Source organism: Lysobacter sp. 22409 (genome assembly GCF_052045105.1).
Classification (GTDB): domain Bacteria; phylum Pseudomonadota; class Gammaproteobacteria; order Xanthomonadales; family Xanthomonadaceae; genus Lysobacter; species Lysobacter antibioticus_B.
Map to the genome: position 1 here is coordinate 57227 of NZ_JBQEOE010000013.1, position 54256 is coordinate 111482.

Here is a 54256-nt window from a genome sequence, read left to right on the forward strand (position 1 = left end):
AGCAGGTTGCTGAGACGGAGAGCCGATCGGCAGCTGTGGCCGCCGCCGAGGCAGCGGCCGAAGCCGCCGAAGCCGCGAGGGCCCACGCGACCGCGGCTGCCGACGCCAGCAACGCTTTGGCGTCGCGCCGCACTGTGCCGAAGTTGAACATCCGCTGGGACTGCGGCGAATGCGAGCACAACGACAAGGTGCCTCCGCTGATCGAGCAGGCCTACGTCGAACAAGCGAACGAGCGTTGGCTGAACGTATCGGAGACCGACGTGGCCGACGTCGCGATCATCGATATCCGCCAGCGCCCGCCCGGCGTGCGGGTGATGTTCGGGATCATGGCCGGCCGCGATCGGCTCGGCCTGCGCGTGCGCCATGCAGGCAAGGAGTTCGAAGTCTCCGACACCTCATCCAACATCGTCATGGGCCTAAACCATCTGTCGGCCTCGGTCGGCAAGAGCGTGTTCGAGGAGCTGGCGGCGGCGACGGAGAAGTAAATCCCGCCGCGACCCTTCCGATCATGATGATCGGCTATCGATGAATCGAACGAACGAAGAGCTCCCGCGGGAGCCCTTCGTTTTGCCGAGGGGCCTGCGGCGCCCTGCGCGTCGTCGACTAGTCGGCGCTCGGCGCGTCGGCCGAATGCTCGACGGCCGTCCGATCAATGCCCGGTTTCGAACACGCCGGCGCCGATCAGTTCGCGCACGATGGATTCGATCGCCTGTTGGCCTTTGACCGAGTTGCCGGCTTCGTCGAGCGGCGGGGCGAAGGTGGCGATGGCGAACTTGCCGGGCGCGACTGCGACGATGCCGCCGCCGACCCCGGACTTGGCCGGCAGGCCGACGTTCCAGGTCCAGGCGCCGGTGGTTTCGTACAGGCCGGTGGTCGACATCACCGCGAGCGTCCGCTCGGCGGTGTCGGAGCCGACGATGCGCTTGCCGGTGACCGGGTTGCTGCCGCCGTTGGCCAGGGTCGCGCCCATCACCGCCAGGTCCTTGGCGGTGACGTTGATCGAGCACTGGCGGGTGTAGAGGTCGAGCGCGACTTCCGGATCGCCGTCGAGCGTGCCGTAGCCTTTCAGCAGGCGCGCGATCGCGCGGTTGTGTTCGTTGCTGCCGGCTTCGGATTCATAGACGACTTGGTTGAGGCTGAGCGTGCGGCCGGCGTAGTCGTTCATCAGCTGCGAGATCGTCGCCCAGCGCGCCGCCGGTTCAGCCGGTTCGATCCAACTGTCGATGGCGATCGCGCCGGCGTTGACCAAGGGGTTCATCGCCGGCTTGGTCTGGGCGTGCGCTTCCAGCGCCAGGATGGAGTTGAACGGCATGCCGGTCTGGTTGACGCCGATCTTGTCTTCGAGCCACTGCTCGCCTTTCTTCTCGATCACCCAGGAGGCAGCGAAGGGCTTGGAGACCGATTCGATGGCGAATTCGACGCCGGCGTCGCCGATCGTGTAGACCTTGCCTTGCACCGTGACCACCGCGATGCCGAACAGGCCCGAGGGCACTTCGGCCAGGGCCGGGATGTAGTCGGCGTTCTTGCCCGCGGTGTTGTCCTTGGCCGCGGCATAGGCCTTATCGACCGCGGCTTTGATCCGCGCCTGCGACGGAATATCGGTCGCCGCCTGTGCCGACCACGGCCCGATCAGCAAGGCCAGCGCGCAGACGAGCGCGGTGCGGGTACGACGGGCGCGCGGTGCGGGGCGAGCGTAAGCGGTCATGCGGCTTCCTTGGGCTGAGCGATCGGAACGCGGCGACGCGGAGCCGGTGGCTCGGTCGGCACGTAGGCAGTGCGGGAGGGCGCGCCTCGCGCTTGCGGGCACGAGCCGGGGCCGCGCGGGCTGGGCACAGGGTAGTCGAACGGATCGGCCGCCGCGCGCTCGCCCACGCTAAGGCCGCTGCGTGTGGCCGCAGCGTGCCCGCCGCCGCGACGACGACCCGGCCCGGTCAGCGGGCCGGACCACACGGAAAGGAGAGCTGTCGCCTAGGCGACCGCTGCAGCCACGGTGTCCTGCTCGGGCGTGGACAGCATTTCCTTTTCGTAGCGTTGCATCAGCCGGTACAAGCGCTCGGCGGTGTCGACGATCTGCGCATCGGTGTACGGTGGCGGCAGCGCCGGGATCGGCGTCGGGAAGCGGGCATCGGTGACCAGCAGATTGGTCAGCTCGCAGCCGTCGTGTTCGAGATCGTAAAGCTCCCATTGATCGGCTTCGACACCGCTCGGGTCCCAATAGCGCGCCAGCTTCCACTCGCCCGAGCGCACGCAACGCACATGGTTGGGCTGGCGCACCGGCCCTGGGGCGAGCTGCGGCACCGGTCCGTTGTAGGGCAGCGGGCTGCTGCCGTCGCGTACCACCTCGACCATCTCGAGGAAGGTCTTGAACTCGCGGTCGGAATGCAGCTGATGCGGGTCGAGATGGCCGCGCAGGCGTTCGGTGATCTCGTCGTCGGTGGCGAACAGGATGCCTTCGCGCGGACGGCCGTCGGGCTCCTTCGGCACGGTTTCGCGGCCGTGGATCACCGCGCTCAGGTCGACCCCGGGGAACGGCGGCACCGGGCGCGTCTCGCGCAGGGTTTCGCGGATCTTCGCGACTTCTTCCTCGCCCACACCGGCCAGGCCGAGCAGGGTCGGCACGATGTCGACGTGGCTGGTCAGCGCATCGATCTGGCGCATGTCGGCCTGCGCATTGACCCGCGGCGAGTGGATCACCACCGGCACGTGCAGGGCTTCCTGATAGGCCGTATGCCATTTCTCGATCATGTAGCCGTGCGCGGCGCCGTACTCGCCATGGTCGGCCAGGAACACGACGATGGTGTTCTCGCGCTGTCCGGATTCGTCGAGCGCATCGAGTACCCGCTTGATGTGTCCGTCGACCAGGTGTTGCAGCCAAGCGTAGTACTGAACGAAGCGCAACGCGGCCTGTTCGGGGTCGCGGGTCAGCTGGAACGGAATGCCCGCGGCGAGTGCGGCGTTGACCGCGTCGAGGCCGGCCTGGTCCTGCGCGGCGAGCCCGCTCTTGGCGGCGAGGGCCAGCCCCATCTTGTAGGCGTAGTCGAACTGGCAGCTCGGCTTGTTGAGCAGCGCCTCGTCCATGCTCGGCGGCACGTTCGCATTGTCCTGCGGAAAGCCCTGCGGGTTGAGCTCGAACTGCAGGCTGCCGGCGGTCGGCGGGTTGCTGCGCGTGCCTTGCGCCGGCACCGGCAGCGGGCCGAGCGGCGGCGCGTTCGGGTCGAGCCCGCGCGGCAAACCCGGGTAGGTGGCGATGTCGTGCGGATTGGCGAACGAGGCGACCGCGAGCCAGGGCTTCGGATCGGTGCTCGGATCGGGCGATAGCGGATGGCTTTGATCGTGTTGCGCGAGTTTGCGGTTGTACGGCAGGCCCAGTCCCTGGCCGCGCAGGAAGCCGCAGACCAGGTCGCAGAAGCCGATGTCGCGGTAGGCGCCGAGGTTGTTGATGCTGGAACCGTGCGGCTCCGGCCAGGACAACTCCCAGTCGTCGAATCCGTACTCCTGCAGGCTGTGGCCGGGCGGATTGCTGACGTGCCACTTGCCGAAGTAATGGGTCTTGTAGCCGGCGCCGCGGAACCAGTGGCCGAGCGTCGGAATGCCGTCGGCGGCGAGCCAGGGAAACGCGGCGGCATCGCCGTTCTTGAACAAACCGTCGGTCTGGGTCACGCCGGTGCGCGCGCCGTATTGTCCGGTCATCAGCGCGGTGCGGCTGGGAATGCAGGCCGAGGACGCGATGGTGTGGCGGCGCAACACCACCGAGTGCTGGCGCAGCGACCACAGCCCGGGAAAGAATTCGCGATAGGCGTTGTCGGCTTCGGGTTCGCCCTGGAAGCCCACGATCTCCTTCAGGCCCGGCGCGAAGCCGCCATCGGGGCCATAAGCGAAGCGCGGGAAGCGCAACTGGTCGACCAGAATGACGAGCAGGTTCGGCGGGCCGGGCGGGGTAGGCGGGGTAGGCGACTGGGGCATGACGTCCTCGTGGCGCTTGCGGATGGCGGGAGGGACGCCCGGGTCGGGTCGATTCGAGCGGTCGCGTGCTGCGGCGGCGACATAAGCAACAGACGCGGCTCGCGGTCCACGGCGGCCATCGCGCGCTTTATCGCCGCGGAGAGTGTGGCGACGGTCACAACACTGCCGCCTTGGCCGGCAGGTTCCATGCCGAGATACGACACGGCCTGTGCTGGCCACCCGCACAGTTTCGCTACAGCTTCGGACGCGGCGGCGGACGATCATGCGCGGCCCTCGGCCGCATCGACACGGTCGTCGCCAGGCTCGACTCGCGCAGGACGATCGATAGACTTGGCGTCCGACGCCGCGCCGGGGGGGCGTGCGTCCACTCAGCGAACAGGATCATTGCGATGTCCGGAATCGAAACCGCCCGCCTGCGTACGGCGCTGGCGGCTGTGTTGTGGTTGACCCTCTGCCAGAACGCGGTCCAGGCCGACGTCGTGCCGGCGGTCACGGCAACGCAACCCAAGGCAGCCGCGCCGGACACTGCCCCGGCCTGGCGGCGTTTGAACACCGAAGCGTTCGCGCGCAAGCAGGACGACATCTATTTCGCCGATCGTTCGACCGGCTGGTACGGCAACGGTAAGGGCCTGGTTTACCGCACCCGCGATGGCGGCGAGACCTGGACCAAACAGTGGGAGCGGCCCGGCACCTTTGTGCGCGCGCTCGGTTTCGTCGACGCCGACGTCGGCATTCTCGGCAACATCGGTCCGGATTCGTTCCCGGGCGCGACCGATCCCTTGCCGCTGTATCGCACTACCGACGGCGGCGCGAGCTGGGAATCGGTCGAGCGGATCGACGGCCCGGCCCCGGTCGGCATCTGCGCGATCGACGTCCTGCACAGCGAATACATCAACGCCGGCGTGCTCGACCGGCGCACGACCCTGCGAGCCGGCGGCCGTGTCGGCGGGCCGGCGTTCCTGGCGACCTCGCGCGATCTCGGGCGCACCTGGACCTCGGTCGACATGAGCGCGCACACGGCGATGATCCTCGACGTCAAGTTCGTCAACGAACAAGTCGGCTTCATCGCAGGGGCCAGCCATTCCGATGTCGCCCAGTCGCATGCGCGCATTCTCAAGACCCGCGATGGCGGACGCAGCTGGCACGCGGTGTACGAGAGCCGGCGCCCGTACGAGATCACCTGGAAGATGTCGTTCCCGTCGGAGCAGGTCGGTTACGTCACCGTGCAGAACTACGACCCCGACACCGCGGTGGTGCAACGCTACGTGGCCAAGACCGTCGACGGCGGCGAGACCTGGAGCGAGCTGCCGTTGGTCGCCGATCACAAGGTCCGGGAATTCGGTGTCGGCTTCGTCGACGAACTGCATGGCTGGGTCGGCGCCACGCCGCACGGCTTCGAGACCCGCGACGGCGGCAAGACCTGGGCGCCCGGCCGCTTCGGCGCCACCAGCAACAAGTTCCGCATCGTGCGCGACGCGAAGGGCACCAGCGTGTTTGCGATCGGGCCGGAGGTCTACAAGCTCGACCTGCCTGCGGCTGCTCGCTGAGCCAGGGTAGGAGCGGCGCGAGCCGCGACTGTGGCACTTCCCGCTACGGTGCTTCTTACCGCAGAGCTGTACAGCAAAATCTAGAGCTTCCGTCCGCTAAAGCGGCCGGGTTACTTTCTTTTGCTAAGCCCAAAAGTCCGTCTGGATTCCCTTCGGTCAAAGCTAATCAAAGAAAAGGGCTTTTCTCGACGAAGCTCCCCTGCGAGTTCGCAGCGGTCGCCGGGATTTTTCGATAGGACATCCTTGTCCTATCGAAAAACGGCGCACGTCCTGTGCGCCGCCCTCCGGGTCTCTAGGCGTTCTCGCGAGCTCGGCGCTACGCCAAGCTTTACGGCACGGCACGGCACGGCAACGGCAACGGCAACGGCAAATGCTTTTAGGGTAGGAGCGGCGCGAGCCGCGACCGCGAACCACGGCGTGCTGCGCAAGCGATGCCGGGGAGGCGAATGCGACCGATGACGAAGCGCGTTCTCTGGTAGGGCACGCCTCCTCGCGAACACAACGCGTACAAATCTAGGTCGAGAGTCATGCCCATGCCGGCCGATCCGGCGTGGGATGATGCCGGTCACGCGACACGTGGATGCGCAGCAGCCGTCTGCGTCGCGACTTCGATCATTGCGCTCGCGTCGACCGGCTACCGCCTGTGCGAGCGCTACCGCCCATGCTTTCGACAGGACTCCCTGCGATGTTGCGACCGCTCGCCCTTTGCCTTGCGCTGTCTTCCCTGCTGGCGTTGCCGGCAACCACGCGCGCCGCGAATGCGGCCCTGGTCGATTCCTTCGATCTGGCCGTTCCGCAGGCGCCGACACCGGTGACCCAGGAAGGGCGGCAACGGCTGTATTACGAACTGCACCTGACCAGCTTCAACGAAGCGGAACTGGCGGTGGACGAGCTGCGCGTGATCGACGATGCCAGCGGAGCGGTGATCCAGCGTTTCGCCGGCAAGGATCTCAGCGACCGTTCCCGCGTCATCGGTCGCCCCGGCGCCAGCCTGGCGGCCTTGCGGCCGGGCGAGCGCGGGGTGGTCTATCTCGAACTCGACGTCGGCACGCGCGCGCCGCGCAAGCTGCGGCATGCGCTGGGCTTCCGCAGGCTCGCCGCGGCGACGGCGAACTCGGTCGAAGGCGCGCGCGTCGAGGTCGGCCAGCCGGCACCGGTTTTGCTCGGGCCGCCCCTGCGCGGCGGCCCTTGGGTCGCGATCCATTCGCCGGACTGGCCGCGCGGCCATCGGCGCGTGTTCTACACCATGGACGGGCGCGCGCGGCTGCCGGGCCGGCATGCGGTCGACTGGGTGAAGGTCGACCCCTCCGGGAAGACCATCATCGGCGACCCCGATCTGGTGACGAGCAACCTGGGTTACGGCGCCGAGGTGCTCGCGGTGGCCGACGCGCGAGTCGCGGCGGTGCGCGACGACGCCGTCGAGGCCGCACGCGTTTCCGCCAACCCCAAACACGATTTCGACGAAGCGCCCGGCAACTACGTGGTGCTGGCGCTGGCCGACGGCCGCCACGTCGCTTACGAACACCTGAAGCCGGGCAGCCTTAAAGTGCGCGTGGGCGATAGCGTGCGCCGCGGCCAGACCATCGCCGCGCTCGGCTTCACCGGCGATGCGACCGGGCCGCATTTGCACTTCCACGTCGCCGACGGCATCACGCCCTTGTCGTCGGAAGGCCTGCCGTACGGCCTGAGCGGCTTCCGCGTGCTCGGACGCTACGAGCGCCTCGACCGGCTCGGCAAGGAGCCCTGGCAACCGCTTGCCGAAGGTTTCGTCGCCGAGCGCAAGGGCGAGCAGCCGGGCTCGAACACGGTGATCGAATTCCCGCGCTGAAGCCTGTTCGCCCGCTGCGGGCGTTATCCTGACCGGCCTCGATCCACGCCACGAAGCCAAAAGTTGGGCGCGAGGATCGATTCCCGGCGGGATCACGACGCAGGCATGTCCGAATTCACCGTAGCGCCCTTGCTGAAGACGCCGACCGTCGCGGTCTGGGACTTGTGCTGCCCCGGCATCGGCGAGCATGCGCATGCCGAGGATTGCGTGGGCGCCACCCACCTGATGTTTCCCTACCGCGGCCTGTACGTGCGCCAGGTCGGCGAGGATGCGGCGGTGGCCGAGGCCGGGCAGGTCTTGTTCTTCAATGCCGGCGAGGACGGCCGCATCGTCCATCCGGTGCCCGGCGGCGACGCCAGCCTGGCGGTGCGGGTCGACGAGGCGATGCTGCGCGAGCTGGCGCCGCCGGCCTTGTTGCGCGCAGGCGCGGCGCTGGCGTTCCGGCAGCCGCGTTTGCGCATCGATCCGCGCGCGCAGGCGCTGGTCGCGCTGCTGCGCCACAGCCTGCGCGAGAGCATCGCCGAGTCGCTGGAGGCCGAAAGCCTGGCCCTGACCCTGGTCCAGCGCTCGCTCGGGCCGCGCACTTCGCACGCGGCCGGCGCCAGTCTCGGCCGGCAGCGCCTGGTCGATCGTACCAAGCTGGTCCTCGCCAGCGATCTGTCGCGGCGCTGGGCGTTGGATGAGATCGCCGCCGAGGTCGGGGTGTCGCCGGTGTACCTGACCCAGGTGTTCAAGCAGGTCGAAGGTTTGCCGCTGTATCGCTACCAACTGCGCCTGCGCCTGGCGCGCGCGCTGGACCTGCTGGCGCAATACGACGACTTGACCCAGCTGAGCCTGGAACTGGGTTTCTCCAGCCACAGCCATTTCAGCGCGGCGTTCCAGCAGGCCTACGGCCGCAGCCCGACCGAATTCCGCCAATCGGCCCTGCAGCGCTAAGGGCTCGGCAAGCGGGTGCGGCAAATCGCTAAAGATTCTGACAGCGGCCTTCCGGCCCCCGTGGCCTACTGAACCTGCCCGGCGTTCGGGCGATTCGGAGAAGCTGTCATGACGGAAAAAACCTGCGCGGCCTGCGATTGCCCGCTCGACGAGAATTCCTACCAGGTCAAGATCGGCGGCAAGGCGGTGGAAGTCTGCTGCGACGATTGCGCACGCAAGCTCAAAGAAGCCTACGGCTCCGCCGCTGCGCCGAATCAAGGTTGATCGTGGACGGCAAGGTTTCCTCCCCCACCCAGGCCAGCGTGCAGACCCCGTCGGGCCGCATCGCTTACCGCGAGCAAGGCGCCGGCCCGGTCGCGCTGTTCGTCCACGGTGTGTTGCTCAACGGCCATCTGTGGCGGCACCAGCTCGCGCATTTGTCCGACCGGCGACGCTGCATCGCCGTCGACCTGTTGGCGCACGGCGATACCGAGATCGCGCCCGGCCAGGACGTGTCGGTCACCGCCAATGCGCGGATGCTCGCCGAATTCCTCGACGCCCTGGGCATCGATCGGGTCGACTTGGTCGGCAACGACAGCGGCGGCGGTATTGCGCAGATCTTCGCCGCCCTGCATCCGCAGCGCGTGCGCAGCTTCGCCCTGACCAATTGCGATACCCACGACAACTGGCCGCCGGAAGCGTTCAAGCCGTTCCTGGCGATGGCGGCCGGCGGCGGGCTCGGCGATACGCTCAACGCCATGTTGGACGACAAGAGCGTGTACCGTTCGCCGCAGGCCCTGGGCCTGGCCTATGAGGACCCGCAGTCCTTGTCGGACGAGAGCATCGAAACCTATCTGCGGCCCCTGGTGCGCAGCGAACAGCGTACCCGCGATCTGCAGCGTTTCCTCGCCGCATTCGATAATGCGCACACCCTCGCCATCGAGAGCCAGCTCAAGCGTCTGCAGGCGCCGACCTTAATCGCCTGGGGCACCGACGACGTGTTCTTCCCGACGAAATGGTCGCAGTGGTTGGCCGATGCGATTCCCGGCACCCGCAAGCGCGTGGAGTTCGACGGCGCGCGGATCTTCTTTCCGGAAGAGCGTTGGGCGGAGTTCAACGAAGAACTGCGCGCGCATTGGCAGGCCAGCGCCTGACCGACTCTGCATTTGATCGCCCACCATCGCGCCGAACGGCGCGGCGGCGGGCGATCGGGTCGCGCCGACGGGTTTATCTCGGCTCGACCGGGCCGAATACCAGGCGAGCGACCGCGGCGTGGATCGCATCGCGTCCGGGGCCGTCGAGCGTGGAGCCGGTCAGATAACAGGTGAGCAGGATCGGCGCGCGTTCCGGCAGCCAAATGATCGCCAGATCGTTGCTGGTGGTGTCGGCGGTGCCGGTCTTGTCGCCGACGCGCGAACCCTTCGGCACCCCGGCGCGCAGGCGCTTGTCGCCGGTGCGGTTGGCGACCAGCCAGGCGGTGAGCTGTTGCCGCGAAGCTGGCTTCAATCCGTCCTGCAGCAACAGCTTGCGCATGGTCGCGACCATCGCCAGCGGCGAGGTGGTGTCGCGCGGGTCGCCCGGGATGGCGCTGTTGAGCTCCGGCTCCTTACGGTCCAGGCGTGTGGTCGGGTCGCCGATGCTGCGCAGGAACGCGGTCAAGCCGGCGGGGCCGCCGACCAAGGGCAACAGCAGATTCGCTGCGGTGTTGTCGCTCAGCGTCATGGTCGCCTCGCACAACTGGGCGACGCTGGCGCTGGAACCGGCCAGCGGCTCGGTCACCGGCGAGTAGGCGATCAGGTCGCTCTTGGCGATGGGCATTTTCTTTTCCAGATCGAACTTGCCGCGTTCGACCTCGCGCAGCACCGCCGCGGCCAGCAGGAACTTGAAGGTGCTGCACATTGGGAAGCGTTCGCGGCCGCGCCAATCGAAATGCTGGCCGCTGCCGGTGTCGAGCATGCCGACGCCGAGGCGCCCGCCGCTGTTCTTTTCGAGTACGCGCAACTGCGCGCTCCAATGGCTGGTCGGCGCCGTGACCGCAGTCTTGGCGAATGCGTTCAGATGGGGGCCGAGGCCGGCGGTCAGCAGCAGGCCGCTGGCGCAGTGCAGGAAGTCGCGTCGATGCATGGGGGTCTCCAGTGGGTCACCGATTATTGGAAGCCTGATCGGCGCCGACAAACGAAGTTTTCTAAGGGCTGGTACAAGATTTTCTTGCGGCGGCGGCAGGGAGCGAGGCGGTATCGACCGATTTCGCCGATAGTCTGTGACGAAATCGCGAATGTCGCGCCGCGAGGTCGTTGCCCCAAGGGCTACAGAGCGAGCTTCATCGAGCCATGCTTGGATCGCCAGGGCCCGCGTTCGCTGCGTTCTGCCTGTTCATCTGCAACCGATCGCATATTCCGCGCATCTACAGCGGACTGGCCCCGGAGTCCGTCGCATGAATCCTTACGCCCAACTCGTCCTCATCGCCTCGCTGGCCGTCATCGTCGCCGCTCCGATCCTGTTCGGGGCGATCGGTGTGTGGCGCAGCCGTTCGGTCGCGTCCGCAGCGACAGTGGGCCCCGCCGGTCCATGGCGCTGGCAGCGCACGCTTCATTCCAGTCTGTTGTACGCGCTGAGTTTCAGTCTGATCTTCTTTATCCAGGAATTGTTCCTGGTCGTGCCCAAGGCCTTGACCCCGGGATTGCGGGCGACGCTGTACCACAACAATCACAACTGGACCGGCGACAACCCGCTCGCCCACCTTTTCCAGGGCACCGGTGCCTTGGCGATCTTGTTGACCGCATTGGGCTTCGTGGCCTGGCTCAAGCTGCGCCCTCCGCGCACCGAGACCGCGCGGCTGTTCGCGATCTGGATGGCCTTCCATGGGTTTTTCCAGTCCCTGCCGCAGGTGGTGGTCGGCGCGGTCCTGCCGCAGAACGACGTCGGCATGGCCTTCGGCTATCTGCAATGGGCCGATACCACCAAGCTGGTCGCCGGCCTGATCGCGCTGGTCGTCATCGCCGCCATCGCGATCCGCTTCGCCGCGCCTTTGCTGGCGCTGGCGCGCGATCCGGCCGAGGTCGCCACGCCGGGGCGGCGCAGCGGCTTCATGTTCCGCATGGCCACCTTGCCGGCGCTGCTTGCCTTGCCGCTGATCGTGGCGATGCGAGTGCCCGGCAGCCTCGACCAGGTTGCGATCGTGCCGGTCGCCGAGTTCGTGATCGGCGTGTTCTGGTTGCAGGCCTATGCCTGGTGCGCCCAGCCGCGGCGGGTCGGACAGGCCGAGCCCGCGTCCTCGATCGCGGGCGTGCTGTCGCTGGTGATCGCACAGTTGCTGATCTTCCAGTTCGCGCTGCGGCCGGGCATCGCGTTCTATTGATGCAGCGGCCGCGCTTCGCCGGCTAGCCGCCGCAGGCCGGGGCCTGCGCCGCTTGCGCGCCGGCCCTGCGCATGGGCGCGAAGATGGTCAGGCTCAGTGCGGCGAGCACGCACACGCCGATGCCGCCATACCACAGCACCCAACCGAAGCCGTGAACCAGGGCCTCGCGCGCCACCGTCTGCGCATCGCCCGACAGCGCCAGGCCGCCCAGCGCGCCGACATCGCCGGCCGCCACGCGTCCGGCCAGGGCCCGCAGCTGCGCGCCGTCGAGCGCCGCACCCAGCATCGGGCCGTATACCGAGCGCAGATGCGCGGCGATGCCGGCGACCAGGATCAAGCCCATCAGGGCGATGTTGATCGCCAGGGTGATCAGGCGCGCGCTCATGTCGATGCCCGAGGCCATGCCGGTGCGCGACGCCGGCACCGAGGCGGTGGTGGTGTTGCTGACCGGCGTATTGGTCAGGCCCAGGCCGCAGCCGGCCAACAGCGCGCCCGGCAGCATGGTCATCCAGCTCGCCCCGTCCACCGCGCTGCCGTAGCGCATCGCGATGAAGCCCAGGCCGATCGCCAACAGCCCCAGCGGAATGATCCAGGCCGGCCGATAACGCGCCGACCAGCGCTCGGCCAGCGGCGGCATCGCCAAGGTCGGCAGCGTGTACGCCAGCAAGGCCAGGCCGGCAGTCACCGTGTCGTAGCCCAGTGCGCTCTGGAAGTAGATCGGCAGATAAATCATGAACGGCCAGAAGCTGAAGTTCATGCCGATCGAGCCCATGATCGCCCCGGAAAACTCGCGGATGCGGAACACGCCGAAATCGAACATCGGGTGCGGATGGCGCTTTTCCACCCACGCGAACGCGATCAGGCTCGATGCGGCGAACGCGAGCACGCCCAACAGGATCGGATCGGCATAGCCCGACTCCGGCGCCTGGGTGATGTAGTAAGTCAGTCCCAACACGGCCAACGACAAGGTCGACAAGCCGCCGATGTCCAACCGGTGCGACTGCGCCTCGCGCGATTCCTCCGCGCCTGCTGCGATCATCGACCAGGTCAGCAGCGCCAGCGGCGCGTGCACCAGGAACACCCAGTGCCAGTTCGACAGCGCGACGATCGCGCCGCCGATGATGGGGCCGAAACCCAGGCCGAACCCGAATACGATGCCGAACACCGCGAACGCGCGGCTGCGCTCGCGGCCGTCGCGGAACTGGTGCGAGAGGATCGCGAACTGGCTGGTCAGCATCGCGCCGCCGGCCAGGCCCTGCAGAAAGCGTCCGCCGATCAACACCGGCATGCTCTCGGCGAGGCCGCACAGCAGCGAGGTCAGGCCGAACGCGATCACGCTGATCACGAACACGCGCCGCCGCCCGTAGCGATCGGCCAAGGTGCCCGCCGCCATCAACACGGTGGTGCAGGCGAGGGTGTAGGCGTTCATCACCCACTGCATGTCGCGCAGATCGCCGTGCAGTTGGCGTTCCAGCGTCGGCAGGATCACCGGCACGCTGGAGATTTCCAGGCCGAACATCAGTGCGGCCAGGCTGACCGCGGCGAGAGCGAGGCGGTTCTTGGCGGATCGGGACAGGCTCATGACGGCAGACTCATTGCGGCGCGCTCGAAGGTGGATGGGGATAGACCGATCGAAGGCGAAGCGCAGCGCCGAAACGTCGGCGCGAGCGGACGCGCCGCGATGCCGCGCGGCGTCGCGTGATGGGGGCGGTGGGTGGAGCGGTGCGGCGAGCGACGGCTTCGCGGCGAGCCAACGCGTTCGCGGGAATCGAAGGCGTTACAGCGGGCCGGCCGCCGCGACCGCCTCGCCGGATGCGATGGCGATCATTCTGGTCGAGCCGGACTCATGAGGGAAATGATTTAATTTTGTAGAATCAATTAAAGGCCGTCATGAATCGGCCGAGCCTAGGCGGCCATGGACTTCGATCCGACCTTGCTGCGCACCTTCATCGCGGTCAACGATGCCGGCGGTTTCACCCGCGCCGCCGAACGCCTGCATCTGACTCAATCCGCGGTCAGCCATCAGATCCGGCGCCTGGAGGAGCACGTCGGCCGCGCACTGCTCCATCGCACCACCCGTCGATTGACCCTGACCGAAGACGGCGAAGACTTCCTGCGTCACGCCGAACAGATTCTGCAATCGCTCGATGCCCTGTCGCGGCGCTTCCAGCCTTCGCCGATCACCGGTGCGGTGCGTTTCGGCGTGCCGGAAAACTTCATCGGCGACCGCCTGCCCAACCTGCTGTGCCAGTTCACCCGCGCGTTCCCGAACGTGCGCATGGACGTCAGCGTGAGCATGAGCATGGACCTGCGGCAGATGGTCGATGCCGACGAACTCGATCTCGCCGTGGTCATCGCCTTGCCCGGCGACGACGCCGACACGGTGCTGCGGCGCACGCGTTTCGTCTGGGTCGCATCCGACAGCTTCGACATCGCCGCCGGCCGCTCGCTGCCGTTCGCATTCTTTCCCTCGCCGTGCATCAATCGGCAGGTCGGCGTTTCCGCGCTCGACGGCACCGCGGTCGAGTGGCATGTCATGTTCACCTCGCCGAGCCAGCAAGGCTTGAACGCCGCGATCTCGGCGGGCCTGGGGATCACCGTGATGGTGGAAGACGACGTCGTGCCCGGCATGCGCATCGTCGACGGCGAATACGGCCTGCCGCCGCTGCCGCCGGCCCAGTTCGTGCTGTTGCGCCGTCCGGGCGGCTGCACGCCGGCGGTGGCCGAGTTCGGGAAGTTGGTGTTGGCGCTGCCGTAGGCGAGGCTGCGATCGCGATCGCTCGAGGGCGGGGGCTGCATTGCGAGTATCGAGTGAATCCCGCCCTTCGTAGCGTCGTCACGCTGCGCGGTCGAGGTTTACGCCGCTCCTGCAAAATGCCGGTGCGGCCCCTGTAGGAGCGGCGTAAGCCGCGACCCACGCCAAGCCGATTCCCACGCCGATTCGAGCGCTGCCGGTGCGACGCGAATCATGGCCCGCGTCGCGCTTGGTCGCCCACGGTCGCGGCTCGCGCCGCTCCTACCCGTCGGACGGCGGCCTGTCCGATCCAGGCCGCAAGATGCCCAATGGCCGATGGACCCATCACGCCCTCCTGGCTAGTATCGGCCGGACCATCCGAGGGCCCCTCCATGAAGTTGCCAATCGCCACACCGCTGGCGGTGCTCTGCGCCGCCGTCCTTTCGCTGCCGGCCATCGCCGCCAAGCCCGCCAAAGCCCCCAAGCCGCCGAAAGCGCCGACCTTCGACGCCAAGCGCCTGTCGGAAGAGGTGAAGGTGCTGTCCTCCGACGAGTTCGAAGGCCGCGGCCCGGCCACCGCCGGCGAGACCAAGACCATCGACTACGTGGTCGCCCAGCTCAAGGCGGCCGGCGTGCAGCCCGGCGGCGACCCGCAGGGCAACAAGCGCCTGTGGACCCAGGCCGTGCCGCTGCTGCGCTCGGACATCGAGGGCATGCCGAAGCTGTCGGTCACGGTGAAGAAGAAGGCCCGCGCCCTGACCCAGGGCAACGAGATCGCCGTGCGCGCCGCGCTCGACGGCTCCAAGGCCGTGGCGATCAAGAACGCGCCGCTGGTGTTCGCCGGCTATGGCGTCACCGCGCCCGAGCGCAACTGGGACGATTTCAAGAACGTCGACCTTAAGGGCAAGATCGCGGTCGTGCTGATCAACGACCCGGACTTCGAGACCGGCGAAGGCGAGTTCGGCGGCAAGGCCATGACCTACTACGGTCGCTGGACCTATAAGTTCGAGGAAGCCGCGCGCCGCGGCGCCGTCGGCCTGCTGATCGTCCACGAGACCGCGCCGGCGTCCTACGGTTGGGCCACGGTCAAGAACTCCAACACCAACACCATGTTCGATGTGGTCCGCGACGATCCCGGCAGCGCTCACCCGACCATGGAAGGCTGGATCCAGCGCGACCTCGCCGTGAGCCTGTTCAAGAGCGCCGGCCTCGACTTCGACAAACTCAAGAAGCAGGCGCAGACGCGCGACTTCAAGCCGGTCGTGCTGAAGGGCGTGACCCTGTCGGCCAACTACGCGGTCAAGAGCGAAGTCATCACCTCGCAGAACATCGTCGGCCGCGTCGACGGCAGCAAGAAGTCCGACGAGACCGTCATCTACAGCGCGCACTGGGATCACCTCGGCGTCGGCGCGCCCGACGCCAAGGGCGACACCATCTACAACGGCGCCGTCGACAACGCCACCGGCATCGCCGCGCTGATCGAACTCGGCCGCGCCTTCGCCAAGGGCAAGCGCCCGCAGCGTTCGGTGGTGTTCCTCGCCGTCACCGCCGAAGAGAAGGGTCTGCTCGGTTCGGAGTATTACTCCTCCAAGCCGTTGTACCCGCTGGCCAAGACCGTCGCCGTGATCAACATGGACGCCTTCGATCCGGGCGGCGTGTCGCGCGACTTCACCACCTCCGGCAGCGCCAAGCAGGAGCTGCTGGACGAGTTGATCGCCACCGGCCAGCGCTGGAACCTCAACTACGTCACCGACCCGAAGCCCGAAGCCGGCCACTTCTTCCGTTCCGATCACTTCCCCTTCGCCAAGCGCGGCGTCCCGGCGATTTCGTTCGGCTCGGGCGAAGACAAGGTCGAAGGCGGCACCGCCGCCGGCAAGGCGGCCGAAGAGACCTACACCCGCGACCGCTACCACCAGCCGGCCGACGAGTGGGAAGCCAGCTGGACCTTCGGCGGCATCGCCCGCGACCTGCAGATCCTCTACACCCTCGGCAACGACCTCGCCAACTCCCGTCGCTGGCCGAACTGGAGCGAGGATTCCGAGTTCCGCGGTCAGCGCGACGAGACGGCGGATCAGCGTCCGGCGAAGTAATGCTCCGGCAATAGTCGGCACTGCTCACGCAGCGCCGACGACGAAACGGTCGCGGTGGAGCCGACGCTCCCCGCGGCCGTTTTTGTTTGCGAAGTCGCGCGACTCGTTCGCTCGTCTTGCTCGGTCGAGCTTCGCATCGCGACGCAAGCGCAACTTTCGTTTGCTCTTGTGCGGGCTGGGGTTTCGCGGGCCGGCGCTCGATGCCGCCGATCCGGACATCTACGGGGTCGAAGCCAGGATCGACCGGCCGAGGCCAATGCACTGCTGGTGGGATTCACGGCCCTGTCCCTGCCGATGTTCCTTCCATCCGCCCGGTTCGGCCTCGATGGTATTCGTTACGGCATTGCCTTCGGCGATGGTTGGTGCGGCACCGAGGCCGCATGGTGGTCCGAGCCCGACGAAGCCTGGCGCCCGTTGGTGGAGGCGTATGAGCGCACGATCGCCCGCCTGGAGACCAGGCTGCCGGCCAGCACGTTGCGGGCCAAGGCCTGAGCGGTGAAGGCAGGAGCTGGTTGCTGGCGGGTGCCGAACTGAATCAATGCTCGATTAACGTGTCGTACCGGGGTCAGATTTTTCTGATTGCCAAGCCTCGCCAGTCGCGATAAAGGTGTTTCTCGTTGCCAACCGATGTTTCACTGGCACAACCGGTCACGGGATCTGTACCAGTCGTCCCAGCGTGGTTCGCGTGAGGACGGCGGTGCCTAGCGAAAGGACACGTATGCCGATCCAATCTTTCGACAAGGGGCATCGGAATCGCCGGTGGCCGGCAAGCGCGGTCTCCGCAATAGCGGGCGCTGTGGCGTTCCTGCTGCTTGGTTGCGCCGCGGCGGCCCCACCCACGGTGACACAGCTGAGCGGGGCACCGAACAACCCAACTGCGCCGAAACCCCAGCGTTACCAGCCGGGCGACGACTGCCTGGCGATCGGTGACACAGACGCGCGCGAGGAATGTTTCGCTCTGTCGGAGGACTACCGGCAGTGCGCCACCGGCGACCTACGCTGCGCTCCCTACAAAGAGATGTATGCCTTGCGTGGGGAACTGGCCAAGCTGGAGGCCGACGCCTATGCACTGGCCGATAAGACCTATGGCGGTCTGAAGATGTGGGACCGGGCTTATCTGGCCGATATGAAGCAGAGCTTCACCGAATCCAACACGGCGTGGCGCACGTATCGCGACAGCCATTGCACTGCCGAGCAGTTCTACGCCGGCACCACACGCAAGGACATCGGCGATCTGGCCGAAGCCTGCAGAGCGCGTCTGACCCAGGCGCGGATCAAGGAAATGAACACGCTGATTCAAGGATTGAAGCCTCTGGAGGATGGAGACCATGAGCGATGAACCGAGCCGGTATGTCTATAACCCGTTGGATCGCACCACTTTTGAAGCCATCGCGTACAACGCCATAGGCCGCGGCAGCGAGGTCAATACGCTGCCGGCCTATCGTCTGAGCCATAGCAGCGCGGCTTCGGGTTGGTCTGTCGGTCTTATGCAGTGGGACTTCGGCCAACCCGGGCGACGGGAAAAGGTCCCGGAACTGCTGGCCGGCTATCAGCAATGGGCACGCGGCGACGATGCGTTCACACCGGCCGAAATCGCTTCGCTGAGCACACGCTTGCAAGCACCGGGGCAAACTGGAAACGCCCTGAGCCGCGACGAGCAAAGCCGGTTGAACGAATACCTGCGTTCCGACCCGGGACGTGAATTCGTCAACGGGTTGGACCGCGAGCAGATTGCGTACAAGTGGGAGAGCGTCGGGCAGCCTCTTTCGCAGATTTCGTGGCTTCAGCAGCTCAATCGGACCGATCCGGGTCAGGTGGCGGAAATCGTGACGATGGCTGCCAAGCGATTCAATCAGGGCGAAGTGCGAGGACGCGAGCTGATTTCGCACTTGCGGCAGAACGAAACGACTTCGCAGGGGCTGAGCGACTGGATCGCAGACCATAGCGCCCGGGCGCCGGCCAATCGCGAAAGTGTCGTGAGTGGGCGGGATGCGGCGCTGTCGGCGGTGCGCTTGATGAACTCGTTGGAGCTGGGCGACGGCCCTCTCAGTCGGGCTTGGCGCGAGCAAGTTCACAGCCAGGGCGACGTCGGCCTGACTCAGGACTTCAACTCCAGGACGGACTCGCAGTTGCTCGATGCGATGATGCGAGACCCTGCCAGCGGCGGTCGGATCTTCGCCCAGTTCGAGGAAGGGGCGCCGGCCACGGCGGTCGCGATCGCTGGCGCGAACGAGCAGGCGCGAATGGAAATGGCCAGCGTCCGGGTCGACCGCGACGGCGTCCTGACGATGAACACCACTCAAGGTGTGGACTATTCGCTGACGCAAGACGGTTGGCAGGTGACCCATCCCCAGCCGGAGCGGCGCGCGCCGGACAGCTTGGATCATATGGAACCTGGGATGTTGCCTTTCGGCCCCGCAGGACGCGGCGCTGGCGCGGATGCCGGCGGTGCCAGGCCGGATGCACTACCGCAGGCACCGGTCGACAGCCCCGTCATCCGATCCATTCGCGATCGTTTGCCGGATGCGTTCGCCCAGCACGGCCCGGTGCCGCCGGCCCAGGACCTCGACCGCATCGCCGCCTGCCTTGCGGTCGAGTGCCGGCAGGGCGGCATCGGCAAGCCGGATCACGTCGTGGTCGGGCATCCCGCGCCCGATGGCTCGGGCTGGCACGTGTTCGCGGTCGCTGGCGCGTTGAACGACCCGGCGCATCTGCGGGCGCAGGTAACCGGACAGCAGGCGGCAATGACGCCAGTGCAGGACTCGTTGTCGAAGCTCGAGGCCTTGCAGGTCCAGCGCGGTGAGGATCAAAGCTTGGCGCAGCAGCAAGCCGAATATCAGCGCCCGCCCGCGATGAAGGTGTAGCCGCTGCTTTCTGCCGTTTTGCATCGCAGCCGATGAACGAGCGCGACATCCATCGCGCTTCAGATTCGCCGTAGCGCACGTTGCATCGGAAGCGTTCCCGCCGGCGCCCGATTCGTTCCCACATTCTTCCTCGAAACCTCGTCGCCGACTGCCTAGCGTGGTCGGGCCGGCGCGGTTGCGCGCCGATTCGGTGGTCTCGGGTTCGAACGGCGTGCGTCGTGCGCCGCTGCCGGCGCAAGCCGACCGTCGGGCCGTCGACTCGGGCGTGTCGTCCCTTTGCGTTTCGATCGGGCGCCGTTGCCGGCTTTGCTCGCCATGCGCCATCAACTCAAAGGAATGTCATGAACAAGAAAGTGCTGGTCACTGCGCTGTGCGCCCTGGTCGTGGGCCTGCCGTTGTCGTCCTGGGCGGAAGAGTCCGAACAGGAAAGCCCCAAGGAAGAATGGGAGCTGGCTGCAGCCACCGATCCGACGCCGCCGCAGGTGAAGAAATTCGCTTCGATCCTCGAAGACCTGGATCGGCGCTATCCCGACAGCGGCCAGGTCGATGTCGAGAAATTCATGGAAGCCGAAGGCGAGGGCGTGGCGCTGAGCTATTGCGCGGTGCTCGGCTTCGACGGCGCCTGCGTGATCGAAGAGAAAGAGGGCGAAGAATTCTTCGTGCCTTACGCCTCGTCCAAGACCGCCGCCAAGGGCCTGCTGCGCTGGTGGAGCTGGCTGGAGCCGCGCTTGTTCAGCGTCGGCGTGATTCCGCAGAGCAACTACTGCCCGAGCGGCTATTCCTGGTCGCAGATCCACATGGACGACGAAGACCGCCGCAACGCCAATGGCCGCGGCGGCTGGATCGGCGCAACGTCTTCGGGCGGCAACACCACCTGGCGCTTCTGCAAGGTCGACACCGTGCGCGCGCTGTCGTTCCGGCCCTTGCCGAGTACCGGCAACCAGCACGATTACGCGGTGCTCAACATGGGCGTGTTCTGCCCCTCGGGTGCGCGCCGCTACACCCGCGTGCAGGAGAACGAGATCTGGCGCAACGCCAACAGCTCCTCGGGCGTGATCTTCCCGAACTTCCGCGTCTACAACACCTGGTTCACCAGCTATTGCCACTTCGACGGCGGCGCCTCGTCCTGGCTCGGCCACATGTCGAGCTTCCCGAAACTCGGCTTCGCCTATGGCGTGTTCGGCCCGCAGTCGATGCCGAGCAAGTACGCGCTGGCGCGCGGCTGGGTCCATCAGGACGACGAGGACATCCTCAACTGGAACGGCTGGTGGTTCGGCAGCGGCGACGACGTGATGCACGGCGGCCGCAACACTTGGCGCGGTCTGGTCAAGGTCGAGTGAGTTCGGGCCGCACCGCGGCCGTCGCCGGTCTCCCCTGTAGAGCGGCGGCGGTTGCGGCGCGGTTTTGGCCGGCGTCGCGACGGGGCAGGCATGTCCCGTCGCGATGCATAGATCGGCGAGATGAGGAGTCGCTCGGCCTATCCGGGGTGGTTGCAAGCGTGGCCGCAAGCGCGCATTTTGGCGGCGTGGAAGCGGCTTTGCGCTTCCCGGCCAAGGCAGTCGAGGGGGCGGCTTATGGAAGATGCTGGGGTCTTGCGTGGCGGTTCCGGGCTCAGCCTGTCGCGGGCCGTGGTCATCGCCGGTGTCGTCGCCGTGCATGCGGCTTTGTTGGTGTTGCTGTCCTTGCCGGTCACCGATCCCCTGCGTTCCGCGATAGGCCCCGGCGACGATGAAATCGTCACCGTTGCGATGCCGCGTATCGACCCGCCCATCATCGGCTGCGGTTTCGGCTGGCAGCGCGGGCAGGCGCGCGAGCGCGAACGCAGACTGATGACGACCCAGGGCGCGATCCGTTCGTCGGTCAGCCCCGTCCCGGCATCCGATCCGATCGTGCCGGATGTGTTCGGTCGGGTCATGACGCCCGAGACAGCCGGCATGCCCGAGTTCGCCGACACGGTGTTGCGGATATTGGCCGCGCCCGCTCCGGCCTATCCGCTGCAGGCACGACGCAACCGCCTCAGCGGCGTGGTCGAGGTCGAAGTCTTGGTCGGGGTCGACGGCAAGGCGCTGTCGGTGTCGATCGTGCACAGCAGCGGCCATCGGGTGCTCGACCTGGCCGCACGCGAGGTCGTCATGAAGCGTTGGCTGTTCGAGCCGGCGACGCGTGGCGGCGTGCCTGCGCAGGCCTTGACCCGGGTGCCGATCGAGTTCGTGCTCGAAGGTTAGCTGCCGACCATGCCGGTGCGGGTCGACTGAGCTGATTGTTCGAAGAGGGCGGCATGAAACCAATCGCGATTTTTCTGGTTTTTATCCTTGCTGGCTGCGGGGGCGGTGGAAGTGCCTGCGGGCGCTATCAAGACTGCGACTATGAGGAGAGCGCTGCTTACGAATCACGGGACATAGGGGCCGAACCGGAGGATGTCGATGCCAGCGAAGTCGAGGAGCCGGTATTCGAAAACTGCACGGAGGATTGTTCCGGTCATGAAGCTGGATTCCAGTGGGCGCAAGACAACGATGTAACCGATGCGTCGGAATGTGGGGGGGATTCAAATTCGTTCCGCGAAGGATGCGAAAGTTTTTCCGAGGAGCGTGAGGCCTTGGCCCAGGAGCGGGAGGAAGAAGCGGCGGAAGCGCGAGACGAAGAAACGTATTAGTCGATTGGCCGCCACGACAGTTTCGTCTGGCCGGTCTGGCCGATGAGGCGGACAATGGCGGGTCCTCCGTTCTCAGTCTCGCCCTCCATGGATGCCTTCACCCTCATGCGTTCGTTCCGCCGCATCGTCGAGCTCGGCGGTCTGGCCAAGGCGGCCGAGGATCTCGGCGTTTCGCCGGCCGGGCTCAGCAAGCAGTTGCGTACGCTCGAAGCGCATCTGGGCGCGGTGTTGATCCAGCGCACCACGCGGCGCATGAGCCTGACCGAGACCGGCCAGGCTTACTTTCGCGAATGCGTGCGGCTGCTCGACGAGCTCGATGCGCTCGAGGCCTCGGTGCGCCAGCAATCGCAGCAGGTCGGCGGGCGCCTGCGGGTCAACGCGCCGGTGTCGTTCGCCTTGAGCACGCTGTCGCCCCTGGTGGCGGAGTTCCTGCTGCGTTACCCCGAGTTGACCCTGGACCTGACCCTGGAGGACCGATTGCTGGACGCGGTCGGCGAAGGCTTCGACGTGTCGATCCGGCTGCGCGCACAGCTGCAGGATTCATCGCTGATCGCGCGCCAACTCGGTTCGGTCCGCCAGATGCTGTGCGCGGCGCCGTCCTATCTGGCTCAGCATCCGCCGCTGATGTCGCCCGACGAACTGCAGCGGCATTCGCTGTTGCATTACAGCCTGGCCGAGCCGCCGGGCTTATGGCCCTTGCAAGGGCCGCAGGGGCCGGTGTCGGTGCAATGGCCGGCGCGGGCGACGGTCGGCAACAGCCTGGTGTTGCGCGATCTGCTGGTCGCAGGCCTCGGCATAGGCGCCTTGCCGTCGTTCCTGACGGCGCCGGCGTTGGCCAGCGGCGCCTTGGTCGAGGTTTTGCCCGAGTACCGGTTCGCGCCGCGCCAGGTGTTTGCCGTGTACCCGACTTCGCGCCATCTGCAACCGAAGGTGCGCGCCTTCGTCGACTTCCTGGCCGAACGCCTGCCGGCTGCGCTCGCCGCGCATTCCTGACCCGCAGCGAAAACTGTCCCAACGCCGCAGCGCTGTTTCCTTCGCCGTGGCTTGCGCATCCTGGGGCCTGTTCCGTACCTTGCCGCGCTCGCCGAGCGCCGGTCCGTCGGTGCTTCCCTTCATGCGTCGGCCACAGCGCCGGCGCGCCTCAGGAGTCGAAATGAAACTGCGTAGCCTATTGCCGCGCCTGGGCCTGTTGGCCCTCGGTGCGATCGCCGCTCTGTCCGCCCACGCCGCCGAAGGCGTCGGCATCAGCCAGTGGGGGCCGGCCGACGAGATCGGCCGGCTCAACCTGATCACGCCCGAGTCGCGCGCGGCGATCCTGTCGCGGGTCGACGGCCGCAAGGCCTATGACCTGGCCACCGACTACTACATCGGCATGCCGAGCTGGCAGGCCGCGGGCGACCCGCACTATCAGTTCTGGATGACCCACACCCCGCGCGGCACCGTGGTCGACGACCCGATGGCCGTGGGCCGCGAGATGAACCACAGGGTCAGTTACACCGGCGCTGCGTTCTCGATGTACAGCCACAGCGGCACCCACATCGACGCGCTCAACCACTTCGGCCTGGACGGCAAGATCTGGAACGGTTTCAGCGCCGACGAGCATCTGGGCGATCGCGGCTGGAAGAAGACCGGTATCGAGAAATTCCCGCCTCTGATCGCGCGCGGCGTGCTGCTCGACGTGGCCGCGGCGCAGGGGCTGCCGATGCTGCCGGAGAACTACCGCATCACACGCCAGGACCTGCAGAACGCGCTGGCCAAGCAGAAGGTGCGCCTGCAGCGCGGCGACATCGTGTTGATCCGCACCGGGCGCATGCAGCGCTTCGGCGACGCGAGCGGCTACATGGCCAACCCGCCCGGACTGGGCCTGGATGCGGCCAAGTTCCTGGTCGAGGACGGCGGGGCGATGATCGTCGGCGCCGACAACCTGAGCCTGGAGACTTTCCCCTCGGAGGTCGCCGGCGACTACATCCCGGTGCATACCTATATGTTGGCCCAGCACGGCGTGCCGATCATGGAGCTGGTCGCGCTGGAGGAACTGTCGCGCGATAAGGTCTACGAGTTCGCCTTCATCGGCGGGCCGCTGAAGATCCGCGGCGGCGATGCCGCGCCGCTGCGGCCGATCGCTTTGCCGCTGCGCTGAGGGTTCAGTGGGCGGCGGCCGGCTCGTGCAGCAACAGCGCGAGCCGGTCGAGCCCGAGTCCGGTGCCGCGGATGCGTTCCTCGCGGTCCTGGTAGCCGTCGAGGAACACCACTTGTTCGGTGAAGCGCATGCGCGTGCCGGCGCCGCCGGCTTCGAACTCGACCGTCGCCAGCGAAATCGACAAGTGGCGTTCGCCGACGTGCATGTCGTAGGCATAGACGATGCGTTGCTCGGGCACGATATCGAAGAACCGGGCCTGGAACAGGTGCACGATGCCGGCGGGCGTGACGACGCGGTTGAGTTCGTTGCCGCCCGGGCGGAAGTCGAGTTCGTAGCCGGTGTTGGCCATGTCGTCGTGGCAGACGAACCAGCGGCGTTTGGCTTGCGGGTCGGACCAGGCGCGGAAGGTGCGTGCCGGCGGCGCCGGGAACTCGCGTTCGATGACGAACTGGGTGTGGATGGTCGAGCGTGGGTTCATCGCAAATCTCCGGAGCCGGATTCGTCTTCGAGCAAATAGCGGGCGAGGGCGTCGAACTGACGGTTCAACTGCGCCTTGCGGGCGGCGACCCAGGCTTCGACGTCGGCCAGCGCATCGGGTGCGATGGAATAGGTGCGCACGCGCCCGACTTTTTCCGACACCACGATGCCGCCGGATTCGAGCACCGCCAAGTGCTTGACCACCGACGGCAGCGCCATCGCCAGCGGCCGCGCGAGTTCCGACACCGAAGCCGGGCCTTCGCTGAGGCGGTCGACCATGCCGCGCCGGCTGGCGTCGGCGAGGGCATGGAACATGCGGTCGAGCCGCGCCGGGTCGACGGCAGGCCTGGGATTCATGGCGCATCGCCTTGCAGGAAGCGTGCAGGCATCGCATCGACGAACGGAAACATAGGAAAGTAGGGGCGCGCCTCGGCGATGGTGCGCTGGACCGACGGCCGCGCCATCAGTCGCTCGAAATACGCGGCGAGGTGGGTGTGGCCCGGCGGAAACGGCGCGACGATGCCGGCATAGAACAAGGCCGGCGATGCCGCGCAATCGGCCAGGCTGAACTCCTCGCCGCAGGCCCACGTCCGCTCGCGCATGCGTTGTTCGAGCATGTCGTACGCGTTCGCCAGCGTGGCCTGGGCTTCGGCGACACCGTAGGGATCGCGCGCAGCTTGCGGACGGATGCGGTCGACGACGATCTTCTGCACGGGCATCTGCACGTACAGATCGAAGAAGCGGTCCCACAGCCGCACGTCGAGGCGTTCGTCCTGGCCGGGCGGCAGCAGCGGCCGCGCGCCGGGGTAGTGCTGATCCAGGTATTCGATGATGACCGTGGTTTCCGGCACCGTGCGGTCGCGCGCCTCGTCGCGCAGCACCGGCATCTTGCCGACCGGCCACAGCTCGCAGAAATCGGCCTTGGCCTCGGGGTTGCCGAGGTCGACCAGATGACTCTCGAAGGCCGTGCCGTTTTCGTACAAGGCGATCAGCACCTTGTGGCAGAACGAGGCGAGGGGATGCTGGTACAGGGTCAGGGACATGACGGTTTCCTGGACGCTTGATCGTGACGAGCTTGGGCAACTGGCGTGCGTTGGCTCTCACCCCAGCCCTCTCCCGCAAGCGGGAGAGGAGTTAGAAGCGGGGCTGGGGCTATAGTTTCTCTACTGGCTAAGTATTAGCGCGGATGTCGCGCCTTGGCAAGAATTGTTTCCGGAGTGGCTTAGCGTTGGGCGGCTTTGACCTCACGCAGACTCCTTAGGGCCGGCCGACAATTGCCCATCAGCGAATGGAAGGATCCACCGATGGATCTCATGGCAGAAGGCGGTTCCAAGCCGTCGAAGGCGTGCGTGATCGCAGCAGGTCGTATCGTGACGCTTTGCGCTGCGGCGCTCGTCGTTGCCGGCTGCGGCGTATTCGATTCACGCCTGGAGTGGGAGTCCGGTGCGTATGCGGTGTTGTGGATCGACGAGCCTTCGAACAGCAAGCTGTCGTATCGGGTTCATCCCGACACGTCGGTTCCGGTTGTCGACGCCTGCGTGTCGGCGATCGCCGACAGTGCGCAATTCATCGGAGCGAGACAGCGGCCAAGTGCGCAACATGCGGGCGAACGTTATTTCGTCGTACGCAAACAGGAGTTCGCGAGCGGCATCTATCCGACGCCGAGCGTAGCCGGGCCGTTGTCAGCTGCCGAGTACGACACGCTTGCGGCCAGACTGAAGTTGCCTGCGCTGGAGTCGGTAGGCATCCCGGGTGCGTGCGATCCGAACGATGCAACTGGTTCGCGGTAGCACCGTATCGAAATCGACGACCATGCACTCGCAGTGCACCCGGGCCCGGTTGCCGACAACGTTCGACTGGATGAAGCGTCAGATCGAAGCCGTTGAACGGAGCGCTAGTTTCCGGCGTTCGCCGCTTTCCCCACGGCCGCCATCGCCCGCGATCCCGCCAGGATGATCCGCACCATCGTGCTCATCTGTTCGATGAGTTCGTGGTCTTTCTCGCGCGGCATGTCCATCGCGGTGGCGCCCATGGCGAATACCAGGCGGGTGATCGAGCGTGCGACCAGGGCCGGTTCGTGCAGGGTGATCTTGTCGATCGCGGCCAGGCGGATCAGGTCGACGCGCAGTTCTTCCTCGAAGAACGACAGCTCGCGGTCGACCGCGCGCTTGAAGGCGTCCGAGCCGACCGTGCCCTCGCGCAACAACACATGCAGCAATTTGTCGTCGGCGCGTAACTGTTCCATGAAAGCCTCGATGGAACTGCGCACGATGCTGCGCCGGGTCGCGGCGCGGTGGCGTGCCTCGCCGACGATCTTGCGCAACGACTGGCCGGCCAGGTCGATCAGGGCCACGGCGAGTTCGTCGGTGTCGCGGAACTGGCGGTAGAAGCTGTTCGGCGCGATGCCGGCCTCGCGGGCGACCTCGCGCAGGCTCAGGCTCGACACGCTGCGGTGCGGCCCGACGAGTTTGAGCGCGGCGGCGATGAGGTCCTCGCGCGAAATCGTCGCCTTGCGGCCCGGGTGCGAATCGACATCTATGTCTGAATGGAGGCGTTGGCTCACGGGGCTGGCACCAGGACGATGGCGAACATGATACTCCCGGCACGGTATTAATATACGGTTGTGCACACATCTGTGCTCATATGTGTATAGTGCCGCCATGAACGCTGCTCTTCGTCCCTCCCGCGCCCGCCCGCACAGTCGCCTCAAGCGCCTGATTGCGCCGCTGGTGGCGCCGCAAGTCTTTGATTTCTGGGCCTCCCGCTTCCATCCGACCTGGACCTGGGAGCGCCCGCTGGCGCGCATCGTCGCCCGCGAGCCGGCTTCGGCCGACGCGGTGACCCTGCTGCTGGCGCCTAACCGGCACTGGGCCGGCTGCCGGCCCGGCCAACATTTGATGATCGGTGCGCGCATCGACGGCGCCCTGGTCTCGCGCAGCTACAGCGCGGCGCAAGCGCATCGCGCCGACGGCCGCATCGCGATCACGGTCAAGGCGATCGAAGGCGGCAAGCTCAGCCGCCATCTGCACGACCACGCGCAGGTCGGCGACGTCCTCGAAATCGGCGCGGCCTTCGGCGAGATGACCTTGCCCGAGCGCGCCGACGGCGCATGGTTGTTCCTGGCCGCCGGCAGCGGCATCACCCCCTTGATGTCGATGGTGCGCGAGCTGGCGGCGAAAGGCATGCCGGCCGAACTGACCCTGCTGTATTGGGCGCGCCGCCGCGAAGAGCTGTGTTTCGTCGATGAGTTGCGCGCGATCGCTGCAGCGCATCCCGGCTTCCGCGTGCGCTTTCTGCTGACCCGCCAGGAACCGCTGCATGCGGACGAAGCCGCGGGTCGCATCGATGCAGCCTTGTTGTCCGGATTCGTACCCGATCTGGCCTCGCGCCAGGTCTATGCCTGCGGCCCCGGCGGTTTCGTCGACAGTGCACGTGCGCTGTCGCAGACCCAGGCGCGCTCGTTCGCGGCCGAAGCCTTCACCCCGCCGCCGCGCACGCTCGACGAAAGCGGCACCGTCGAAGTCACCCTGGCGCGCAGCGGCCGCACCCTGCAACTGCCGCGCGGCCAATCGCTGCTGACCGCGCTCGAAGCCGAAGGCCTCAAGCTCGCGTCCGGCTGCCGCATGGGCCTGTGCAACACCTGCTCCTGCGGCAAGCGCTCAGGCAGTACCCGTCATCTGCATACCGGCGACGTCCAGGACGAACCGGTTTCCGCGCTGCGCCTGTGCGTGAACAGCGCCGGCAGCGACCTCGTCCTCGATCTGTGATCCGTCCATGACCCGTACTTTCCGCAATCGCGCGCTGACCCCGCAGGAACTCGACCGCTTCGGCGAAGAGCTCGACGCGCTGCGTGCGCGCACCGTCGCCCAGATCGGCGGCGTCGACGCCGCCTACATCCGCCGTGTCGTCGCATCGGTGCGCTACACAGGGTTGTTCGGTCGGTTGTTCCTGTATGTCGGCGCCCTGGGCCTGGCACTCGGCGGCGCATTCGTGACCTGGATGATGGTGCCGGCGTGGATCCTCGGCACCTTGCTGCTGGGCCTGTCGAAAATCCTCGAAAACATGGAAGTCGGCCACAACGTCATGCACGGTCAGTACGACTGGATGCGCGACCCGCACCTGGACGGCAAGACCTACGAGTGGGACATCGTCGCCACCGGCGACAACTGGCGCAGGACCCACAACTACCAGCACCACACCTGGACTAACGTGCGCGGCATGGACGACGACATCGGCTACGGCCTGTTGCGTCTGTTCCCCGAGCAACGCTGGCGGCCGTTCTATCTCGTCCAGCCGTTCATCGCCGTGGTGTTCGCGCTGCTGTTCGAGTGGGGCGTGGCGATACAGGATCTGCGCCTGGGCCGCTGGCTGACCGGCAAGACCAAGCACAAGGCGATGTGGCGCAAGTTCGTGCCGGTCGGCCGCAAGATGGGCAAGCAGATGCTCAAGGACTACGTGTTGTTTCCGCTGCTGGCCGGTCCGTTCTTCCTGCCGGTGCTGCTCGGCAACGTAGTCGCCAACGTGATGCGCAACCTGTGGACCTATACGGTGATCTTCTGCGGGCATTTCACCCACGACGCGGAAGTGTTCCCGAAGGAATCGGTGCGCAACGAATCGCGCGGCCATTGGTATCTGCGCCAGCTGCGCGGCTCGTCGAACCTCAGCGGCGGCAAGTGGATGGACCTGATGACCGGCAACCTCAGCCATCAGATCGAACACCATTTCTATCCCGACATCCCGGCCTGGCGTTACGCCGCGATCGCGGTGGAAGTGCGCGATATCTGCGGCCGCTACGGCCAGCATTACGACACCGGCTCCTTGCCGCGTCAGTTCGGCGAAGTGGTCTGGCGCATCCTGCGCCACGCCTGGCCGAGCCGCCCGCGCGGCCGCAGGGCGCTGGTGCGGGCCGAAGCGCAGGCTTGAGGCTGCGGCTGTCGGTCGACGCGGGTTTGTTTGCTGCGGCTATGGCCGCGGGAACCGCAACGACAGCAACAGCAACGACAGCAACAGCAACAGCAACAGCAAATCCCCCGCGCCCGCTGTGCGGTCGCCGCCCCCTTCTAAAAGGGGGCTACGGCATTAGCGGGGTGAGTGGGGTGCAGCTATCGCTGGAAGAAACCAGCGCTGGACAGCAAGGCGCGAGCTTCCGCCATCTAACTTCCAGAGCGGGCCAACCCAGCGAAGTCTAAGTTCCAGAGCGATTCGACCCACCGAGGTCGCCCCCCCTTTGAAAAAGGGGGGCAGGGGGGATTTGCTCTGCACTCCGAAACAGCGGCAACGACTCTGCCGCCGTTGCCGCCAATCAATCCCCATCAAGCCGCGCGCTTCAACCCGGCCGCCGCTTCCAGGCCGATCTCGCCCTCGAAACCGCCGCTGCTCGTTGCCGGGCGTTGGTCTTCGATGGCATGGGCGAAGATCACCGCCGGGTCGGCTTCGAGCTTGTCGTACAGACGCTGCAGGTTCGGGTAATTGCGGCGGTCGACGACGGCGTGGTACTTGGTCCAGCGCGCGATGCCGATGAAGTAGGCGTCGGCCAAGGTGCGCTGTTCGCCGAGCAGCCAGGGCTTATCGCCCAGCATCTTTTCCAGTTCGGCATGCGCGCGCTCGACCTTGGCGCGGCCGTACTCGGTCAGCGCGGCCTTGGTGGCCGGGTCCACTTCGTGTTCCAGCACATGCCACAGCGAGCTGAAGGCATTGAAGAAGGTGGTGTTGAGGAAGGCGAGCATGCGGTTGAGCTCGTCGAACCCGCGGCTGCCCTGCTCGAAGGCGATGCCGCTGGCGACGGCGCGGGCGCCGATGTGGTTGAGGATCGCCATGCTCTCGACGACCACGTCGCCGTTCGCGCTCATCAGCGAGGGCGTCTCGCCGACCGGGTTGATCGCGCGGTAGGCGCCGGTGTGGATCATCTCGGGCATTTCGACCCGGACCAGGCGATAAGGCAGGCCGGACCATTCGAGGGCGACGATGGAGCCGAACGAGCAGCCGGACGGAACGCCGTAATAAAGGATCGGGGACATGAGTTTCTCCAGTGAGGGGTAGGCCCGACTTGCGGGGTGAGCTCACTGTATTTGTGTGGACTTTGGCTGTGTAGTCGGTCAAAAGTGGACGCAAAGTCTCTGTATGTGTACTTTGCCCGCATGCTGAATCTCAACGATCTGGTCCTGTTCGCCGCCGCGGTCGAGCACGGCGGCTTCGCCGCGGCCTCGCGCCGGCTCGGCGTGCCCAAGTCGACGGTCAGCAAGCGCGTCGCCGCGCTTGAAGACGAACTCGGCGTGCGCCTGATCCATCGCACTTCGCGCAGCTTCACCCTCACCGAAACCGGCCGCGCTTTTCACGAGCATGCGCATGCGGCCTTGATCGAGACCGAAGCGGCGCAAGAAGTCGTGCGCAGCCGCGTCGCCGAGCCCAGCGGCAAGGTGCGCATCACCGCCGGCGTGCCGACCGCGCAGGACTATCTGGCGCCGCATTTGCCAGCGCTTGCGCGCGCCTATCCGCGCCTGCACGTGCAGCTCGACGTCACCGACCGTTTCGTCGACCTGGTGCAAGAGGGTTACGACATCGCTGTGCGCAGCCACTTCGCGCCCTTGCCGGACTCGGGCCTGATCCAGCGCCAGGCCCTGGTCGAATCGATCGTGTTGGTCGCCGCGCCGTCGTATCTGGCCGAGTGCGGTTGGCCTGCGACGCCGCAGGAATTGGTTGCCCACGATGCGCTGTTGACCGGGCAGTCGTCGGCCACGATGTGGAATCTGTCGAATGACGACGGCGACAGTGTCCAGGTCGCGCCGATCGCGCGGATGACCGCGAACGAGAGCCGGGTGCTGTCGACCGCGGCGGTGGCCGGGCTCGGCATCACCTGTTTGCCGGAGCGGATGTGCCGTGCCGAGCTCGACAGCGGTCGGCTGGTGCGGGTGCTGCCGGAGTGGATTGCCGGGCGCGTCGCCACGACCTTGGTGATGCCGCACCGGCGCGGGCAACTGCCCGGGGTGCGGGCGACGGTCGAGTTCCTGATCGATTGCCTGAAAGTTTGATCGATCCGGTATCGCCGGCGTCAGTCGCGAAGCGCGGCGTCGCCTTCGCTGATCACCAACAACACCCGGCTGTCGCCATCGAGCGCATGCGCCGCGCGCAGCGTGGGATCGGCCGAGGCGCGCAACAGGCCGGCGAGTCCCGCGGCACCGGATGCGGTGCTGTCCGGGCCGCCGGCCTCGCGCAGGGCAGCGATGGCATCGCGCAACATCGATTCGTCGACGCTCAAACCGCGTGCACCGTGACGCAGCAACACCGCCAATGCCGGCGCGGAGGCGAGCCCGCACGACAGCATCTCGGCGGAGGTGTGCAGATCGCCATCGACAGTCACCGGCTCGCCGGCTTCCAATGCACGCGTCACGCACGCGGCCGAGCCGGGTTCGACGACCACGATGCGGGCCGGCGCGCACAACTGCGAGCGCAGGCCGTCGGCCATCGCCGCGGCCAAGCCGCCGACGCCGGCCTGGACGAAGGCGTGGCTCGGCGGCCCGCCGGCGTGGTCGGGCCACTGCCCGGCGAGCTCGCGCGTCAGCAGGCCGTAACCGTGCATGACATCGGCGACGACGGTGTCGTCGGCATCGCCACTGGTGTCGGCGATCAACACGCCTTCGCCACGCCCGGCTGCGGTTGCCGCGACGAGCACGGCATCGTCATAGCTGCCGTCTACGCGGACGACGTCGCCGCCGAGCGCTTCGATGCGCGCGGCGCGGCGTTCGTCCACTGCGATGGGCAGATAGATCCTGGCGCGGGCGCCGACGCGTTGCGCGGCCGCGGCGACGGCGAGGCCATGATTGCCGTCGCTCGCGCATATCAATTTCATCGGCGCGGGGCCCTGCCGGCAGTGCCGTTGCAAGACATCCAGCGATTCGGCGCCGGTGGCGCGGGCGAGCGCGCGCAGGCCGGCGGTCATGCCGCCGAGCGACTTGAAGTTGCCGAGCGGGCGTTCGTTCTCGGCCTTGGCGAAAACATGGGCGACGCCGCAGCGGCGCGCGAGCGCCGGCAGTTCCAGCAAGCGGGTCGGGCGGTAGTCCGGCCACAGTTGCGCCGGGTCGATCATCCACGGGGTGGTCATGGCGCCAGTGTGGCGGCGGCCGCGCGAGGGTGCGCCGCGAATCGGGGCGATGTTTGCGGCTAAACCGCGCATGCGCATCGGTGCGCGGCGAAAACGGGCGCGCCGGCGCTCAGCCGGGGCGCGCCTTCATTCCTCGTCGTCGAGCGCGACCGGAATCGTCAGGCCGCGCTTGACCAGGCTCAAGGCGACATTGGTGGTGAAACGCTTGATGTTGGGGTTCTCGCCGACCATGCGGATCATCAGCGCGTCGTAGCTTTCGGTGTCGGGCGCGGTCACCACCAGCACGAAATCGGCCTCGCCGGTGACGTAGAAGACCTGCTGCACCTGTTCCTCGCCGGCCAGCCACCGACGCAGCTGCGCCAATAATTCCGGGCGCTCGCGCTCGACCTGCAAGGCGACGATGAAGAAAGTCGGTTTGCCGACCTGCTTGGGGTCGACCACCGCCGCCTGGCGCACGATCACGCCCTGCTCGCGCATGCGCCGCAGGCGGCGCTGGATCGCCGACGGCGACAGCGCGACCTGTTCGGCGAGTTGCTCGGCGGTCTGGCCGGCGTCCTCCTGGACCAGGTTGAGCAATTGGCGGTCGAAGCGGTCTAGTTTCATGGTCCGGGCATCTTAGTGGGCGAGTCCGCCGAAAAACCGCAAGCGGCAGTGGCCGATCGCGGCGAAAGCGCGCGGCCGCGCCGCTAGCATTTTCGCCTCATCCCGAGGCGACGTCATGGATTTTCCGAAGCTGCAACTGTTCGTCGATCGTATCTGGCCGGCCGAGATCCTGCCGGCCTTGTGCGAGTACATCGCGATTCCCTGCGAGTCGCCGGCATTCGACCCCGACTGGGACGCGAACGGCCATATGCAGCGCGCGGTCGAGCTGATGACGGGCTGGGCGCGCGAGCGCCTGCGCGAGGTGGCGGGCGCGAGCGTGGAAGCGCTGCGCCTGCCCGGGCGTACGCCGCTGATCTTCATCGACCTGCCGGCGGTCGGCAGCGCCGGCGCGCCGGTGTTGATCTACGGCCATCTCGACAAACAGCCGCCGATGGCGGGCTGGGCGATGGGGCGCAGCGCCTGGGCGCCGAGCCTCGAAGGCGATCGCCTGTATGGCCGCGGCGGCGCCGACGACGGCTATGCGATGTTCGCTGCGATCGCCGCCGTGCTCGGTTTGCGCGAGCAAGGCCTGGCGCATCCGCGCTGCATGATCCTGATCGAAGCCAGCGAGGAATCCAGCAGCATCGATCTGCCGGCGTACATCGAGCATCTCGCGCCGCGTCTGGGCGTACCGGGCCTGATCGTCGCCTTGGACGCAGGCTGCGGCAACTACGAGCAGTTGTGGACGACGAGTTCCTTGCGCGGCCAAGTCGCCGGCACCCTGAGCGTGCGCGTGCTCGACGACGGCGTGCACTCCGGCGATGCCTCAGGCATCGTGCCGTCGAGTTTCCGTATTGCGCGGCGTTTGTTGTCGCGGCTCGAAGACGCCGACAGCGGCGAGGTCATCGCTGAGTTCCAGGCCGAGATTCCGCCGGCACGGCGTGCCCAGGCCGAGACCGCGGCGGCGGCCCTGGGCGAGGGATTGGTCGAGAGCTTTCCGTTCCATCGCGACACCCGGGCGGTCAGCGAATTGCCGGCCGAGCTCGTCCTCAACCGCGCCTGGTGCGCGCAACTGGCGATCACCGGTCTCGATGGCCTGCCGACGGTGGCTCAGGCCGCGGCGGTGATGCAGCCGTTCACCGCGCTCAAGCTCAGCCTGCGCCTGCCGCCGACGTTGGATCCGGTGGCTGCAGGACGACGCCTGAGAACCTTGCTGGAAGCCGACCCGCCGTATCGCAGCGAGGTGTCGTTCGCGATCGATTTCACCAGCCCGGGCTGGCATGCGCCCGTGGTCGCGCCCTGGCTGGAAGCCAGCCTGGAGCGCGCCTCGCAACTCGCCTTCGGCCGGCCCAGCGCCCTGATCGGCGGTGGTGGCGGCATTCCGTTCCTGGCCATGCTCGGCGAGCGTTACCCGCAGGTGCAGTTCGTCGTCACCGGCGTGCTCGGGCCGCAGTCCAACGCACACGGGCCGAACGAATTCCTGCACCTGCCGAGCGCGCGCCGCATCACCGCGGTAGTCGCGCAACTGCTGCACGATGCCGGCGAGCCGCGCTTACCACCAGCTTCCGCAGCGTTTGCGGCGTAACGACGCCAAGCCGGTACGTGCACGCAGTCTTTTGTGCACGCTGTCTTTCACTCACCTGGTCATCCCGTAAAGGCCTCCTCATGCAACTGCTCTATCAGACTCACTCGCCGTACGCGCGCAAGGCCCTCGTGTTCGCCCACGAAGCCGGCCTGGCCGGGCGCATCGAGGTCGTGCACCACGAGACCAGCCCGACCCTGCGCAACGAAGCGGTGTATGCGCAGAACCCGCTCGGCAAAGTACCGGTGCTGATCCGCGCCGGCGAGCCGGCGATCTTCGATTCCGACATCATCTGCGCCTATCTCGACACCCTGCACGACGGCCGGCCGCTGATTCCCGCGCAGGGCGAGGCGCGCTGGCATGCGCTGCGCTGGCAGGCGGTCGCGCAGGGCCTGGCCGACGCCGGCATCAAGGTGCGCTGGGAAACCGTGCGCCGTCCGGAAGCCTTGCGCTATCCGGCCTTGCGCGACGGCTATACCGAGAAACTGATCGAGAGCTACGACTGGCTGGAACAGGAGCTGGACGTCGATGCACCAGTCCACGTCGGCCACATCGCCGTCGCCACCGCGCTGAGCTGGCTCGAATTCCGCGAGTTGCCGGACTTCCGCGAGGGGCGCCCGCGCCTGGTCGCCTGGTTCGATGCGTTCGAGCAGCGCACCTCGATGCGCGCCACGCCCTTGTCCGGCGACACCCACGACTGAGCACCAGCCCCCATTGCGAAGCATGGTGGCCTACACCGCGCCGCGACTGCGTTCGATCAGGTAGGCGCGGCGGTCGTCGCGCCGGACAGGGGAATGCGGATGCAGGCGGCCGGACAGGTCCGCCGAGACATCGCGCAATGCCGCGCCGGGTGCCCGCCCTGCGTAGGTTCCCTTCTGTCGACCAGATCGCGCCGCCAGGCGCCCGAGCAGGAGTGGACCATGCACAGGATCTTCGGCGGCCTGATTTCGGTGATCCTGCTCGGCGTCTACGTCCACCTCATCACCGTGGCGGTGGAGGTGGTGAACTGCGGCGGCGCCCCCAACTGCACGGTGTTCAACGACGGCATGGCCCAGGCGTTTTCGGTGATCGGCGGCTTGGTGTCGGCGCTGGTCATCGCCGAGCTCGCGATCGCCAAGCCGGGCGAGGCGCCCGGAACCCGCGTGCTCGATTCCGGCGCTTCGGTCGGCGCGGTGCGCACGGTCACCATCGTCTCGGTGGCGTTCGTGCTGGTGTGGATCGGCGCGGGGCTGACCGCCTTCATGGTCGGGCTGTACCACCCGAAGGGGCTGCCGGTGCTGACCACCCACGGCCAGGCCTGGCTCGGTCTGGCGGTGTCGGCGGCCTATGCCTATTTCGGACTTTCGCCCGGCGGTCGTTGAGCGTCGCCGCCGGAGTCGGACGGCAGGGCGCCGTCAGTCGCGCGGTTGCGTATGCGACAGCGCCCGCTCCGGCGGCCCGAACAACTGTCCGACCACACCGCGCAGATCGCGCGCGCGCCAGGCGTCGCCGAACATCGCGACCCATTCGTGGAACGTCAGGCGGATCGGGTTGTGCCCGCGCACCTGGCCGACGATGCCGTACTCGCAGGGCACGTCCGCGTCTTCCTCGGTGTAGGTGCCGAACAATTTGTCCCAGACGATCAGCACACCGGCGTAATTGCGGTCGATGTACTGCGGGTTGCGCGCATGGTGGACGCGGTGATGCGAGGGCGTATTGAAGACTTTCTCGAACCAGCCGAGCTTGCCGACCGCCTGGGTGTGGACGAAGAACTGGAAGCCCAGGTTGATCGCGACCACCGCGACGATATGACGGGGCTCGAAACCGATCCAGGCTAAGGGCAGCCAGAACAGCCACATGCCGGAAATCGGATAGGTCAGGCTCTGCCGGAACGCGGTCGACAGGTTGAGCCGTTCGGAAGAATGGTGGGTGACGTGCGAGGCCCACAGCCAGCGCACGCGGTGACTGCTGCGGTGGAACCAGTAATAGAAAAAATCCTGGGCGACGAACAAGCCGGCGATGGTCCACCACGACGCCGGCGGCAGTTCGAACAGGCGGTGGGCGTAGACGGCGTAGTACAGGCCGATCACCAGCAGCCAGGCGATGGCGTCGCTGGCCTGGTGCATCAGCGCCAGCGCCGCGTTCGAAAGAGTGTCGCGCAGGCTGTATTGCTCCGGCCGGCGCTTGCGCCAATACCAGGCCTCGACGCCGATCAGCAGCAGGAAGACCGGCGCCATCGCCAGCAGTATCCACTCCTGCATCAATCGCGCTCCCGTCGCCAGGCGGTTTCCAGGGCCTCGGCCATGCGTTCCAGGCATTGCCGCATCGCCACCTGCATGAAGCCGTGCAGCAAGGGCCAGGCGAACGGCCAGGCCAGGGCATTGGTCAGCTCGAAGTCGTAGCGCCAAAGCACGCGGGTGGAGGTCGGTGTGCCGGCCGAACGCTCGATCGATTCGGCGGCGAAGGTCCAGTCGGCGTGGCCTTCGCGCGCGAGCCAGGCCAGCGGCCCGCGGAACCCGCTCAGGGTATAGGCGTGGCGGCGCGGCGGATCGAAGGCGGTGATGCGCTCCATCAGGCGCGAGCCGTCCTGGTTCTCCAGCGTGCGCATGCTGCCGACCGCGGGCGGCGCCAGCGGGGTGATGCGGCGCAGGCCGGGAATCGGGCCGTAGCCTTCGAACAGGGCCGGGAAGCGCTCAGGATCCAGGGCCAAGGCGAATACCGCCTCGGGCGTGGCGGAGATGCTGCGTTCGGCGAGTAGGGAGACGCGCATTCAGCGAGTCTAGAAGGTCGCGCGCGACGAATCCATACGGCGGCGCAGGTTCTGCGTGGACGGTCGCGATTACCTGGCGGACGGGGCCATGAGGGTCTGCCGGCCGGCTATCGATCAGCCGGCTATCTATCGATCAGCGGGTTATCGACTCGCGCTCAGCGCAGCCATTCCTCGACCAACGGCGGTACCACCGCGGTCGCCGTGCCTTGCAGGAACCGATAACCGCGAGGCACCTCCTGCAGCTCGGGCGAGACGAAGCAGCGCTCGGCCGAGAACGGGGCATACGCGACCAGGCCGGCGGCCGGGTAGACGCTCAACGAGGTGCCGATCGCCAGCACCTTGGCCGCGGCCGAGAAATGCGCCTCGGCCTCGTCCATGTGGCGCACGGCTTCGCCGAACCAGACCACGTCGGGGCGCAGCTGGCTGCCGCGTTCGCACAGGTCGCCGAGTTCGATCAGCGGGCGCTTGAGCGGATAGATCCGTTCCGGCGCGACGGTATTGCGCGCCTTGAGGATTTCGCCGTGCACGTGGATCACCGTCGACGAACCGGCGCGTTCGTGCAGGTCGTCGATGTTCTGGGTGATCACCACGACCTCGTACTTCTCTTCGAGCCGGGCGATGGCCAGGTGGGCGGCGTTCGGTCGCGCCGCGAGCACGCCCTTGCGGCGCTCGTTGTAGAAGCGCAGCACGGTGGCCGGATCGCGTTGCCAGGCCTGCGGCGAGGCGACGTCTTCGAGGCGGTACTCGTGCCAGAGTCCGCCCATGTCGCGGAAGGTCTTGAGCCCGCTCTCGGCGCTGACGCCGGCGCCGGTGAAGACGACGATCTTGTCTTTCACGACGGTGCCCGCTCGGTCGACGCGATGAATCCGTTGCGATGAACCCGATGAGTGGCGTGTTGCATGACTCGAACCTGTTGCCGGAGAAAGCGGAGGCGCAGCTCCGGACAGGAGGATATCCGAGACCGCCGCCCGCCGTTTTCGCGGCAGCCGGGGCGAGCGCTTGCGGATGCGGCCGAACCGAGGGGCGGAGGGAGCTAGGGTGGCGAGAGCTAGGGTGGCGAGCGCTTTCAACCCTGGCGCCGGTCCGTGCATCTGTCGTTGGCGCGGGCGTGCCGGTCCGCGTGCGACCTGCGGCCGATGCCGCCGGATCGGCCGTCTACTATCGTCGACGGATCATCGGCACGAGAACGAGCCAGGAGTCGGGAATGATCGCTTACTTGTTGGCCTTGACCTTGGGGGCCACGAATCCTGCGGGCGCGACCGCCGCCGGCGCCGCCGACACGGCCCCGGCGCAAGCGGCCGGCACCTGGCTGGTCTCCGACGTCACCGTGATCCCGGCCGATACCGACGAGGTGCTGCCGCACCGCAGCGTGCTGATCCGCGACGGCCGCATCGTGCGGATCCTGGCACCGGGCGCGAAGGCGAAAGCGCATGGCGCGACCACCATCGACGGACGCGGCAAGTACTTGGTGCCCGGGTTCGTCGATGCGCACGTGCACCTCGCCAACGAAGGCGCGATCCGCGACAGCAAGGACCCGAGGATCTCCACGATCGATCTTGGGTCGGCGCATCGCTACGACCGCCAGGTGATGCTCGGCTTGCTCAAGGCCGGGGTGACCGGCGCGGCCAATCTCGGCGGTGGCGCGCGCAGCGACGAAGACCTGCTGTGGCTGCGCGAGGAAATCGCCGCCGGCCGTATCGCCGGGCCGCAGTTGTATGTCGGCAAGCGCATCAACGGCCCGCGCGCTGCGGTCTCTGTGCAACCGGCCGCAACGGTGCCGGCCTCGAAGCCGGAGGCGCCGACCACTGCCGCCGACGGCGCCGCGGCGGTGCGCCAGGCGCGCGAGCGCGGCTACGATTTCATCAAGCCCTATCAGTTCCTCAATCGCGAGACTTATCGAGCGGTCGTCGACGAGGCCGGGCGGCAGGGCATGATCACCAGCGGCCATCTGCCCGAGCTGGGTTGCGCGAGCTGCGCCGACCGCGCCTTCGCCTTCGCCCATCCGATGGACAACATCGCCCACAGCGAAGAGCTGACCCGCTACGCGCGCATCGGCTCCGATCTGGCGCCGCGCGACCTCGACGCGCTGGCCGATGCGGTCGCCGAACGCAAGATCGCGGTCACGCCGACCCTGGTCACGCTCAAGACCATCGTCGGCATGTACGTGCAGCGCGCGGTGCCGCCGGTGCCGGGCGATTGGGCGGCGCGCGTCGATCCGGTCACCCGCATCGACTGGGCGCCGCCGGCCAACCGCTACCTGAGCCAGGCCTTTCGCGACCAGGACGGCGCCGATACCTTCTCGGCCGGCTACGACTTCGCCCGCGTGCTGACCCGGCAGTTGTGGAAACGCGGCGTGCCGCTGACGGTCGGCACCGATGCGTCCCTGCCGGGCCTGGTCTTCGGCGTCTCGGTGCAGCAGGAAATGATCGAACTGCGCGAGATCGGCCTGCGCCCGATCGAGGTGCTGCGCGCGGCCTCGATCAACGCGCATCGTCTGTTCGACCCCAAAGGCGGCAGCGGCGCGGTGCGCGAGGGCGAGCGCGCCAATCTGGTGTTGCTCGACGCCGACCCGCTGGCCGACCTCCACAACGTCGCCAAGATCGCCGGCGTGTTCGCGCAAGGGCGTTGGCTGCCGATGGCCGAGATCGACCGCCGTCTGGACGAAGGGCGGGCCTTCGAGCAGGCATTGTCGCGGCAGATCCAGGCGCATCCGGCGCATCCGGCCGACTGAGCGCCGCGGCTTACACTCACCGCCGCGGTCGGGCAAGATCGCAGCATGGTCTGCGAACATCTGCGCCCGCTCGAACACGCCCTGGCCGCGGCCGGCATTGCGGTCGGCTTTCGCGGCCAGGCCTGGTCGGAGCAATGCCGCGAATGGGTGTATTACTCGGCGGTGCTCGACATGAAATCGATTCGTCCCTACCTGCCGGACTGCGTCGAGCCGCACGAGAACCTGGACCCGCGTTCGGGCCAGGAGCGCGGCTTCTATTGCACGCAATGCCACGACGCGGTCATGGGCCTGCTCAAGGGCGGGCGCAAGTTTCGCATGCCGCCGCGCAAAGCCTGATCGCGCGCGGGCGCGTGCTTGCCGCGTCGTATTCATCGCGTCGCTGCCCGTGGCGAGTCGCCGCGGACGCGCGGATAATCGCGGCATGAACGACCACGGCCTCGCTACGGCCCAGGCGCCGGGCTATGCGGCGTTGTTGATCGATTTCGACGGCGTGCTGCGCCGATGGCCGGCCAGCGACGATGCGATCGAAATCGCCCACGGCCTGCCGATCGGCAGCCTGCGGCGCATCGCCTTCGTGCCGGCCTTGCTGGACCAGGCGCTGGCCGGCCGCATCACCGACGAGCAATGGCGCGAGCAAGTGGCCGAACGCCTGCGTGCGAGCTATCCCGGCAGCGAGGCGGAGGCCGCGGTCGGGCAGTGGTCGCAGCCTTGCGGACAGCTCGATACCGAGGTCATGGCCTTGCTCGACGACTGCCGTCCCGATCTGCGCCTGGTCCTGGTCAGCAATGCGACCACGCGGCTGGCGCGCGACCTGCAGACGCACGGGCTGAGCGAACGCTTCGACGCCGTGGTCAACTCCAGCGAACTCGGCTTGCTGAAGCCGGAGCCAGAGATCTTCCGTGCGGCGTTCGCCCGCGCCGGGGTCGAGGCACGGCAGGCGCTGTTCGTCGACGACGACCCCGACAACGTCGCCGCGGCGGTGGCACTGGGCGCGCGCGGCTTGCGCTATCGCGACTGCGAGGGGCTGCGGGGTTGGCTGGAGGCCGCCGGCGTGTTGCGCGACTAACCGGGTCGATGCGGGTTAGGGCGACTTAGCGGTTCGCAGCCGCTGAGGCGTCGCGGGCGAAGCGCTCGCGGTAATCGCGCGGGCTCAGCCCGAGCTTGCGGCGGAAGTGATGGCGCATGGTGATGGCACTGCCGAAGCCGGTGCTGCCGGCGATGCGGTCGATCGCCCAGGCCGTGGTTTCGAGCAGTTCGCGCGCGCGGTCGACGCGCGCCTGGATCAGCCAGTCGGCCGGAGTCATGCCGGTGCTCTGCTTGAAGCGGCGCATGAAGTTGCGTTCGCTCATCGCGGCCATGTCGGCGAGCACCGCCACCGGCAGCGGTTCGGCGAGGCGCTTGCGCATGCGTTCGAGCAAGGGCGACAGCGCGTTGTCGGCCTCGCGCTCGATCGGGCGGTCGATGTACTGGGCCTGGCCGCCTTCGCGGTGCGGCGGGATCACCAGGCGGCGGGCGACGTGGTTGGCGATCTTCGGCCCCCAATCGCGGCGTACCAGGTGCAGGCACAAGTCCAGGCCGGCGGCGCTGCCGGCCGAGGTCAGCAGGCTACCTTCGTCGATGTACAAGGCATTCGGATCGACACGGATGCGCGGATAGCGCTCGCGCAGGGCGTCCACATAGCGCCAGTGCGTGGTCGCGCGGCGTTCGTCGAGCAGCCCGGTCGCGGCGAGCGCGAACGCGCCCGAGCAGATCGACAGCAGGCGCGCACCGCGCGCATGGGCTTCGCGCAGCGCTTCGACGATGCGTGTCGGCACCGCGGCATCGATCGAACTCCAACCGGGAATGATCACCGTACCGGCGCGCACCAGGCGGTCGAGTCCGCCATCGGCGGAAATCTTCAGCCCGTACTGGCCGCGCAAAGGGCGGCGTTGCGCGGCGCAGGTCTCGAAGCGGTACCAGCCCGCGCCGAGTTCTGGCCGCGCCAAACCGAACACCTCGGCGGCGCAGGAGAATTCGAACGCGCACAGGCCGTCGTAGGCGAGTACGGCGACGCGCGGGTTGGTGGGGCCGGGGCGGGGTGTCGACTTCGGCATGATTTGATCGATGCTTGGCATTCCTGCCAATAGTGGCCGGAGCCGGCCGCGCCGACAATGGCTGCACCTCCTCCCATCGTTTCCCGGAACCCGCCATGCGCAACGCCGTCACCGAGATCCCTGCCGCTGCGTCCGAGCTGGCCCTGCAGCACTTTCAATCGCAGTTCGCCTTCGAGACCGATTGCTGGGATACCCACGAAGCCTTGCAATCGGGCGCGCCCGGTTTCGTCCTGATCGACGCGCGCAGCCCCGCGCTTTACGCGAAAGGCCATTTGCCGGGCGCGATCAGCCTGCCGCACCGCAAGATCATCGCCTCGAAGATGAGCGCGTACCCGCCCTCGACCCTGTTCGTGGTCTATTGCGCCGGGCCGCATTGCAACGGCGCGGCGCGCGCGGCGGTGCGCCTCGCTCAGCTGGGCCTGGCGGTCAAGCTGATGGCCGGCGGAATCACCGGTTGGCTAGACGAAGGCTTTGCGCTGAATGTCGGCGACAGGCCCTGAAACCTTCGTCGGGACGCAGGCTCCTGCCCGACGCCACGCTGCCCGATCCACACCGCACTCCCCCTTTGTTGAGGGGGGCGGGGGGGATTTGCTCTTGCTCTCTCTGTCGCCTCATCGGCTGAAGCAAATCCCCACGCGCCGGCGTGCCGGGCTTCGTGCGCTTCGGGCGTGGCCCCGTTACCAAAGGGAGCAAAGAAGGCGCGGGCTTCGTCTGCATCCAGCCATCGATGCAGGCCGATGGCCACGCTGACGAGACCAGCCGAGCCGGCGGATGTCACAGACCGATGCAGTGAATCGTCGTGAGCTAGAGAGCGAGTCGAAGCGCCGCACTGACCGTCGTATTGAATATGACGGCGATCGACCGCAGCTCGATAACCCCACATCGAAGGAATCGCAATGAACGCTGCAAACCCGAAGCCGGTCCTGATCCTCAGCAACCCGGCCGGTCTCTACGATCCCGCCCCCAATGGTTACTCGCACGTGGCCGAAGTCGCCGGCGCGGTGCGCTGGGTGTTCGTCGCCGGGCAGGGCGGCGAAACCGCCGACGGCGCGCTCGCCGACGATTTCCAGGCGCAGGTGCGCCAGGCCATGCACAACTTGGTCATCGCGTTGAGGTCGGCCGGCGCATCGCCGTCGGACGTGGTCAAGCTGACCGTGTTGATCGTCGATCACAGCGAAGCGCGCCTGCATACGTTCGGCGCCGAACTGGCCGCGGCCTTCGGCAGCGAGCACCGCCCGACCTGCACCCTGATTCCGGTGCCGAGACTGGCGCTGGACGGCATGCTGTTCGAGATCGAGGCGCTCGCCGCCGTCGCGGCTACGTAAGCGCAGCGAGGGCGCGCAAGCGTTTCTCAGCGGAAACATTGCGCCGGGACCGGCGCGGCTGCGGCGGTCTATAATGGCCGCAGCGGCCGTGCCGGTTCGCAGCCCGCGAACGACCCGTCGCCGTCCCCTTTCCGATTCCCGCCGCGCAGCCGATGCTGCGTGGCGCGAGCCGCTGGGCGGAGACCTGCAAGGAGCAGCTCATGCACACGACCCATGGATTGTTGATTCGCGCCGCCGCCTTCGCGGCCGAGCGCCACCGCCATCAACGCCGCCGCGATGCCGAGGCCTCGCCCTACATCAATCACCCCATCGCCCTGGCCGACGTGCTGGCCAACGAAGGCGGCGTCGACGACGCGAACGCCTTGTGCGCGGCCTTGTTGCACGACACCGTCGAGGACACGCAGACCAGCGCGGCCGAGATCGAAGCGGCGTTCGGCGCGCGTATCGCCGCCATCGTGCTCGAGGTCAGCGACGACAAGTCGCTGCCCAAGGCCGAGCGCAAGCGCCTGCAGATCGAGCACGCGCCGCAGCTGTCGCGCGAGGCCCAGCTGATCAAGCTGGCCGACAAGATCTGCAACTTGCGCGATCTGCTCGCGCAACCGCCGGCGGATTGGCCGGCGCAACGCAAGCAGGATTATTTCGATTGGTCGGCGCAGGTCGTCGCCGGCGTGCGTGGTGTCCACCCGGGTCTCGAGGCGGTGTTCGACGAGGTGCATGCGCGCGCGGGCGAACTGGTCGAGCGGCAGCCGGCCTGATCGCCGAGGCGGTGCGGACTTCTGCCGCCGCGGGCGACCCCCTAGACTGGGGTCTTTCGACTTCGGCCCCCGCCCATGTCCCATCCGGATCCGTTCCTGTCTCCGATCGTCGCCGGCGCCTGGCGCATGGCCGAGTGGAATTTCGACGTCCAGCAACGCCTGCACTGGATCGGCGCGGCCCTGGATCTCGGCATCACCAGCTTCGACCACGCCGACATCTACGGCGACTACGGCGTCGAGGCCTTGTTCGGCGAGGCCCTGGCGGCGAATCCCGGATTGCGCGAGCGCATCCAGATCGTCAGCAAGTGCGGAATCAAGTTGACTTCGGCGCAACGCCCGTCGCACCGGGTCAAGTCCTACGACACCTCGCCCGAGCACGTGATTGCTTCGGTCGAGAATTCATTGCGCGCGCTGCGCACCGATCGCCTCGACCTGTTGTTGATCCACCGCCCCGACCTGTTGATGGACGCCGATGCGCTCGGCCGTTGTTTCGACGAGCTCAAGGCGGCCGGCAAAGTCCTGCAGGTCGGCGTGTCCAATCATTCGCCGTCGCAACTGGCGCTGCTGCATTCGCGGCATTCGCTGGCGACGCACCAGGTCGAACTCTCGCCGCTGCATCTGGCGGCGCTGGACGACGGCACGCTCGACCAATGCCAGACCCTGGGAATGCGGCCGATGATCTGGTCGCCGCTCGGCGGCGGGCGTTTGTTCAGCCAGGGCGATGCCCAGGCCGTACGCGTGCACGAGGTGTTGGCCGCGCTCGGCGAACGCTACGGCGCCTCGGTGGCGACGATGGCCTATGCCTGGTTGCTGCGGCATCCGTCGCGGCCGTGGCCGATCACAGGCAGCGGCCGCGTCCAGGGCCTGCGCGATGCGGTCGCGGCGCTGTCGATCGAGCTCGATGCCGAGGACTGGTACCGGATCTGGCAAGCCGGCGCGGGTCGCGAGATCGCCTGATCGGAGCGCGAAACGACGAAGGCCGCATCGCGGCGGCCTTCGTGGGTAATCCGTTGCCGGACTGGCGCGCTCAGGCGCGCGCCTGGCCTTCGGCGATGCTCTTGAGTTGCCTCAGGCCGTCCTCGAACTGAGCGCCGAGCACCTTGTCCATGTTCATGAGCAAGCCCACCGCCTTGAACATGAAGTTCTTCTCGCCGCTCATCGACCAGGTCACCTCGGTCTTGTCGCCGACCGGCTTGAAGGCGAACTCGGCGAGGTTGGTGGCCTGGAAGGGCTTGCGGAACGCGAGCTGGATCCGCATGCGTTCGCCGGGCCGGCTTTCGAGTACAGTCGCGCGGCCTTCGCCGGCGTCCTTGTTGCCGGCCCAATCGTAGATCGCGCCTTCGCCGATGGCCGGGCCTTCGTAACGACGCTGCAGGTTGGGGTCGAGCTTCTCGTACGGGGACCACGCCGGCCATATGCGGAAATCCTCGACCTGGGCGAAGGCCACGGCGGGCGGCGCATCGACGACGATGCTGCGGGCGATGCGGAACTTCGATGGCTGCAGGGCGGCGATGATGGCGAACACGACGACGAGTACGACGATGACGAGCAAGATGATCTTGAACATGCGGGTGTCTGCTTAAGTTTAGAGGGAAGGGATGGGGCTCAGGATGCCGCGATTCTGCAACTGCTCGAAGCCTGCGGCGGCCTGCTGCACGTCTTCGGGAAAATCTTCCATCTCCTGGACCTGACGCACTTCGATGGTCTCGTTGTCCGAGCCCGGGCAGCGCGTGGCCCAGGCGATCGCTTCTTCGCGCGAGGCGACATCGATCATCCAGTAGCCGCCCAGCACTTCCTTGGCTTCCGGGAACGGGCCGTCGGTGACCTTGGGCTTGCCGCCGGCGAAGCTGACCCGCGCGCCCATCGACGGAGGGTGCAGGCCGTCGAGCGCGATCAACACGCCGGCCTCCTGCAATTCGCGGTTGTAGGCCATCATCGCCTCGACCGCTTCTGCGCTCGGCAAGGTGCCGGCTGCGGCGGATTCGTAACCTTTGGGAATCATCAGCATCATGAAGCGCATCGGGGTATCTCCTGGGGATGTCGTTATGGGAAGCGGCGGCCGTCCGGTGTCGTAGCGTGTTGCGAAGCCGCGCTCTTGTAATGACGACGAACCGGCGACCGCCGGATCGACACGTTCGCGAAAATATTTTTTGCAGCTGCCGTCGGCGCATCCGGGCAGTGCTGCGGAACTGAATCGCATCTGTCTCGGCCGCCGCGGCCCCCATCTCGCTGCGGCGCACTCCTGCTTACCATCGCCGCTTCATTGACCGAAGGCGAGGGCGGTAATGAGCAGTCCGAACAAGACCTGCGGCAGGCTGGCGACGGCGCTGCTGGCGACCGTGGCCTGGGCGGCCGGCGCGGCCGATGCGCCGCCCGGGCCGACAGCGAAAGCCGTTCCGGATCTGGCCTTGGACGCCTACGCCGAACCCGCGCAGCGGGTCGACATCGGCAAGGGGCGCCATCTCAATCTGCGCTGCAGCGGTCAGGGCGAGCCGACGGTCCTGTTGGACGCCGGTTTCGCTGCGGATTCGCTGTCCTGGGCCAAGGCGCAGCCGCTGATCGCCGAACGCAACCGCGTCTGCGCCTACGACCGCGCCGGCGTCGGCTACAGCGACCCCGGCCCGCTGCCGCGCGATCTCGATGCCGACGTCGCCGACCTGCATGCCTTGATCGAGGCGGCCGACCTCGATACACCGTTGATCCTGATCGGCCATTCCTATGGCAGCCAGGTGGTGCGCCGTTTCGACGAGCGCTATCCCAAGCAGGTGGCGGCGCTGGTGCTGGTCGACCCGCCGGTGCAGAACGTCGCCGAATTTTCCCCCGGCTATGCCCAACGCGAAGCCGAGATCGCGCCGAAGATGCTGGCGATGTACCGCAGCTGCGAACAGGGCGCGCGGGACGGTCGGCTGACCGCGACGCCGCCGGCCGAACTCAAGTCCTGTCTGCGTGGGCCGAATCCGAACTACAGCGAACGCTTGAATGCGGCGATCCTCGCCTGGCGTTCCAAGCCGGCGTTCTGGGCCGGGTTGATCTCGGCCTCGGAACACCGCGGCGCGCTGTACGACGGGCCGGTGCCGAAGAGCGAACGCCACGACGGCAAGCCGGTGATCGTGTTGAGCGCCGACCGGCCTTATCCGGGCGCCTCGCCGAAAGACCAGCAGTCCCTCAGCGCGGCCCGCGAACAGACCCACACCGCCTTGATCGGCACCACGCGCCTGGGCAAGCGGGTCATCATCGAGAACAGCTCGCACGACATCCCCGTCGACCAGCCGAGCGCGCCGGCGATCGCGGTGTTCGAGGCGATGCAGATGCGCCAGCGGGCGAAGACCGGCAAGGACTAGATGGCCGCATCGGCGGCGCGATCGGGCCGATGCGATCGATGAGGCGCCGAGGTTCGTGTCGATGCCAGGTCGTGTCGATGCTGGACCGGAGCGTTGCGCATGCTGCGATTGCGACGTTTCGCTTTGCGTCCATCTTCTAGGCGATCACACCCGATTTGCATCGCAGACGCGACAATGGCGTCGACCCGGTCGCCAACGCGCACCGGAACCCGATGGATTTCGGCGTCTGCCGTCCGAATACAACAAAGGAGACATCATGGATCTGGGCATGGTCGGTCTGGGGCGCATGGGCGCCAACATGGCCGAACGACTGGTGCGCGGCGGACATCGAGTGGTCGGTTTCGACCCCGGTCCGGCGGCGCGCGAGCAGGCGGTGACGCGCGGCATTGAGGCGACTGCTTCCCTGCGCGAACTGGTTGCGGCCTTGCCGGCGCCGCGCGCGGTCTGGCTGATGGTGCCGGCCGGCGCAGTGGTCGACTCGACCCTGGCCGAACTGCTGCCCTTGCTCGCCCCCGGCGACAGCGTGGTCGACGGCGGCAACTCCAACTACAAGGACAGCATGCGGCGCGCCGCCCAACTCGCCGAGCACGGTCTGCACTATGTCGACTCCGGCACCAGCGGCGGCATCTGGGGCCTCAAGGAAGGCTATAGCCTGATGATCGGCGGCGACGAAGCCGCGGTCGAACGCCTGCGTCCTATCCTCGAGACGCTGGCGCCGGCCGCGGATCGCGGTTGGGGCCGGGTGGGGCCCAGCGGAGCCGGCCACTTCACCAAGATGGTCCACAACGGCATCGAATACGGTCTGATGCAGGCTTATGCCGAGGGCTTCGCGATCATGGGGCACAAGGCCGACTTCGGCCTGGACCTGCACCAGATCGCCGAGATCTGGCGGCACGGCAGCGTGGTGCGCTCGTGGTTGCTCGACCTGAGTTCGGACGCGCTGGCCAAGAACCCTTCGCTCGACGGCATCGCGCCCTATGTCGAAGACTCGGGCGAAGGCCGCTGGACCGTCGCCGAGGCGATCGATCTCAACGTCTCGGCGCCGGTGATCACCGCTTCGCTGCTCGAACGCCTGCGCTCGCGCGACAAGGATTCCTTCGCCGACAAGCTGCTGGCGGCGATGCGCAACGAATTCGGCGGCCACGCCATCCGCAAGGAGTAAACCGGTCTGGCCGGCGCCGCGATGGCGCCGGCCAGGGCCGCGGTAACGGTGCGGCCGGTGCCGGTGGCGGGCCCGCGCAGGCGCTATGCTCGCGGCCAGGCCATCGGAAGCCGCCGCCATGCCGAGTACGCCGTCTACCGTCGCCGCATCGGATCGGCCCGATGCCGATTCGCCCTCATCCGCTCTCGGCCCGCCCCGCCTCGGCGCAGCGCGCCTGGACATGGTCGATGCCCTGCGCGGTCTGGTGATCGCGTTGATGGTGCTCGACCACGTGCGCGACTACTTCCACTGGCAGGCGTTCGTGTTCAGTCCGACCGACCTGGCCAAGACCACGCCGTTGTTGTTTGCGACACGCTGGGTCACCCACCTGTGTGCGCCCAGCTTCGTCCTGCTGGCCGGCGTGTCGATCTTCCTGCAACAGGCCGGCGGCGCTTATCCGCGTCCGGCGCAGTCACGGTTCCTGCTCGGCCGCGGCCTGTGGCTGATCGTGCTGGAACTGACCGTGATCGTGTTCGGCTTCAACTTCGTCTGGCCGTTCCTGTTCCTGCAGGTGATCTGGGCGATCGGCGTCGGCATGGTCTCGATGGCGGCCTTGATCTGGCTGCCGCGCACGGCGGTGCTTGCGCTTGGCATCGTCATCATCGCCGGGCACGGTTTGCTGGCGGGATTCGACCCGAGCCGATGGGGGGCGCTGGCGCCGCTGTGGACCTTGGCGATGCGGCCCGGCGCGGTGTCCGGTCTCGAAGGCTTCGTCGCCTATCCGGCACTGCCCTGGGTCGGCATCCTCTGCCTCGGCTATGGCCTCGGCCCGCTGTTCTTGTTCGATGCGCCGCGGCGCCGGCGCGTCGTCGCCGCGCTCGCGCTGGCGATGCTGGCGGCGTTCGCGATCCTGCGTGCCGGCACCGGCTTCGGCGATCCCTCGGCGTGGCAGCGCCAGGCCGACCCGCTCTTCGATGCGATGGCCTTCGTCAACGTTTCCAAGTACCCGCCTTCGCTGCTGTATGCCTTGGTCACGCTCGGCGTATCGCTGTTGGCGATGTTGGCGTTGGAGCATTGCGCGGGTCGGTTACGGCGCGTGCTGCTCGCATTCGGCCGCACGCCCTTGTTCACCTACCTGCTGCATATCTATCTCGTGCACGGCCTGGCCTTGCTGGTCGGCGTCGCCAGCGGCATTCCGGCGGCGGTGTTCGTCGGCATTCTCGGCAACGCCGGGCGCATCGCCGAATCGGGTTGGGGGGTGAGCCTGCCGGCGGTATTCGGGCTGTGGCTGGGCGTGCTGGCGGCGCTGTATCCGCTGTCGCGCTGGTTCGCCGGGGTCAAGGCGCGGCGCCGCGATCGCTGGCTGAGTTATCTCTAGGCCTACGACGATCGTCGATCTGCGAAGCCTGCCCGCCGCATTCACGCGCGCGGTCACGTCTGAACGAATGCTGCGCTGCACCGCGCGCTAGCCTCGGTCTGCGTCCGGCGCGGTGCATCGCGCGTTGTCGGACGCGTAACGCCGCCGCGCCCGCACTCGATCCGCTCATCGAACACCAGCCATGCCGCGCCGGCGAATCGGAGCGGCGAATGGCGAAGTGCGCGCGCGGTTCCCGCCAGGCCTTCGTTCCCCACCTTCGGAGACACCCATGTCAGTGCACACGAAGACGACGCGCCACACCTCGCTGCGACGCTGTCTGCAATCGCTCGCTCTCGCCGTCGCCACCACCGCCGCGTTCTCGGCCGCGGCCGCACCCAACTTCCCGTTCGGCAGTCATCGCCAGGCTTATGCCAGCGGCACCCTGAGCCCGAGCGTCGGCCGCGCCGCGGCCGACCAGTCCACGGCCTCGTTCTATCGCACCTGGAAGCAGCGCTACCTCGTTCCGGCCTGCAAGGCCGGCGAGTATCGGGTCAAGGCCGCTACCGAGGACGCCTACGTGGTCTCGGAGGGGCAGGGCTACGGCATGCTGATCACGGTGATGATGGCCGGGGAAGACCCGCAGGCACAGACCTTGTTCGACGGCCTGCACCGCTACAACCGCGGCCATCCGAGTTCCAACGACAGCGACCTGCTGGCCTGGGCGCAGAACGCCAGTTGCAACAACATCCTCGACCCGGACTCGGCCACCGACGGCGACCTCGACATCGCCTACGCCCTGCTGCTGGCCGACTTGCAATGGGGTTCGAGCGGCGCGATCAACTACGCCGCCGAAGCGCGCAAGGTGATCGCCGCGATCCGCCGCAGCAACGTCAATCCCACCACCAAGCTGGTCAACCTGGGCGACTGGGTCAGCACCGACACGCCGAAGCATTACTACGCCACCCGCAGTTCCGACTGGATGCTCGGCCACTTCCGCTCCTTCGCCAGCAAGCTCGGCGACAGTTATTGGACCGGCGTGCTCGGCGCACACCAGAACCTGTTGTCGACGATGCAGACCAGTTACGCGCCGAACACCGGCCTGGTGCCGGACTTCATCGTCAACACCAACACGACCGCCAAGCCGGCGCCGGCGAACTTCCTCGAAGCCGACACCGACGGCTATTACTCCTGGAACGCCGGACGGGTGCCGTGGCGGATCGGCATCGACGCCGCGGTCAGCGGCGACAGCCGTTCGCGCAGCGCCGCGCGCAAGCTGAGCCAGTGGATCCGGGTCAAGGCCGGCAACGATCCCAACCGCGTGCGCAGCGGCTATCGCCTCGATGGCCAGGTGGTCGAGAACTACAACAGCATGTTCTTCACCGCGCCGTTCGCGGTCGCCGCGACCGTCGACCCGAATGCCCAGGCCTGGCTCGACAAACTGTGGAGCTACACCGTCTCCAGCGGCCCCAGCGACTACTACGGCGACAGCGTCAAGCTGCTGTCGATGCTGGCGGTGTCGAACAACTGGCTGAAGCCCTGAGCCGGCCGGGATCTTCGGACGAACCGCCCGATTAGGACAATCGCCTAGGTCGAAAGTCTATGGAGTGTGCCCGGCGTCCCGATTAGGATCGGGACGCCGGGCGTCGATGTGCGATGGCGCCGGCATCGACCATCCATGACAGGGAAGGCGAACCGGACGGTTCGTCGCCCCGCGGCGTCCGCGCCGTTATCGACGAGGCATAAGGGACCATGCGAAAGATTCTATCGACCTTGATTCTGGCCGCGGCTTGCGCGACGGCCACGGCTTCGCCCGACCGGGCACCGTTCGAAGTACAGGGCGTGCTGGAGCAGCAAAAGCAGATTCGCACCGAAGTCGAGACCGGCAAGGGCGCCTATGGCGGCCTCGACGCGAATGCCCGTAGGGAACTGACGACGCGCCAGGAGCGCTTGGTCAAGCTGCTCGAAGGCCGTCGTTACGAGGACCTCAGCGAGAGCGAACGCGAGAGTGCGCATGGCGACCTGGCCTGGATCGCGCAGGCCGCGCGCAGCGACGAGGAGAAGTTGATTTGCGAGCGCGTGCGGCCGATCGGCAGCAACCGGGTCGAGCGCGTGTGCAAGACCGCATCGCAGCGTCGCAAGGAACAAGAGGCCCGCGGCCAGGATCCGGAGTTGCTGCGCCAGCAAGGCCGGCCGACGATGTAATCGGCCGCTTGCCGCGCGGATCGACCCGCGCGGCAAGCGCCTGCGTCAATCGCCTGCTTTAGTCGCTATCGCGGCTCAATCGCAGCAACGACAGGGCTGGCCATTGCCCGGGTACCAACCCGGCATGCCGCCGCAGCGGTCCTGACAAATCTTGTAGCTGCACAGTGCCTGGTCGGCCGGCGCCGACGAGGCCGCCTGGGCGATGCCGAAACCGAAGCCGAACGCGGCCAAGGCGAATGCGGCGACGAGTCCGAAACCTTTGCGCTTCATGCGTGATCCTCCTGTCGTGGCGAATGGTCGTGACGAATCGTCCGGCGCCGCGCGGCACGCTGGTCCGGCGGCGCCGGGGCGCGGGGAGTGCCCATGCCGGCGGCCACTGTAGGCGCCCGTGTACCGGCGTTTTGGCGAGCGCGTCACCAAAGCGCAGGCCGCAGCGGATGAATAGGCGGTCGAATCGGCCTGAGGCGCGATCTTGCCGCACTCGCGAGCATTTGCCCGCGATTGCCGGCTCGCGCGATCATCGGCGCATCGATCGCCTCACGAGCGCCACCGCGTGTCCATGCCCTATCGTCGTCCGCTGCATTCGTGCGCCGCAGCGCTGATCCTCGCCCTGGGCGCCTGCGCGACCGCGCCGCCGCACAATCCGCTCGCGCAGTGGAAGGCTTCGCCTAACTACAACGAGCGCGGCGCGCAGCTCATCGTGCTGCACCACACCCAGATGGAAAGCGCCGAGCGCGCCTTGCTGACCCTGCAGACGCGCAACTCGCAGGGGCGGGTCAGCGCCCATTACCTGATCGGCGCCGACGGACGCATCTATCAACTGGTCGCCGACACGATGCGCGCCTGGCATGCCGGCGCCGGCAGTTGGGGGGAGATCAACGATCTCAATTCGGCCTCGATCGGCATCGAACTCGACAACGACGGCAGCGAACCTTTCGAGCAGGCCCAGATCGACAGCCTGCTGCGCCTGCTCGACGACCTGACCCGGCGCCTGAACATTCCACGCCATGCGATCGTCGCTCACGGCGACCTCGCGCCGACGCGCAAGACCGACCCGAGCGTGCTGTTTCCGTGGCGGCGCCTGGCCGAGGCCGGCTTCGGCTTGTGGCCGCGCGCCATGCCTGCAGAACCGCCCGCGGGTTTCGATGCTTGGGCGGCGTTGCGTTTGGTCGGCTACGACCTGCGCGACCCCGGGGCGGCGCTGGCGGCGTTCCATCGCCGTTTCCGCGGCAACGAAGCGCGCGAATGGCAGCCGGGCGATGCCGCGATCCTGTTCGATCTGCAACGCCAGCTCATGCAGTTGCCGGACGGCGCGCCCGCGCCCGCGCCGCCGCCGGCGCCGCCGTTGCAATAAGCGAGCTCAGGCCGCGGCTTCGTACGGCGTGGCCGAACGCGCATCGCGCAGCGCCTGCGACCACCAGCTCAGCCGCGACAGCATGGTCGTCATGGCCTTGCCCGCGGCGAGCGGTTCGTGCAGTTCGCCGTCGGGGCCGAACTGGCGCCAGGCGCTGACCAGGTTGACGCTGTCGCGCAAGGTCACCGCGTGCAGCTCGGCGAAGACCTGGCGCAGTTGCTCGATCGCGCGCAGGCCGCCCGAACTGGCGCCGTAGCTGACGAAGGCGACGGGCTTGGCCTGCCAGGGTTCGTAGCAGGCATCGATCAGCGCCTTCAGCGGCGCCGGGTAACCGTGGTTGTATTCGGGCGTGACGATGACGAAGGCATCGGCGGCGT

At 67.4% G+C, this 54256-nt stretch carries 56 protein-coding genes (2 of these 56 cut by a window edge); 37 read left to right on the forward strand and 19 right to left on the reverse strand.

Features of this window, described 5'->3' with window-relative positions:
• Positions 1-485, forward strand: partial view of a hypothetical protein gene (locus ACTJJK_RS08975; RefSeq protein WP_440730009.1) — the 3' portion only. It extends 70 nt beyond the left edge of the window; only the last 485 of its 555 coding nucleotides appear in the window; the start codon falls outside the window, past its left edge; the stop codon is at positions 483-485.
• A gap of 164 nt (positions 486-649) precedes the next feature.
• Here ACTJJK_RS08975 and glsA read toward each other — a convergent pair whose 3' ends face one another.
• A complete protein-coding gene (gene glsA, locus ACTJJK_RS08980) occupies positions 650-1705 on the reverse strand; it encodes a glutaminase A (RefSeq protein WP_440730010.1) in 1056 nt (351 codons plus the stop codon).
• A gap of 263 nt (positions 1706-1968) precedes the next feature.
• Positions 1969-3963 (reverse strand): sulfatase-like hydrolase/transferase, encoded by a 1995-nt coding sequence (locus ACTJJK_RS08985; RefSeq protein ID WP_440730011.1) that lies wholly within the window; start codon positions 3961-3963, stop codon positions 1969-1971.
• Between the two features lie 389 nt (positions 3964-4352).
• On the opposite strand from ACTJJK_RS08985, the gene ACTJJK_RS08990 reads away from it, so the two are divergent.
• The 5 genes from ACTJJK_RS08990 (at position 4353) to ACTJJK_RS09010 (ending at position 9407) form a co-directional block, all read left to right on the forward strand.
• Positions 4353-5510, forward strand: coding sequence for a WD40/YVTN/BNR-like repeat-containing protein (locus ACTJJK_RS08990; protein WP_440730012.1), 1158 nt, complete (start codon positions 4353-4355; stop codon positions 5508-5510).
• Between the two features lie 685 nt (positions 5511-6195).
• Entirely contained in the window at positions 6196-7338 is a 1143-nt protein-coding gene (locus ACTJJK_RS08995) for a M23 family metallopeptidase (RefSeq protein WP_440730013.1), read from the forward strand.
• Positions 7339-7443: 105 nt separating this feature from the next.
• Complete coding sequence (locus tag ACTJJK_RS09000) at positions 7444-8274, forward strand: helix-turn-helix transcriptional regulator (RefSeq protein ID WP_440730014.1); 831 nt, start codon at positions 7444-7446, stop codon at positions 8272-8274.
• A gap of 108 nt (positions 8275-8382) precedes the next feature.
• Positions 8383-8538, forward strand: coding sequence for a hypothetical protein (locus tag ACTJJK_RS09005; protein ID WP_162835523.1), 156 nt, complete (start codon positions 8383-8385; stop codon positions 8536-8538).
• Positions 8539-8540: 2 nt separating this feature from the next.
• Positions 8541-9407, forward strand: a complete 867-nt coding sequence (locus ACTJJK_RS09010; RefSeq protein WP_440730015.1) for an alpha/beta fold hydrolase — start codon at positions 8541-8543, stop codon at positions 9405-9407.
• Between the two features lie 73 nt (positions 9408-9480).
• On the opposite strand, the gene bla is transcribed toward ACTJJK_RS09010, so the two are convergent.
• Positions 9481-10377: a class A beta-lactamase gene (bla, locus tag ACTJJK_RS09015; RefSeq protein ID WP_440730016.1), complete on the reverse strand. Its 897-nt coding sequence runs from the start codon at positions 10375-10377 to the stop codon at positions 9481-9483.
• 310 nt (positions 10378-10687) lie between these two features.
• On the opposite strand from bla, the gene ACTJJK_RS09020 reads away from it, so the two are divergent.
• Positions 10688-11611: a hypothetical protein gene (locus tag ACTJJK_RS09020; RefSeq protein WP_440730017.1), complete on the forward strand. Its 924-nt coding sequence runs from the start codon at positions 10688-10690 to the stop codon at positions 11609-11611.
• Positions 11612-11633: 22 nt separating this feature from the next.
• Here ACTJJK_RS09020 and ACTJJK_RS09025 read toward each other — a convergent pair whose 3' ends face one another.
• Positions 11634-13193 (reverse strand): MFS transporter, encoded by a 1560-nt coding sequence (locus ACTJJK_RS09025; RefSeq protein ID WP_440730018.1) that lies wholly within the window; start codon positions 13191-13193, stop codon positions 11634-11636.
• Positions 13194-13526: 333 nt separating this feature from the next.
• On the opposite strand from ACTJJK_RS09025, the gene ACTJJK_RS09030 reads away from it, so the two are divergent.
• The 10 genes from ACTJJK_RS09030 to ACTJJK_RS09075 all read left to right on the forward strand — a co-directional run bounded on the left by ACTJJK_RS09030 (position 13527) and on the right by ACTJJK_RS09075 (position 24092).
• Positions 13527-14369, forward strand: a complete 843-nt coding sequence (locus ACTJJK_RS09030) for a LysR family transcriptional regulator (protein WP_031372020.1) — start codon at positions 13527-13529, stop codon at positions 14367-14369.
• A 368-nt stretch (positions 14370-14737) separates the two neighbouring features.
• Complete coding sequence (locus ACTJJK_RS09035; protein WP_440730019.1) at positions 14738-16435, forward strand: M28 family metallopeptidase; 1698 nt, start codon at positions 14738-14740, stop codon at positions 16433-16435.
• A gap of 294 nt (positions 16436-16729) precedes the next feature.
• Positions 16730-16927, forward strand: a complete 198-nt coding sequence (locus ACTJJK_RS09040) for a hypothetical protein (protein WP_440730020.1) — start codon at positions 16730-16732, stop codon at positions 16925-16927.
• Between the two features lie 226 nt (positions 16928-17153).
• Positions 17154-17774 carry a lysozyme inhibitor LprI family protein gene (locus ACTJJK_RS09045; protein WP_440730021.1) on the forward strand — a complete coding sequence of 207 codons (621 nt, stop codon included), beginning with the start codon at positions 17154-17156 and terminating at the stop codon, positions 17772-17774.
• Positions 17764-19299 (forward strand): XVIPCD domain-containing protein, encoded by a 1536-nt coding sequence (locus ACTJJK_RS09050; RefSeq protein ID WP_440730022.1) that lies wholly within the window; start codon positions 17764-17766, stop codon positions 19297-19299. Before ACTJJK_RS09045 ends, ACTJJK_RS09050 begins: the two co-directional genes overlap by 11 nt.
• A gap of 341 nt (positions 19300-19640) precedes the next feature.
• Entirely contained in the window at positions 19641-20639 is a 999-nt protein-coding gene (locus tag ACTJJK_RS09055) for a hypothetical protein (RefSeq protein WP_031372015.1), read from the forward strand.
• 234 nt (positions 20640-20873) lie between these two features.
• Positions 20874-21524 (forward strand): energy transducer TonB, encoded by a 651-nt coding sequence (locus tag ACTJJK_RS09060; protein WP_440730023.1) that lies wholly within the window; start codon positions 20874-20876, stop codon positions 21522-21524.
• Between the two features lie 53 nt (positions 21525-21577).
• Positions 21578-21952, forward strand: a complete 375-nt coding sequence (locus ACTJJK_RS09065; RefSeq protein ID WP_152566218.1) for a hypothetical protein — start codon at positions 21578-21580, stop codon at positions 21950-21952.
• A gap of 87 nt (positions 21953-22039) precedes the next feature.
• The gene (locus ACTJJK_RS09070) at positions 22040-22945 is read left to right on the forward strand and encodes a LysR family transcriptional regulator (protein ID WP_440730024.1); all 906 of its coding nucleotides are present in this window, start codon (positions 22040-22042) and stop codon (positions 22943-22945) included.
• Positions 22946-23105: 160 nt separating this feature from the next.
• Positions 23106-24092, forward strand: coding sequence for a cyclase family protein (locus ACTJJK_RS09075; RefSeq protein ID WP_031372012.1), 987 nt, complete (start codon positions 23106-23108; stop codon positions 24090-24092).
• Positions 24093-24096: 4 nt separating this feature from the next.
• Here ACTJJK_RS09075 and ACTJJK_RS09080 read toward each other — a convergent pair whose 3' ends face one another.
• Genes ACTJJK_RS09080 through ACTJJK_RS09090 form a run of 3 tightly spaced genes read right to left on the reverse strand, consistent with a single transcriptional unit; the run spans position 24097 to position 25612 of the window.
• The gene (locus tag ACTJJK_RS09080; protein ID WP_440730025.1) at positions 24097-24570 is read right to left on the reverse strand and encodes an SRPBCC family protein; all 474 of its coding nucleotides are present in this window, start codon (positions 24568-24570) and stop codon (positions 24097-24099) included.
• Positions 24567-24926: an ArsR/SmtB family transcription factor gene (locus tag ACTJJK_RS09085; RefSeq protein ID WP_440730026.1), complete on the reverse strand. Its 360-nt coding sequence runs from the start codon at positions 24924-24926 to the stop codon at positions 24567-24569. The genes ACTJJK_RS09080 and ACTJJK_RS09085 overlap by 4 nt, the downstream gene beginning before the upstream one ends.
• A complete protein-coding gene (locus ACTJJK_RS09090) occupies positions 24923-25612 on the reverse strand; it encodes a glutathione S-transferase family protein (protein WP_440730027.1) in 690 nt (229 codons plus the stop codon). The genes ACTJJK_RS09085 and ACTJJK_RS09090 overlap by 4 nt, the downstream gene beginning before the upstream one ends.
• A gap of 261 nt (positions 25613-25873) precedes the next feature.
• Between ACTJJK_RS09090 and ACTJJK_RS09095 the strand changes: the two genes are divergently transcribed.
• Positions 25874-26359 (forward strand): hypothetical protein, encoded by a 486-nt coding sequence (locus ACTJJK_RS09095; protein ID WP_440730028.1) that lies wholly within the window; start codon positions 25874-25876, stop codon positions 26357-26359.
• Between the two features lie 104 nt (positions 26360-26463).
• Here ACTJJK_RS09095 and fabR read toward each other — a convergent pair whose 3' ends face one another.
• A complete protein-coding gene (gene fabR, locus ACTJJK_RS09100; protein ID WP_440730029.1) occupies positions 26464-27132 on the reverse strand; it encodes an HTH-type transcriptional repressor FabR in 669 nt (222 codons plus the stop codon).
• Between the two features lie 97 nt (positions 27133-27229).
• On the opposite strand from fabR, the gene ACTJJK_RS09105 reads away from it, so the two are divergent.
• Both ACTJJK_RS09105 and ACTJJK_RS09110 read left to right on the forward strand, forming a co-directional pair.
• Positions 27230-28336 carry a ferredoxin reductase gene (locus ACTJJK_RS09105; protein ID WP_440730030.1) on the forward strand — a complete coding sequence of 369 codons (1107 nt, stop codon included), beginning with the start codon at positions 27230-27232 and terminating at the stop codon, positions 28334-28336.
• Positions 28337-28343: 7 nt separating this feature from the next.
• Complete coding sequence (locus tag ACTJJK_RS09110) at positions 28344-29492, forward strand: fatty acid desaturase family protein (protein WP_440730031.1); 1149 nt, start codon at positions 28344-28346, stop codon at positions 29490-29492.
• 389 nt (positions 29493-29881) lie between these two features.
• Here ACTJJK_RS09110 and ACTJJK_RS09115 read toward each other — a convergent pair whose 3' ends face one another.
• The gene (locus tag ACTJJK_RS09115; RefSeq protein WP_031372005.1) at positions 29882-30586 is read right to left on the reverse strand and encodes a glutathione S-transferase family protein; all 705 of its coding nucleotides are present in this window, start codon (positions 30584-30586) and stop codon (positions 29882-29884) included.
• A 120-nt stretch (positions 30587-30706) separates the two neighbouring features.
• Between ACTJJK_RS09115 and ACTJJK_RS09120 the strand changes: the two genes are divergently transcribed.
• The gene (locus tag ACTJJK_RS09120) at positions 30707-31597 is read left to right on the forward strand and encodes a LysR substrate-binding domain-containing protein (RefSeq protein WP_031372004.1); all 891 of its coding nucleotides are present in this window, start codon (positions 30707-30709) and stop codon (positions 31595-31597) included.
• A gap of 20 nt (positions 31598-31617) precedes the next feature.
• On the opposite strand, the gene ACTJJK_RS09125 is transcribed toward ACTJJK_RS09120, so the two are convergent.
• The gene (locus ACTJJK_RS09125) at positions 31618-32667 is read right to left on the reverse strand and encodes a pyridoxal-phosphate dependent enzyme (protein ID WP_223621766.1); all 1050 of its coding nucleotides are present in this window, start codon (positions 32665-32667) and stop codon (positions 31618-31620) included.
• 126 nt (positions 32668-32793) lie between these two features.
• Positions 32794-33270 carry an Lrp/AsnC family transcriptional regulator gene (locus tag ACTJJK_RS09130; protein WP_031372003.1) on the reverse strand — a complete coding sequence of 159 codons (477 nt, stop codon included), beginning with the start codon at positions 33268-33270 and terminating at the stop codon, positions 32794-32796.
• Positions 33271-33385: 115 nt separating this feature from the next.
• Between ACTJJK_RS09130 and ACTJJK_RS09135 the strand changes: the two genes are divergently transcribed.
• The 3 genes from ACTJJK_RS09135 to ACTJJK_RS09145 all read left to right on the forward strand — a co-directional run bounded on the left by ACTJJK_RS09135 (position 33386) and on the right by ACTJJK_RS09145 (position 36192).
• Positions 33386-34834: a M20/M25/M40 family metallo-hydrolase gene (locus ACTJJK_RS09135; protein WP_440730032.1), complete on the forward strand. Its 1449-nt coding sequence runs from the start codon at positions 33386-33388 to the stop codon at positions 34832-34834.
• A gap of 80 nt (positions 34835-34914) precedes the next feature.
• On the forward strand, positions 34915-35532 hold the full coding sequence (locus ACTJJK_RS09140) for a glutathione S-transferase family protein (RefSeq protein ID WP_440730033.1): 618 nt from the start codon (positions 34915-34917) through the stop codon (positions 35530-35532).
• 219 nt (positions 35533-35751) lie between these two features.
• A complete protein-coding gene (locus ACTJJK_RS09145; RefSeq protein ID WP_031372000.1) occupies positions 35752-36192 on the forward strand; it encodes a hypothetical protein in 441 nt (146 codons plus the stop codon).
• Between the two features lie 33 nt (positions 36193-36225).
• Here the strand turns inward: ACTJJK_RS09145 and ACTJJK_RS09150 are convergent, their stop codons facing one another.
• The 3 genes from ACTJJK_RS09150 to ACTJJK_RS09160 all read right to left on the reverse strand — a co-directional run bounded on the left by ACTJJK_RS09150 (position 36226) and on the right by ACTJJK_RS09160 (position 38416).
• Complete coding sequence (locus ACTJJK_RS09150; RefSeq protein ID WP_440730034.1) at positions 36226-37071, reverse strand: sterol desaturase family protein; 846 nt, start codon at positions 37069-37071, stop codon at positions 36226-36228.
• On the reverse strand, positions 37071-37580 hold the full coding sequence (locus ACTJJK_RS09155; protein WP_051884937.1) for an SRPBCC family protein: 510 nt from the start codon (positions 37578-37580) through the stop codon (positions 37071-37073). The genes ACTJJK_RS09150 and ACTJJK_RS09155 overlap by 1 nt, the downstream gene beginning before the upstream one ends.
• Before the next feature lie 155 nt (positions 37581-37735).
• Complete coding sequence (locus ACTJJK_RS09160) at positions 37736-38416, reverse strand: SIR2 family NAD-dependent protein deacylase (RefSeq protein ID WP_440730035.1); 681 nt, start codon at positions 38414-38416, stop codon at positions 37736-37738.
• A 368-nt stretch (positions 38417-38784) separates the two neighbouring features.
• On the opposite strand from ACTJJK_RS09160, the gene ACTJJK_RS09165 reads away from it, so the two are divergent.
• The 3 genes from ACTJJK_RS09165 to ACTJJK_RS09175 all read left to right on the forward strand — a co-directional run bounded on the left by ACTJJK_RS09165 (position 38785) and on the right by ACTJJK_RS09175 (position 41377).
• A complete protein-coding gene (locus ACTJJK_RS09165; RefSeq protein ID WP_440730036.1) occupies positions 38785-40311 on the forward strand; it encodes an amidohydrolase family protein in 1527 nt (508 codons plus the stop codon).
• Positions 40312-40356: 45 nt separating this feature from the next.
• On the forward strand, positions 40357-40647 hold the full coding sequence (locus ACTJJK_RS09170; protein ID WP_051884936.1) for a hypothetical protein: 291 nt from the start codon (positions 40357-40359) through the stop codon (positions 40645-40647).
• An 85-nt stretch (positions 40648-40732) separates the two neighbouring features.
• A complete protein-coding gene (locus tag ACTJJK_RS09175; protein ID WP_440730037.1) occupies positions 40733-41377 on the forward strand; it encodes an HAD-IA family hydrolase in 645 nt (214 codons plus the stop codon).
• A gap of 25 nt (positions 41378-41402) precedes the next feature.
• On the opposite strand, the gene ftrA is transcribed toward ACTJJK_RS09175, so the two are convergent.
• Complete coding sequence (gene ftrA / locus ACTJJK_RS09180; RefSeq protein ID WP_031371993.1) at positions 41403-42404, reverse strand: transcriptional regulator FtrA; 1002 nt, start codon at positions 42402-42404, stop codon at positions 41403-41405.
• Between the two features lie 95 nt (positions 42405-42499).
• Here ftrA and ACTJJK_RS09185 point away from each other — a divergent pair, with 95 nt between their 5' ends.
• From ACTJJK_RS09185 to ACTJJK_RS09200, 4 genes are all read left to right on the forward strand, one after another.
• Positions 42500-42904 (forward strand): rhodanese-like domain-containing protein, encoded by a 405-nt coding sequence (locus ACTJJK_RS09185; protein ID WP_031371992.1) that lies wholly within the window; start codon positions 42500-42502, stop codon positions 42902-42904.
• A gap of 396 nt (positions 42905-43300) precedes the next feature.
• On the forward strand, positions 43301-43729 hold the full coding sequence (locus tag ACTJJK_RS09190) for a RidA family protein (protein WP_031371991.1): 429 nt from the start codon (positions 43301-43303) through the stop codon (positions 43727-43729).
• A gap of 200 nt (positions 43730-43929) precedes the next feature.
• Positions 43930-44484 (forward strand): HD domain-containing protein, encoded by a 555-nt coding sequence (locus ACTJJK_RS09195; protein ID WP_031371990.1) that lies wholly within the window; start codon positions 43930-43932, stop codon positions 44482-44484.
• Positions 44485-44559: 75 nt separating this feature from the next.
• Positions 44560-45441, forward strand: coding sequence for an aldo/keto reductase (locus tag ACTJJK_RS09200; RefSeq protein ID WP_031371989.1), 882 nt, complete (start codon positions 44560-44562; stop codon positions 45439-45441).
• Positions 45442-45511: 70 nt separating this feature from the next.
• Here ACTJJK_RS09200 and ACTJJK_RS09205 read toward each other — a convergent pair whose 3' ends face one another.
• Both ACTJJK_RS09205 and ACTJJK_RS09210 read right to left on the reverse strand, forming a co-directional pair.
• Positions 45512-46051: an SRPBCC family protein gene (locus tag ACTJJK_RS09205; RefSeq protein WP_031371988.1), complete on the reverse strand. Its 540-nt coding sequence runs from the start codon at positions 46049-46051 to the stop codon at positions 45512-45514.
• A gap of 18 nt (positions 46052-46069) precedes the next feature.
• Positions 46070-46504: a YciI family protein gene (locus ACTJJK_RS09210; RefSeq protein ID WP_031371987.1), complete on the reverse strand. Its 435-nt coding sequence runs from the start codon at positions 46502-46504 to the stop codon at positions 46070-46072.
• Between the two features lie 265 nt (positions 46505-46769).
• On the opposite strand from ACTJJK_RS09210, the gene ACTJJK_RS09215 reads away from it, so the two are divergent.
• The 5 genes from ACTJJK_RS09215 (at position 46770) to ACTJJK_RS09235 (ending at position 52525) form a co-directional block, all read left to right on the forward strand.
• Positions 46770-47825: an alpha/beta fold hydrolase gene (locus tag ACTJJK_RS09215; RefSeq protein ID WP_031371986.1), complete on the forward strand. Its 1056-nt coding sequence runs from the start codon at positions 46770-46772 to the stop codon at positions 47823-47825.
• Between the two features lie 256 nt (positions 47826-48081).
• Complete coding sequence (gene gnd / locus ACTJJK_RS09220) at positions 48082-48987, forward strand: phosphogluconate dehydrogenase (NAD(+)-dependent, decarboxylating) (protein ID WP_440730038.1); 906 nt, start codon at positions 48082-48084, stop codon at positions 48985-48987.
• A gap of 118 nt (positions 48988-49105) precedes the next feature.
• Positions 49106-50344, forward strand: coding sequence for a DUF1624 domain-containing protein (locus ACTJJK_RS09225; RefSeq protein ID WP_440730039.1), 1239 nt, complete (start codon positions 49106-49108; stop codon positions 50342-50344).
• 268 nt (positions 50345-50612) lie between these two features.
• Positions 50613-51863 carry a glycosyl hydrolase family 8 gene (locus ACTJJK_RS09230; protein ID WP_051884933.1) on the forward strand — a complete coding sequence of 417 codons (1251 nt, stop codon included), beginning with the start codon at positions 50613-50615 and terminating at the stop codon, positions 51861-51863.
• A 209-nt stretch (positions 51864-52072) separates the two neighbouring features.
• Positions 52073-52525, forward strand: a complete 453-nt coding sequence (locus ACTJJK_RS09235; RefSeq protein ID WP_223621779.1) for a hypothetical protein — start codon at positions 52073-52075, stop codon at positions 52523-52525.
• 75 nt (positions 52526-52600) lie between these two features.
• On the opposite strand, the gene ACTJJK_RS09240 is transcribed toward ACTJJK_RS09235, so the two are convergent.
• Positions 52601-52795 carry a hypothetical protein gene (locus tag ACTJJK_RS09240; protein WP_031371981.1) on the reverse strand — a complete coding sequence of 65 codons (195 nt, stop codon included), beginning with the start codon at positions 52793-52795 and terminating at the stop codon, positions 52601-52603.
• 289 nt (positions 52796-53084) lie between these two features.
• On the opposite strand from ACTJJK_RS09240, the gene ACTJJK_RS09245 reads away from it, so the two are divergent.
• On the forward strand, positions 53085-53879 hold the full coding sequence (locus ACTJJK_RS09245) for an N-acetylmuramoyl-L-alanine amidase (RefSeq protein WP_031371980.1): 795 nt from the start codon (positions 53085-53087) through the stop codon (positions 53877-53879).
• 6 nt (positions 53880-53885) lie between these two features.
• On the opposite strand, the gene ACTJJK_RS09250 is transcribed toward ACTJJK_RS09245, so the two are convergent.
• Positions 53886-54256, reverse strand: the 3' portion of a protein-coding gene (locus tag ACTJJK_RS09250; RefSeq protein WP_031371979.1) for an NADPH-dependent FMN reductase. Its footprint extends 205 nt past the window's final position; 371 of the gene's 576 nt are visible here — the last part of the coding sequence; its start codon lies beyond the right edge, outside the window; it ends in the stop codon at positions 53886-53888.

Excerpts from the sequence above, each read along its gene's own strand:
- glsA (WP_440730010.1), bottom strand. The coding sequence starts at position 1,705 with ATGACCGCTTACGCTCGCCCCGCACCGCGCGCCCGTCGTACCCGCACC.
- ACTJJK_RS08985 (WP_440730011.1), bottom strand. The coding sequence starts at position 3,963 with ATGCCCCAGTCGCCTACCCCGCCTACCCCGCCCGGCCCGCCGAACCTG.
- ACTJJK_RS08990 (WP_440730012.1), top strand. The coding sequence starts at position 4,353 with ATGTCCGGAATCGAAACCGCCCGCCTGCGTACGGCGCTGGCGGCTGTG.
- ACTJJK_RS08995 (WP_440730013.1), top strand. The coding sequence starts at position 6,196 with ATGTTGCGACCGCTCGCCCTTTGCCTTGCGCTGTCTTCCCTGCTGGCG.
- ACTJJK_RS09000 (WP_440730014.1), top strand. The coding sequence starts at position 7,444 with ATGTCCGAATTCACCGTAGCGCCCTTGCTGAAGACGCCGACCGTCGCG.
- ACTJJK_RS09005 (WP_162835523.1), top strand. The coding sequence starts at position 8,383 with ATGACGGAAAAAACCTGCGCGGCCTGCGATTGCCCGCTCGACGAGAAT.
- bla (WP_440730016.1), bottom strand. The coding sequence starts at position 10,377 with ATGCATCGACGCGACTTCCTGCACTGCGCCAGCGGCCTGCTGCTGACC.
- ACTJJK_RS09020 (WP_440730017.1), top strand. The coding sequence starts at position 10,688 with ATGAATCCTTACGCCCAACTCGTCCTCATCGCCTCGCTGGCCGTCATC.
- ACTJJK_RS09025 (WP_440730018.1), bottom strand. The coding sequence starts at position 13,193 with ATGAGCCTGTCCCGATCCGCCAAGAACCGCCTCGCTCTCGCCGCGGTC.
- ACTJJK_RS09030 (WP_031372020.1), top strand. The coding sequence starts at position 13,527 with ATGGACTTCGATCCGACCTTGCTGCGCACCTTCATCGCGGTCAACGAT.
- ACTJJK_RS09035 (WP_440730019.1), top strand. The coding sequence starts at position 14,738 with ATGAAGTTGCCAATCGCCACACCGCTGGCGGTGCTCTGCGCCGCCGTC.
- ACTJJK_RS09040 (WP_440730020.1), top strand. The coding sequence starts at position 16,730 with ATGTTCCTTCCATCCGCCCGGTTCGGCCTCGATGGTATTCGTTACGGC.
- ACTJJK_RS09045 (WP_440730021.1), top strand. The coding sequence starts at position 17,154 with ATGCCGATCCAATCTTTCGACAAGGGGCATCGGAATCGCCGGTGGCCG.
- ACTJJK_RS09050 (WP_440730022.1), top strand. The coding sequence starts at position 17,764 with ATGAGCGATGAACCGAGCCGGTATGTCTATAACCCGTTGGATCGCACC.
- ACTJJK_RS09055 (WP_031372015.1), top strand. The coding sequence starts at position 19,641 with ATGAACAAGAAAGTGCTGGTCACTGCGCTGTGCGCCCTGGTCGTGGGC.
- ACTJJK_RS09060 (WP_440730023.1), top strand. The coding sequence starts at position 20,874 with ATGGAAGATGCTGGGGTCTTGCGTGGCGGTTCCGGGCTCAGCCTGTCG.
- ACTJJK_RS09065 (WP_152566218.1), top strand. The coding sequence starts at position 21,578 with ATGAAACCAATCGCGATTTTTCTGGTTTTTATCCTTGCTGGCTGCGGG.
- ACTJJK_RS09070 (WP_440730024.1), top strand. The coding sequence starts at position 22,040 with ATGGATGCCTTCACCCTCATGCGTTCGTTCCGCCGCATCGTCGAGCTC.
- ACTJJK_RS09075 (WP_031372012.1), top strand. The coding sequence starts at position 23,106 with ATGAAACTGCGTAGCCTATTGCCGCGCCTGGGCCTGTTGGCCCTCGGT.
- ACTJJK_RS09080 (WP_440730025.1), bottom strand. The coding sequence starts at position 24,570 with ATGAACCCACGCTCGACCATCCACACCCAGTTCGTCATCGAACGCGAG.
- ACTJJK_RS09085 (WP_440730026.1), bottom strand. The coding sequence starts at position 24,926 with ATGAATCCCAGGCCTGCCGTCGACCCGGCGCGGCTCGACCGCATGTTC.
- ACTJJK_RS09090 (WP_440730027.1), bottom strand. The coding sequence starts at position 25,612 with ATGTCCCTGACCCTGTACCAGCATCCCCTCGCCTCGTTCTGCCACAAG.
- ACTJJK_RS09095 (WP_440730028.1), top strand. The coding sequence starts at position 25,874 with ATGGATCTCATGGCAGAAGGCGGTTCCAAGCCGTCGAAGGCGTGCGTG.
- ACTJJK_RS09105 (WP_440730030.1), top strand. The coding sequence starts at position 27,230 with ATGAACGCTGCTCTTCGTCCCTCCCGCGCCCGCCCGCACAGTCGCCTC.
- ACTJJK_RS09110 (WP_440730031.1), top strand. The coding sequence starts at position 28,344 with ATGACCCGTACTTTCCGCAATCGCGCGCTGACCCCGCAGGAACTCGAC.
- ACTJJK_RS09115 (WP_031372005.1), bottom strand. The coding sequence starts at position 30,586 with ATGTCCCCGATCCTTTATTACGGCGTTCCGTCCGGCTGCTCGTTCGGC.
- ACTJJK_RS09120 (WP_031372004.1), top strand. The coding sequence starts at position 30,707 with ATGCTGAATCTCAACGATCTGGTCCTGTTCGCCGCCGCGGTCGAGCAC.
- ACTJJK_RS09125 (WP_223621766.1), bottom strand. The coding sequence starts at position 32,667 with ATGACCACCCCGTGGATGATCGACCCGGCGCAACTGTGGCCGGACTAC.
- ACTJJK_RS09130 (WP_031372003.1), bottom strand. The coding sequence starts at position 33,270 with ATGAAACTAGACCGCTTCGACCGCCAATTGCTCAACCTGGTCCAGGAG.
- ACTJJK_RS09135 (WP_440730032.1), top strand. The coding sequence starts at position 33,386 with ATGGATTTTCCGAAGCTGCAACTGTTCGTCGATCGTATCTGGCCGGCC.
- ACTJJK_RS09140 (WP_440730033.1), top strand. The coding sequence starts at position 34,915 with ATGCAACTGCTCTATCAGACTCACTCGCCGTACGCGCGCAAGGCCCTC.
- ACTJJK_RS09145 (WP_031372000.1), top strand. The coding sequence starts at position 35,752 with ATGCACAGGATCTTCGGCGGCCTGATTTCGGTGATCCTGCTCGGCGTC.
- ACTJJK_RS09150 (WP_440730034.1), bottom strand. The coding sequence starts at position 37,071 with ATGCAGGAGTGGATACTGCTGGCGATGGCGCCGGTCTTCCTGCTGCTG.
- ACTJJK_RS09155 (WP_051884937.1), bottom strand. The coding sequence starts at position 37,580 with ATGCGCGTCTCCCTACTCGCCGAACGCAGCATCTCCGCCACGCCCGAG.
- ACTJJK_RS09165 (WP_440730036.1), top strand. The coding sequence starts at position 38,785 with ATGATCGCTTACTTGTTGGCCTTGACCTTGGGGGCCACGAATCCTGCG.
- ACTJJK_RS09170 (WP_051884936.1), top strand. The coding sequence starts at position 40,357 with ATGGTCTGCGAACATCTGCGCCCGCTCGAACACGCCCTGGCCGCGGCC.
- ACTJJK_RS09175 (WP_440730037.1), top strand. The coding sequence starts at position 40,733 with ATGAACGACCACGGCCTCGCTACGGCCCAGGCGCCGGGCTATGCGGCG.
- ftrA (WP_031371993.1), bottom strand. The coding sequence starts at position 42,404 with ATGCCGAAGTCGACACCCCGCCCCGGCCCCACCAACCCGCGCGTCGCC.
- ACTJJK_RS09185 (WP_031371992.1), top strand. The coding sequence starts at position 42,500 with ATGCGCAACGCCGTCACCGAGATCCCTGCCGCTGCGTCCGAGCTGGCC.
- ACTJJK_RS09190 (WP_031371991.1), top strand. The coding sequence starts at position 43,301 with ATGAACGCTGCAAACCCGAAGCCGGTCCTGATCCTCAGCAACCCGGCC.
- ACTJJK_RS09195 (WP_031371990.1), top strand. The coding sequence starts at position 43,930 with ATGCACACGACCCATGGATTGTTGATTCGCGCCGCCGCCTTCGCGGCC.
- ACTJJK_RS09200 (WP_031371989.1), top strand. The coding sequence starts at position 44,560 with ATGTCCCATCCGGATCCGTTCCTGTCTCCGATCGTCGCCGGCGCCTGG.
- ACTJJK_RS09205 (WP_031371988.1), bottom strand. The coding sequence starts at position 46,051 with ATGTTCAAGATCATCTTGCTCGTCATCGTCGTACTCGTCGTCGTGTTC.
- ACTJJK_RS09210 (WP_031371987.1), bottom strand. The coding sequence starts at position 46,504 with ATGCGCTTCATGATGCTGATGATTCCCAAAGGTTACGAATCCGCCGCA.
- ACTJJK_RS09215 (WP_031371986.1), top strand. The coding sequence starts at position 46,770 with ATGAGCAGTCCGAACAAGACCTGCGGCAGGCTGGCGACGGCGCTGCTG.
- gnd (WP_440730038.1), top strand. The coding sequence starts at position 48,082 with ATGGATCTGGGCATGGTCGGTCTGGGGCGCATGGGCGCCAACATGGCC.
- ACTJJK_RS09225 (WP_440730039.1), top strand. The coding sequence starts at position 49,106 with ATGCCGAGTACGCCGTCTACCGTCGCCGCATCGGATCGGCCCGATGCC.
- ACTJJK_RS09230 (WP_051884933.1), top strand. The coding sequence starts at position 50,613 with ATGTCAGTGCACACGAAGACGACGCGCCACACCTCGCTGCGACGCTGT.
- ACTJJK_RS09235 (WP_223621779.1), top strand. The coding sequence starts at position 52,073 with ATGCGAAAGATTCTATCGACCTTGATTCTGGCCGCGGCTTGCGCGACG.
- ACTJJK_RS09240 (WP_031371981.1), bottom strand. The coding sequence starts at position 52,795 with ATGAAGCGCAAAGGTTTCGGACTCGTCGCCGCATTCGCCTTGGCCGCG.
- ACTJJK_RS09245 (WP_031371980.1), top strand. The coding sequence starts at position 53,085 with ATGCCCTATCGTCGTCCGCTGCATTCGTGCGCCGCAGCGCTGATCCTC.